The 57,671-nt window shown below is 42.8% G+C and carries 49 protein-coding genes and 1 tRNA gene (2 of these 50 cut by a window edge); 26 read left to right on the forward strand and 24 right to left on the reverse strand.

Annotation, left to right across the window (positions count from 1 at the left end; translation table 11 throughout):
• Positions 1-54, reverse strand: the start of a protein-coding gene (locus tag J0L83_01815) for a class I SAM-dependent rRNA methyltransferase (protein MBN8663278.1). It extends 1,122 nt beyond the left edge of the window; the window shows 54 of its 1,176 coding nt (coding positions 1-54); it begins with the start codon at positions 52-54; its stop codon lies off the left edge, out of view.
• 121 nt (positions 55-175) lie between these two features.
• On the opposite strand from J0L83_01815, the gene J0L83_01820 reads away from it, so the two are divergent.
• Together J0L83_01820 and dnaJ are read left to right on the forward strand one after the other, a co-directional pair.
• Positions 176-757: a nucleotide exchange factor GrpE gene (locus J0L83_01820; protein MBN8663279.1), complete on the forward strand. Its 582-nt coding sequence runs from the start codon at positions 176-178 to the stop codon at positions 755-757.
• A gap of 33 nt (positions 758-790) precedes the next feature.
• Entirely contained in the window at positions 791-1,957 is a 1,167-nt protein-coding gene (gene dnaJ, locus J0L83_01825) for a molecular chaperone DnaJ (GenBank protein MBN8663280.1), read from the forward strand.
• Between the two features lie 30 nt (positions 1,958-1,987).
• On the opposite strand, the gene hpt is transcribed toward dnaJ, so the two are convergent.
• The 4 genes from hpt to J0L83_01845 all read right to left on the reverse strand — a co-directional run bounded on the left by hpt (position 1,988) and on the right by J0L83_01845 (position 5,830).
• Positions 1,988-2,521, reverse strand: a complete 534-nt coding sequence (gene hpt, locus J0L83_01830) for a hypoxanthine phosphoribosyltransferase (protein MBN8663281.1) — start codon at positions 2,519-2,521, stop codon at positions 1,988-1,990.
• A gap of 93 nt (positions 2,522-2,614) precedes the next feature.
• Positions 2,615-3,739 (reverse strand): glucosaminidase domain-containing protein, encoded by a 1,125-nt coding sequence (locus J0L83_01835; protein MBN8663282.1) that lies wholly within the window; start codon positions 3,737-3,739, stop codon positions 2,615-2,617.
• Between the two features lies 1 nt (position 3,740).
• Positions 3,741-4,379, reverse strand: a complete 639-nt coding sequence (locus J0L83_01840) for an O-methyltransferase (protein ID MBN8663283.1) — start codon at positions 4,377-4,379, stop codon at positions 3,741-3,743.
• On the reverse strand, positions 4,379-5,830 hold the full coding sequence (locus J0L83_01845) for a sodium:solute symporter (protein MBN8663284.1): 1,452 nt from the start codon (positions 5,828-5,830) through the stop codon (positions 4,379-4,381). Before J0L83_01845 ends, J0L83_01840 begins: the two co-directional genes overlap by 1 nt.
• A 78-nt stretch (positions 5,831-5,908) precedes the next feature.
• Here J0L83_01845 and J0L83_01850 point away from each other — a divergent pair, with 78 nt between their 5' ends.
• Positions 5,909-6,445, forward strand: a complete 537-nt coding sequence (locus tag J0L83_01850) for a TIGR00730 family Rossman fold protein (protein ID MBN8663285.1) — start codon at positions 5,909-5,911, stop codon at positions 6,443-6,445.
• On the opposite strand, the gene J0L83_01855 is transcribed toward J0L83_01850, so the two are convergent.
• Both J0L83_01855 and J0L83_01860 read right to left on the reverse strand, forming a co-directional pair.
• Entirely contained in the window at positions 6,402-7,019 is a 618-nt protein-coding gene (locus J0L83_01855; GenBank protein ID MBN8663286.1) for a hypothetical protein, read from the reverse strand. The two genes, J0L83_01850 and J0L83_01855, sit on opposite strands and share 44 nt — an antisense overlap.
• Before the next feature lie 44 nt (positions 7,020-7,063).
• A complete protein-coding gene (locus J0L83_01860; protein ID MBN8663287.1) occupies positions 7,064-8,470 on the reverse strand; it encodes an FAD-binding protein in 1,407 nt (468 codons plus the stop codon).
• Positions 8,471-8,686: 216 nt separating this feature from the next.
• On the opposite strand from J0L83_01860, the gene pckA reads away from it, so the two are divergent.
• Complete coding sequence (pckA, locus tag J0L83_01865) at positions 8,687-10,306, forward strand: phosphoenolpyruvate carboxykinase (ATP) (protein MBN8663288.1); 1,620 nt, start codon at positions 8,687-8,689, stop codon at positions 10,304-10,306.
• 112 nt (positions 10,307-10,418) lie between these two features.
• Here pckA and J0L83_01870 read toward each other — a convergent pair whose 3' ends face one another.
• Together J0L83_01870 and trpS are read right to left on the reverse strand one after the other, a co-directional pair.
• Positions 10,419-11,054: a deoxynucleoside kinase gene (locus tag J0L83_01870; GenBank protein MBN8663289.1), complete on the reverse strand. Its 636-nt coding sequence runs from the start codon at positions 11,052-11,054 to the stop codon at positions 10,419-10,421.
• 44 nt (positions 11,055-11,098) lie between these two features.
• Positions 11,099-12,109 carry a tryptophan--tRNA ligase gene (gene trpS / locus J0L83_01875; GenBank protein MBN8663290.1) on the reverse strand — a complete coding sequence of 337 codons (1,011 nt, stop codon included), beginning with the start codon at positions 12,107-12,109 and terminating at the stop codon, positions 11,099-11,101.
• A 98-nt stretch (positions 12,110-12,207) separates the two neighbouring features.
• Here trpS and recG point away from each other — a divergent pair, with 98 nt between their 5' ends.
• The 8 genes from recG (at position 12,208) to J0L83_01915 (ending at position 24,141) form a co-directional block, all read left to right on the forward strand.
• Positions 12,208-14,343, forward strand: coding sequence for an ATP-dependent DNA helicase RecG (gene recG, locus J0L83_01880; GenBank protein ID MBN8663291.1), 2,136 nt, complete (start codon positions 12,208-12,210; stop codon positions 14,341-14,343).
• Positions 14,344-14,371: 28 nt separating this feature from the next.
• Positions 14,372-18,082 (forward strand): PKD domain-containing protein, encoded by a 3,711-nt coding sequence (locus J0L83_01885; protein MBN8663292.1) that lies wholly within the window; start codon positions 14,372-14,374, stop codon positions 18,080-18,082.
• On the forward strand, positions 18,079-19,089 hold the full coding sequence (locus J0L83_01890; GenBank protein MBN8663293.1) for a PorP/SprF family type IX secretion system membrane protein: 1,011 nt from the start codon (positions 18,079-18,081) through the stop codon (positions 19,087-19,089). Before J0L83_01885 ends, J0L83_01890 begins: the two co-directional genes overlap by 4 nt.
• A gap of 45 nt (positions 19,090-19,134) precedes the next feature.
• Complete coding sequence (locus tag J0L83_01895) at positions 19,135-20,424, forward strand: aminopeptidase P N-terminal domain-containing protein (protein ID MBN8663294.1); 1,290 nt, start codon at positions 19,135-19,137, stop codon at positions 20,422-20,424.
• A 5-nt stretch (positions 20,425-20,429) separates the two neighbouring features.
• On the forward strand, positions 20,430-21,188 hold the full coding sequence (locus J0L83_01900) for a CDP-alcohol phosphatidyltransferase family protein (GenBank protein MBN8663295.1): 759 nt from the start codon (positions 20,430-20,432) through the stop codon (positions 21,186-21,188).
• A 1-nt stretch (position 21,189) separates the two neighbouring features.
• A complete protein-coding gene (purS, locus tag J0L83_01905; protein ID MBN8663296.1) occupies positions 21,190-21,438 on the forward strand; it encodes a phosphoribosylformylglycinamidine synthase subunit PurS in 249 nt (82 codons plus the stop codon).
• Between the two features lie 30 nt (positions 21,439-21,468).
• Positions 21,469-22,137 carry a 16S rRNA (cytidine(1402)-2'-O)-methyltransferase gene (gene rsmI / locus J0L83_01910; protein ID MBN8663297.1) on the forward strand — a complete coding sequence of 223 codons (669 nt, stop codon included), beginning with the start codon at positions 21,469-21,471 and terminating at the stop codon, positions 22,135-22,137.
• 66 nt (positions 22,138-22,203) lie between these two features.
• A complete protein-coding gene (locus J0L83_01915; protein MBN8663298.1) occupies positions 22,204-24,141 on the forward strand; it encodes a M1 family metallopeptidase in 1,938 nt (645 codons plus the stop codon).
• Positions 24,142-24,183: 42 nt separating this feature from the next.
• Here the strand turns inward: J0L83_01915 and rsmG are convergent, their stop codons facing one another.
• Together rsmG and J0L83_01925 are read right to left on the reverse strand one after the other, a co-directional pair.
• Positions 24,184-24,807 carry a 16S rRNA (guanine(527)-N(7))-methyltransferase RsmG gene (rsmG, locus tag J0L83_01920; protein MBN8663299.1) on the reverse strand — a complete coding sequence of 208 codons (624 nt, stop codon included), beginning with the start codon at positions 24,805-24,807 and terminating at the stop codon, positions 24,184-24,186.
• Positions 24,798-25,928: a glycosyltransferase gene (locus J0L83_01925; GenBank protein ID MBN8663300.1), complete on the reverse strand. Its 1,131-nt coding sequence runs from the start codon at positions 25,926-25,928 to the stop codon at positions 24,798-24,800. Before J0L83_01925 ends, rsmG begins: the two co-directional genes overlap by 10 nt.
• An 82-nt stretch (positions 25,929-26,010) precedes the next feature.
• Between J0L83_01925 and tgt the strand changes: the two genes are divergently transcribed.
• The 9 genes from tgt to J0L83_01970 all read left to right on the forward strand — a co-directional run bounded on the left by tgt (position 26,011) and on the right by J0L83_01970 (position 40,109).
• Positions 26,011-27,150 (forward strand): tRNA guanosine(34) transglycosylase Tgt, encoded by a 1,140-nt coding sequence (gene tgt, locus J0L83_01930; protein ID MBN8663301.1) that lies wholly within the window; start codon positions 26,011-26,013, stop codon positions 27,148-27,150.
• Between the two features lie 205 nt (positions 27,151-27,355).
• Positions 27,356-28,447 (forward strand): LptF/LptG family permease, encoded by a 1,092-nt coding sequence (locus J0L83_01935; GenBank protein MBN8663302.1) that lies wholly within the window; start codon positions 27,356-27,358, stop codon positions 28,445-28,447.
• 115 nt (positions 28,448-28,562) lie between these two features.
• The gene (locus J0L83_01940) at positions 28,563-29,888 is read left to right on the forward strand and encodes a citrate (Si)-synthase, eukaryotic (GenBank protein ID MBN8663303.1); all 1,326 of its coding nucleotides are present in this window, start codon (positions 28,563-28,565) and stop codon (positions 29,886-29,888) included.
• A gap of 161 nt (positions 29,889-30,049) precedes the next feature.
• Complete coding sequence (locus tag J0L83_01945; GenBank protein MBN8663304.1) at positions 30,050-30,790, forward strand: hypothetical protein; 741 nt, start codon at positions 30,050-30,052, stop codon at positions 30,788-30,790.
• 93 nt (positions 30,791-30,883) lie between these two features.
• Positions 30,884-32,329, forward strand: a complete 1,446-nt coding sequence (locus J0L83_01950; GenBank protein MBN8663305.1) for a hypothetical protein — start codon at positions 30,884-30,886, stop codon at positions 32,327-32,329.
• A 42-nt stretch (positions 32,330-32,371) separates the two neighbouring features.
• Positions 32,372-33,022, forward strand: coding sequence for an NAD(P)H-binding protein (locus tag J0L83_01955; GenBank protein MBN8663306.1), 651 nt, complete (start codon positions 32,372-32,374; stop codon positions 33,020-33,022).
• Between the two features lie 243 nt (positions 33,023-33,265).
• Positions 33,266-33,763 (forward strand): fasciclin domain-containing protein, encoded by a 498-nt coding sequence (locus J0L83_01960; GenBank protein ID MBN8663307.1) that lies wholly within the window; start codon positions 33,266-33,268, stop codon positions 33,761-33,763.
• Between the two features lie 48 nt (positions 33,764-33,811).
• Positions 33,812-38,974, forward strand: a complete 5,163-nt coding sequence (locus J0L83_01965) for a gliding motility-associated C-terminal domain-containing protein (GenBank protein ID MBN8663308.1) — start codon at positions 33,812-33,814, stop codon at positions 38,972-38,974.
• A gap of 238 nt (positions 38,975-39,212) precedes the next feature.
• The gene (locus tag J0L83_01970; GenBank protein MBN8663309.1) at positions 39,213-40,109 is read left to right on the forward strand and encodes a PorP/SprF family type IX secretion system membrane protein; all 897 of its coding nucleotides are present in this window, start codon (positions 39,213-39,215) and stop codon (positions 40,107-40,109) included.
• 167 nt (positions 40,110-40,276) lie between these two features.
• On the opposite strand, the gene J0L83_01975 is transcribed toward J0L83_01970, so the two are convergent.
• The 3 genes from J0L83_01975 to J0L83_01985 form a co-directional block, all read right to left on the reverse strand.
• Positions 40,277-40,525 carry a GIY-YIG nuclease family protein gene (locus J0L83_01975; protein ID MBN8663310.1) on the reverse strand — a complete coding sequence of 83 codons (249 nt, stop codon included), beginning with the start codon at positions 40,523-40,525 and terminating at the stop codon, positions 40,277-40,279.
• Between the two features lie 90 nt (positions 40,526-40,615).
• Entirely contained in the window at positions 40,616-40,864 is a 249-nt protein-coding gene (locus tag J0L83_01980; GenBank protein ID MBN8663311.1) for a GIY-YIG nuclease family protein, read from the reverse strand.
• Positions 40,865-40,903: 39 nt separating this feature from the next.
• Positions 40,904-40,977 (reverse strand) — tRNA-Ala (locus tag J0L83_01985).
• 409 nt (positions 40,978-41,386) lie between these two features.
• Between J0L83_01985 and J0L83_01990 the strand changes: the two genes are divergently transcribed.
• Positions 41,387-41,563 carry a hypothetical protein gene (locus J0L83_01990; GenBank protein MBN8663312.1) on the forward strand — a complete coding sequence of 59 codons (177 nt, stop codon included), beginning with the start codon at positions 41,387-41,389 and terminating at the stop codon, positions 41,561-41,563.
• On the opposite strand, the gene lpxB is transcribed toward J0L83_01990, so the two are convergent.
• Positions 41,556-42,653: a lipid-A-disaccharide synthase gene (gene lpxB, locus J0L83_01995; protein MBN8663313.1), complete on the reverse strand. Its 1,098-nt coding sequence runs from the start codon at positions 42,651-42,653 to the stop codon at positions 41,556-41,558. The two genes, J0L83_01990 and lpxB, sit on opposite strands and share 8 nt — an antisense overlap.
• A gap of 141 nt (positions 42,654-42,794) precedes the next feature.
• Between lpxB and J0L83_02000 the strand changes: the two genes are divergently transcribed.
• Entirely contained in the window at positions 42,795-43,157 is a 363-nt protein-coding gene (locus tag J0L83_02000; protein ID MBN8663314.1) for a BlaI/MecI/CopY family transcriptional regulator, read from the forward strand.
• A gap of 4 nt (positions 43,158-43,161) precedes the next feature.
• Positions 43,162-45,240, forward strand: coding sequence for an energy transducer TonB (locus J0L83_02005; protein MBN8663315.1), 2,079 nt, complete (start codon positions 43,162-43,164; stop codon positions 45,238-45,240).
• Positions 45,241-45,270: 30 nt separating this feature from the next.
• Here J0L83_02005 and J0L83_02010 read toward each other — a convergent pair whose 3' ends face one another.
• Both J0L83_02010 and surE read right to left on the reverse strand, forming a co-directional pair.
• A complete protein-coding gene (locus J0L83_02010) occupies positions 45,271-45,564 on the reverse strand; it encodes a hypothetical protein (GenBank protein ID MBN8663316.1) in 294 nt (97 codons plus the stop codon).
• Position 45,565: 1 nt separating this feature from the next.
• Entirely contained in the window at positions 45,566-46,339 is a 774-nt protein-coding gene (gene surE, locus J0L83_02015; GenBank protein ID MBN8663317.1) for a 5'/3'-nucleotidase SurE, read from the reverse strand.
• A 97-nt stretch (positions 46,340-46,436) separates the two neighbouring features.
• Here surE and J0L83_02020 point away from each other — a divergent pair, with 97 nt between their 5' ends.
• Both J0L83_02020 and J0L83_02025 read left to right on the forward strand, forming a co-directional pair.
• Complete coding sequence (locus J0L83_02020; protein ID MBN8663318.1) at positions 46,437-47,189, forward strand: LexA family transcriptional regulator; 753 nt, start codon at positions 46,437-46,439, stop codon at positions 47,187-47,189.
• 206 nt (positions 47,190-47,395) lie between these two features.
• A complete protein-coding gene (locus J0L83_02025) occupies positions 47,396-49,771 on the forward strand; it encodes a carbohydrate binding family 9 domain-containing protein (GenBank protein ID MBN8663319.1) in 2,376 nt (791 codons plus the stop codon).
• Here J0L83_02025 and J0L83_02030 read toward each other — a convergent pair.
• From J0L83_02030 to J0L83_02060, 7 genes are all read right to left on the reverse strand, one after another.
• Positions 49,768-50,283, reverse strand: coding sequence for a DUF1648 domain-containing protein (locus J0L83_02030; protein MBN8663320.1), 516 nt, complete (start codon positions 50,281-50,283; stop codon positions 49,768-49,770). The two genes, J0L83_02025 and J0L83_02030, sit on opposite strands and share 4 nt — an antisense overlap.
• Before the next feature lie 58 nt (positions 50,284-50,341).
• Positions 50,342-51,256, reverse strand: a complete 915-nt coding sequence (locus J0L83_02035) for a hypothetical protein (GenBank protein MBN8663321.1) — start codon at positions 51,254-51,256, stop codon at positions 50,342-50,344.
• A 104-nt stretch (positions 51,257-51,360) separates the two neighbouring features.
• Entirely contained in the window at positions 51,361-52,203 is an 843-nt protein-coding gene (locus J0L83_02040) for a histone deacetylase (protein MBN8663322.1), read from the reverse strand.
• 62 nt (positions 52,204-52,265) lie between these two features.
• On the reverse strand, positions 52,266-52,952 hold the full coding sequence (gene pdeM, locus J0L83_02045) for a ligase-associated DNA damage response endonuclease PdeM (protein ID MBN8663323.1): 687 nt from the start codon (positions 52,950-52,952) through the stop codon (positions 52,266-52,268).
• A gap of 15 nt (positions 52,953-52,967) precedes the next feature.
• A complete protein-coding gene (locus J0L83_02050) occupies positions 52,968-55,430 on the reverse strand; it encodes a ligase-associated DNA damage response DEXH box helicase (protein ID MBN8663324.1) in 2,463 nt (820 codons plus the stop codon).
• A complete protein-coding gene (locus tag J0L83_02055; protein ID MBN8663325.1) occupies positions 55,427-57,022 on the reverse strand; it encodes an ATP-dependent DNA ligase in 1,596 nt (531 codons plus the stop codon). Before J0L83_02055 ends, J0L83_02050 begins: the two co-directional genes overlap by 4 nt.
• A protein-coding gene (locus tag J0L83_02060; protein ID MBN8663326.1) for a ligase-associated DNA damage response exonuclease crosses the window boundary here: on the reverse strand, positions 57,019-57,671 show its 3' portion. It continues 352 nt past the right edge of the window; the window shows 653 of its 1,005 coding nt (coding positions 353-1,005); its start codon lies off the right edge, out of view — the gene reads right to left on this strand; it ends in the stop codon at positions 57,019-57,021. The genes J0L83_02055 and J0L83_02060 overlap by 4 nt, the downstream gene beginning before the upstream one ends.

Below are 57,671 nucleotides of genomic sequence, written 5' to 3' on the forward strand. Positions count from 1 at the left end.
GTGTCCGTTGGCGATTCTGGGAGCAATCTTTCTACGCAAATACACTTTGGTCATCCGGCAAAGATAGCCGAATCGGTCAAGGGGCATGCCGTCTCAGCTATGCTACCTGCCAATTTTTCCCTTTTCTTTGCGCTGGCAGCAAATTTGCCCATTAAGAAGAACTAATAATAAGTCCATGGAAGAGAAAGAATTACACCAAGAGAACGGACAAAATGGTGCTGAAACGGCAGAGCAGCCTGAGTTGGGTATTAATGCTGACGAAAATGCAGCCGGAACCACCCATTTGAATGAACCTGTGGCAGAGGAAAATGAACTGGATCAATTGCGTCAGGAATTGCAGGAGCAGAAGGATAAATACCTGCGCCTGATGGCTGAGTTCGATAATTTCCGCCGCAGAACTGCTAAGGAGCGTTTGGAGCTGATTCAAACAGCCGGTAAGGAAGTGATTGCTTCCATGCTGGAAGTATTGGATGATTGCGATCGTGCGGAAAAGCAATTGCAAGCCAATGCGGATGCAGAGCAGGTAAAGACAGGTGTGCAACTGGTGTTTAATAAGCTGCGCAGCAATTTGCAGTCAAAAGGTTTGAAAGTGATGGAAACCAAGGGTACTGATTTTGATGCAGACATGCACGAGGCCATTACCGAGATTCCTGCACCAACACCTGATCTGGCTGGCAAAGTAGTAGATGAAGTAGAGAAGGGCTATTATCTGAATGATAAGATCATTCGTTTTGCCAAAGTGGTGGTAGGAAAATAACAATCAAGTATCAATTGGCCGTGAGGCTTTGTTATGAGTAAAAGAGATTATTACGAAATACTGGGCGTAAGCAAGTCGGCTACGGCAGATGAGATCAAGAAGTCTTACCGTAAGGTGGCGATGCAATATCATCCGGACAGAAACCCGGGCGATAAAGCAGCGGAAGAGAAATTCAAAGAAGCAGCTGAAGCTTACGAAGTATTGAGTGATGCAGATAAGCGTGCGAAATACGATCGCTATGGTCATGCGGCATTTGGTCCGGGCACAGGCGGTGGTGGTTTCCACAACAGCAATATGGAAGATATCTTCAGTCAGTTTGGAGATATTTTCGGTGATGATTTATTCGGTTCTTTCTTCGGCGGCGGTGGCGGCGGAAGAAGAGGTGGTGGTACATCACGTGCGCGTGGTGCAAGAGGTAGTAATCTGCGCATCAAACTCAAATTGAATTTTGAAGAGATTGCCAAAGGGGTTACCAAGAATGTGAAGGTGAAGAAGCACGTGGTGTGTGGCACTTGTAATGGCAGCGGCGCAAAAGATAAGAACAGTGTACAAACCTGTGGTACTTGTGGTGGTAACGGACAAGTGAGAAAAGTGACCAATACTTTCCTCGGACAAATGCAAACAGTAACGACTTGTCCAACTTGTAATGGAGAGGGTACAACAGTAACTGCTAAGTGTGGATCATGTAAAGGTGAAGGAAGGGTTTACGGAGAAGAAACAATCACGATTGATATCCCGGCAGGTGTACAGGAAGGCATGCAGTTAAGCATGAGTGGAAAGGGTAATGCAGGTGAGCGTGGCGGTATGGCTGGTGATTTACTGATTCAGATTGAAGAAGAACCACATGCAGAATTAAAGCGAGATGGATTAAATGTGGCTTTCGATCTGCACATCTCTTTCCCTGAAGCTGCATTTGGTACTAATGTGGAAGTGCCTACGATTGATGGCAGAGCCAAGATCAAGATACCTGCAGGTACACAGAGTGGCAAGATATTCCGTTTGAAAGGCAAGGGTTTCCCTGAAGTGCAAGGGTATAGCAAGGGTGATCAATTGATCTATGTGAATGTGTGGACACCGCAAGAACTGAGCAGCGAAGAAAAAGCAATGTTGGAGAAACTGGCGAATAGTCCCAATTTCAAACCCAGACCGGATAAAAATGATAAAGGCTTTTTTGAAAGAGTCAGAGAAGCTTTCAGTTAATCAAAAACCCCGCAATTGCGGGGTTTTGTTTTATCCTTCTAATTGATAAATCTCTTTGATGTTTCGGCCATAGCCATCGTAATCCAATCCATAACCCAATACAAATCTGTTGGGGATGGTGAAGCAGCAATAGTCGACCGGAACAGGATAGACAGTTGCTTCCGGTTTGTGTAAGAGAACAGCAATCTTGATTGATTTCGGCTGTTGGTTTTGCAATTGCGGTAAGAACTCACTCATGGTTTTACCGGTATCAATAATATCTTCCAGAATAATGACATCGCGGCCGGTAACATCTGTGTCCAAACCGATAGCAGTGATGACGTGTCCGCTTGATTTAGTGCCTTTGTAAGAAGCCAATTTGATGAAACAGATTTCTGCTTCAATGCTTAAGTATTTGAACAGGTCGGCGGCGAACATGAAAGAGCCATTCAGAATCGCAATGAACAAAGGCTTCTTGCCTGCATATTCCTGATCTAATTGCGCAGCCAGTGCTTTTACTTTTTCCTGAATCTCTTGCTCTGTGATATAAGGTTGAAAGGTTTTATCGTGGAGTTGAATTTTCATGAGATCAATGAGTGGATGAGTGAATGATAGGATGATAGAATGAGTGGATGATAGAATGATTGAGTGATAGAATGATAGAATGATTGAATGTGATCAGAGACGGTTGGCTGGTGTTTTTGCTACAACAGAAGTCTTTGGTTTCAGGTGAATTTTTTCTCCTTTGGCCAAGGGTACTTCTTTCTTCAGGTTATTCAATTCTAATAAGCTCTTTAACGCAATGCCTTCTTTCTGACTGATTTCGTACCAGGTTTCATCTCCTTCAACAATATGAAAATCCTTTTCACTTTTTCTGGCTTTCTTCTCAATATAAATCAGCTGGTCTTTTGCCAATACATCTACGCCATCGAGGTCGTTGTACTCAAGCAGTTTGCTCATCGACAAATCATATTGATCAGCAATAGCTAGCAATGAAGTACCTGCATTGGCATAAAATACTTTGCTGCCATTGATGCTGAAAACACCATCAGGGTAGGGCTTGGCTTTTTGTGTAGTATTCTTAGGCTTTGCTACGATGCCGCTCACTACGGTTTCGGCAAGCATATCATTTTCCTCTGTTACATCTTCTACAATCACTGCGGCCTTGGGTGCTTGTTTGGGTTCTTCCTGTAAAGCCACTTGATTGGGGCCTGACTGTGCTTGTAAGGGCTGTGTATTTACCGGAATAATTTCAGCTGGTTTGCCTGATTCAGGCTTTGTGCTTTTTTGTGCAATCACCAATTCTGAATACTGTTGCAAATTATTTTCTTCAATCGTCTTGATCAATTGCTGGGGGTAGGTTTTGCTGGTAGCATAACCTGCTTTTTTCAAGCCATTGGCCCATGCTTTGTAATCAGCAGGATCTAATAAAAACAGAAATGAATAGTGTGCCCTTGTTCTCAGAAACTCTGAATGATCTTTATAAGAGTCCTCAACTGAATTATACACACGGAAACATTCGCCACGTGCATCATCATCATGATAAGTGCGCGCGCCTGTCCACTCCGTTTTACACTTGATGCCAAAATGGTTATTGGAGCGTTTTGAAAGTGGGCTTTCGCCTGCTTGAGATTCCAGAATACCCTGTGCTAATTTGATGGATGCGGGAATACCGGTGCGCTGCATTTCGGCCATGGCCAAATCCTTATACGCAGCAATGTATTGCTGCACTTTTGGATTGGGCATTTGCGCCATCAGTGTAGTAGTTAATAATACAAATCCTATAAGTAACAAACGCTTCATGTCATTTCTTTTTGATCAGCATCAGGCCATCGCGTACCGTTAGTAAGACCTGTTCTGTTCTGTTGTCTGCTGCCACATGCGCATTGAATGCATGAATGGCTTTGGCATTTTTTCCTTTTACTTCCGGTTCAAGCACCTGACCGTGAAACAAGACATTGTCGGCAATGATCATGCCTTTTTCACTTAATCTGGGTACCACTAGTTCGTAGTAATCGATATAAGCGGTTTTATCCGCATCAATAAAAACCAAGTCCCAGCTGAAAGGCAATGCGGGTATGATCTCCAGTGCATTTCCGGTGTGCAAAGTTACCTGCTTCCCGGCATTGCTTTTGTGAAAATTTTCCTGAGCCTGTAAGGCGTCAGATTCGCGGATTTCTATCGTATGTAGCTGACCTTCAGTGGTTAAGCCCTCGGCTAGGCATAAAGCGCTATAGCCTGTAAAAGTGCCAATTTCTAAAATAGTTCGTGGCTGCAGGAGTCGGCTGAGAAAACTAAGCAGCCTGCCTTGCACATGCCCGCTTAGCATATGGGCATGTGGGTGTGTGGCATTTGTTTGAGCTGCAATCTCCTGTAATAGGCCTTCATCGGGTGAAGTATGGCTATCTGCATAGGCTTCGGCCAAGAGGTTCACCAGTTCCATCAGGCAGCAGCTTTTTTATGTGAAACAGCCATCAAACCGATAAATGTGAGTAGGCCATTGATGATAAGCAATTCCAGGCCAATTTCAAATCCACCGAATAAACTCTTCTGGTATTTATCGATGAAAAAGCAGATGATGGGCGCAGCAATACAAACAAAAGGCACCAGTTTGTCCTGAACGGCTCTCTTGGTTAAGATGCCGAATGTGAAGAGGCCGAGTAATGGTCCGTATGTGTAGCCGGCTACTTTCAAGATCACACCAATCATGCTGGGATCATTCACCCATTTGAATATCATCACGAATAATAAAAAGATGGCAGCAAAGCTGAGGTGCACGCGTTGACGGATTTTCTTTTTCTCTGCATCACTCCATTCCGTGTTGCGTTGCATGCCGAGGATATCGATACAGAAAGAGGCAGTAAGTGCGGTGATGGCTCCGTCTGCACTGGGGAATAGAGCCGAGATCAATGCAATGATAAAGATCACTGAAACCATTGGTGGCATGTGCTGCAGGGCAATGGTTGGGAAGAGTTTATCGCCTGTTGCTGTTACATTTAATTGATGTGCGTATAAATGCAATAATCCACCAAGGAATAAGAACAGTAAAATCACCACCAGCATAATGAATGCCAGCGTAAGAATGTTTTTCTGTGAGTCTTTCAATGTTTTTACAGAAATGTTCTTCTGCATCATTTCCTGATCCATACCCGTCATAGTAATGGTGATGAAAGCACCGGCCAGTATTTGTTTGAGGAAGAAATTCTTACTCTGAGGGTCAGTGAAGAAGATTTTGGAATAGCTATTGCCTTCCATCGCAGCAAGGCTATCGCTGAAACTGATGCCCATGATATTCAGGATATAAAAAACGCAGATCACCAAGCCGGCCAGCATACAAGTGGTTTGTAAAGTATCTGTCCAAACAATGGTTTTTACACCGCCTTCATAGGTGTACACGAGAATCATCGCAAGGATGATGAGTGTGGTTACCCAGAAAGGGACACCAAAGCTTTCGAGAATGGCATCTTGTAAAATCTTCACCACCAGATAAAGTCGTGCAGTAGCGCCCAAGGTTCTGGAGAGTATGAAAAAGGACGCCCCAGTTTTGTATGATTTGAAACCCAGTCTTGAACTGAGGTAGTTATAAATGGAAGTGAGGTTGAGTTTGTAGTAGAGTGGTAGCAATACATAAGCAATCACCACATAACCCAGCAGATAACCCAGCGTGATTTGAAAATAAGCGAATGAATTTCGACCCACATCACCGGGTACACTTACGAAGGTGACACCACTGAGTGAAGTGCCGATCATGCCGAATGCCACCAGCATCCAGTTGCTATTCTTGTTGCCAATGAAAAAGGAATCATTATTGCTGTTTCGTCCTGTATACCAGGCTACGGCTAATAAGATCAAGAAATAAGCAATAACAAAGGAGAACAGCATTAGGGGCGACATAAGCAATGGTTATCTGTGTGTAAGCAAAATGGGTATGCGTAAAAATAAAGCCTATTTTGCCAACAGAAAAAAGGAATCATGCGCGTACAAAGTATTGCTGTCTTCTGTGGATCAAAAGCAGGTAATCATCCTGCTTATAGCGAAGCAGCCAAGGCATTGGGAATGATGCTGGCAAAGGAAAAGATTCAACTGGTATATGGTGGTGGAAACAAAGGACTGATGGGCGATGTGGCCAATGCCGTTATGGACAATGGCGGACATGTGGTTGGGGTAATTCCCGAAGTGCTGGTAGGATGGGAGCATGCGCATCAAAGTATCTCCGAGTTGAAAGTGGTTGCGGATATGCATATCCGCAAGAAAATGATGTATGAGTTATGTGATATGGCCGTAATTCTACCCGGCGGCAATGGTACATTGGATGAGCTCTTCGAAATGCTCACATGGAATACCTTGAATATCCACGATAAAAAAATAATCCTGCTGAATACAGCAGGATATTATGATCATTTAATCGCCCATGTAAAACAAATGGCTGCAGAAGGGTTTCTCTATGAAAACTGGGCCGATCGGCTTAAAATCTGCGCATCGGTTGACGAACTGCGGGTTCATCTATAACCGTTTTTGGCTTATTGAAGTAGAAAGAGAAACCTGCTCTAAATACTGGTACTGCTCTGTTTTCTGCATCACGATAAGGTGAGTCTTTGTGTTGTGTGGCATCAAACAGAATGGCCAAATAACTGTAAGCCTGGCCAACGATACGTGTGCCATAGCCACCACCCACTAATACACTGCTTGCATTGAAATTGTATTTCTCGGTGGGGATGCCGCTTGTTGTATATTTTCTGCTGAGGTTGATAAAGTTCCACTCCGGTTGTGCGGTTAAGAATAAAAAGTTCACCGGCCATACGCGCACAAATGCACCAGGGCCAATGGCCAAGGTTCTATCACTGAAAGCGTTGTATCTAAGTGATGTGTAGTTTACGTTCATTGCAATACCTGCGTCCAACCAATTGGTAATACTATAGCCAAGTTCAGGTGTTGCAGCAATTTGAAAGAAACTGCCACTGAAGCCGAGGTTCAAAGAAGTACCCGCGAACATCCTGTTTCGCTGAAACTTGCCTTTTTCAGGATTCTCTTCTTTTTCTTCCTGTGCAGTGGCAATACTTGCACTGAACAGGCACAATGCCATGAGTATTTTTTTCATTATTAATCTGCTTGTGTTACAAACCTACATTATTCATGCAGGTCGAAAATTTTTCCGGCATTTAAAATATTGTTAGGATCGAAGGCTTTTTTGATGGAACGCATCAATCTAAGTTGTGCGTCATCAAAAACAATATCCATGTATGACTTCTGAATTAAGCCAATACCATGCTCACCACTGATGGTGCCACCGAGTGAATGCACCAATTGGAACAAAGCGCGTAGGGCTTCCTGAATCTGTGGGTCGTCCTGGCTATTGCTGGTGCCGGGTTTGTTGATGCGTACATGCAGGTTGCCATCGCCGGCATGGCCATAGCACACCACATTGAAAGCATACTTTTCTGCTAAAGCTTTCACGCCGCGAATCAATGCAGGCAGTTCTGCTCTGGGCACAACCGTGTCTTCCTCAATCGTATAGCCTTTCAGTTTCACAGCTTCGGCAGCACGTCTGCGTAGTTTCCAGAGTTCTGTTTTTTGCTGGGCATCGTCTGCGAAGAAAATCTCACCTGCATCGTATTGTGTCAAGAGTTCAGCAATGGCTTCCATATCCTTCATCAGTACATCCATGTCATTGCCATCTACTTCAATGATGAGGTGGGCTTCCATCTCATCTGTTACAGGTACCACATGGCTATCCACCATTTGGCTCACAATCTTCAACGCGTTGATCTCTACCAATTCCAAAGCACTTGGTGTAAAACCTGCGCGGAAGATGGCACTCACCGCTTCACCTGCTTTGGTGACATCATTGAAAGGTACCAGCATCAACAAATCGTATTTGGGATGTGGTATCAGTTTGAGGACAATCTTAGTAACAATACCCAGTGTGCCTTCGCTGCCCACGACCAATTGTGTAAGGTTATAGCCGGTAGCATTTTTCAATACATTGGCGCCGGTCCAGATAATTTCTCCGGTAGGTAAAACCATTTCCAGATTGAGTACATAATCTTTCACAACGCCATACTTCACCGCTTTGGGTCCACCACTATTCTCTGCAATATTGCCACCGATAAAACAGGAGCCGCGGCTGCTAGGATCAGGCGGGTAAAACAAACCTTTTTCTTTTACGGCATTTTGCAAAACCTCAGTGATAACACCTGGTTCTGTGATCACTTGCAGGTTGCGTTCGTCGATATTGATGATGCGGTTGAGTCTGTCGGTTAAAATCACTACACCGCCAAGATGCGGCAATGCACCTCCGCTTAATCCGGTACCGCCACCACGTGGTGTAACGGGTATGCCTGCTTCATTGCAGATTTTTAGAATGGCGCTGATTTCTTCTGCAGAACCCGGCCTCAATACTACCTGAGGCAGAAATAAGAGGTGTTCGGTTTCATCGCGGCCATATTTTTCTAATGATTCCTGATCTGTGAAAATATATGTGTCGCCTACGATGGATTTGAAGGCTTCGTAATGTTTGGTGCTGATGGAGGACATCCCGATTGTTTGCGCAAAAGTAGTGCTATCTGTAAGAGTGGTAGCAGTTTGGATATGCAAATTTGTATTGATGTGTTTCTATTTGTGCATAAATAGATGCGCTCTTAAGGTATGTGGCTATCCCTGTTGATAAATCCTAATGTGTAAGGACTACACAACCATTCTTTTTGAATGATCAGAGCCAATACTTTTGCGCTAACTAACGATTGTTTGCATATGCCTGTAAAAACACAACATGTGCCTATTGCCGCTTTGTCGGCACTCGGGCTCAACACAAAATCCACTATCCATTATCAGTTACAGCCAGATGAATTGTCAGAACAAACTTTATTGCGGGGTCAGGGTGAGGTGAATGATACCGGCGCTTTGTGCATCCGTACAGGGGAGTTTACTGGCCGCAGTCCGCAAGACAAATTCATTGTAAAAGATGCTTTGACTGAAGATTCTGTTCATTGGAATAATTTCAACATTGCTATTGCGCCAGAGAAGTTTTCCGCTTTAAAAGCGAAGGTGCTGAACTACCTCAATGCGCAAGAAGAATTGTGGGTGCGCGATGCTTATGCTTGCGCTGATCCACAGTATCGCCTGAATATTCGAGTGATCAACGAACATGCTTGGAGTAATTTATTTGCATACAATATGTTCCTGCGTCCTACTGAACAGGAGCTGAGCAATTTTGAGCCCGACTGGCATATAATTCAAGCGCCAGGTTTCAAAGCTGATCCTGCAATTGATGGAACCAGACAACACAATTTTGCCATTGTTTCTTTCACAGAGAAAACCATCCTGATTGGCGGTACCGGCTATACCGGTGAAATGAAGAAAGGTATATTCACCATCCTCAATTATTTATTGCCGCATAAGTTGAATGTGCTCAGCATGCATTGCAGTGCCAATATGGGTAAGGATGGCGATGTAGCTGTATTCTTTGGTTTGAGTGGTACAGGAAAAACCACACTGAGTGCAGACCCCAACCGTAAACTGATTGGTGATGATGAGCATGGCTGGACCAATGATGGTGTCTTCAATTTTGAAGGTGGTTGCTATGCTAAGTGTATTGATTTAACCGAAGAAAAAGAACCGGAGATTTTCCGTGCCATCAAGCCCGGTGCATTGGTGGAGAACGTACTATTCTTCGACAATAGTCGTCAAATAGATTTCAGCAATAAAACAATCACAGAGAATACTCGTGTGAGCTATCCGCTACATTTCATCAGTAATGCGCAGGAGCCAAGTATTGGCGGGTTGCCCAAGAATATTTTCTTCCTTACCTGCGATGCTTATGGTGTATTACCGCCCATCAGCAAGTTAACACCTGGTCAGGCGATGTATCAATTCATCAGTGGTTATACCGCACGAGTAGCAGGTACAGAAGCCGGTGTAACAGAACCCAAAGCAACATTCAGTGCATGCTTTGGTGCGCCTTTCTTGCCTTTGCATCCGGGTAAATATGCAGAGATGCTAGGTGAAAAAATGCGTACGCATCAAGTGAATGTTTGGATGATCAACACCGGATGGAGTGGTGGTGGTTATGGTGTAGGTAACAGAATGAAACTGTCTTATACCCGTGCCATGATTACTGCTGCATTGAACGGTGAGCTGGATCAAGTGGAATTTGAAAAGCATCCTGTATTTGGTATGTTGATGCCGAAGATGTGTCCGGGTGTACCTAAGGAATTACTGCATCCGCGTTATACCTGGGCTGATCGTGCTGCGTATGATCAGGCTGCATCAAAACTGGCAGAAATGTTTATCCAGAATTTTGAAAAATATGCTGCAGGTGTTTCAAATGAAATCCTGCAATCGGCACCCAATCCGAAGGGCTATCAATACTAACTGCAAATGAGCACCCCCATTGAGATAATCAATGGACTCTTCGATTGCGATGTGCATGAAAAATCCCGCCGAAAGGCGGGATTTACTTTTTTATTCTCTTATGTAGTATTGATTAGAACAAACCAAATAACATGCCGTCTACTTTGGTAATGATCTCACCAAAATGCTCATCGTTTTCAGCGAATTTGTTTTTATCACCATCGATGATGAGCACTGGACCTTCTTTGTATGAATCAATCCACTTGTTATACAGCTCATTCAGTTTCTTGAGGTAGTCTAAGCGGATATTCTCTTCGTATTCGCGGCCACGCTTTTGGATTTGTCCAACCAAAGTTGGAACGGAGGCTTTGATGTAAATCAACAAATCCGGCGGCTGCACCATGGTCTTTAATGTCTGGAAGAACTGATAGTAGTTTTCGAAATCACGCTTGCTCATCAAGCCCATTTCGTGAAGGTTGGGTGCAAAGATTTGCGCATCCTCGTAAATGGTTCTATCCTGAATCACAGTTTCAGTGCCGCGGTGAATTTCCAGTAACTGATTTAATCTGCTGTTCAGGAAAAATATCTGCAGGTTAAAACTCCAGCGGGGCATGTCTTCGTAGAAGTCCATCAGGTAGGGGTTGTGGTCCACATCCTCGAACTGGGGAATCCAGCGATAATGCTTGCTTAGCATTTCTGTGAGGGTGGTTTTACCGGCACCAATATTGCCTGCAACTGCTACGTGTTTTGGTTTTTTTGCCTTTGCCATAGGGTTGAAAATACGAAATCTGATCTATTGTCAGGGGGTGAAAATTAATAGTTCATGCCAACTGCTTCGCGTACCAGTTTCAGGGTTGCTGATGCACTTGCTCTTGCTTTGTCTGCACCTTGTTGAATGATCTTGCTCAATAAAGCCTGATCGTTCTGTATAGCTGCAGCGCGTTCACGAATAGGGGCAATAAAGCGAATCATGTCTTCTGCCAATTGCTTTTTCATATCGCCATAGCGAATCACCACATTGCCGGTACTGCTGTTGTTGAAGTCGGCTTCAAATTTGGCCAGGGTATCGGGTGTGCTCACTAATTGCATCAGGGTAAACAGGTTCTGGATATAATCCGGCTTAACACTATTGGGTTCAGCGGGGCCTTGATCAGTTTTGGCCTTCATGATTTTCTTGCGGATGCTCTCATCATCATCAGCCAGGTATAAAGTGGCCAATTGATTTTCGCTCTTGCTCATTTTACCATTACCATCCAGACTCAGAATCTTCACCAATTCGCCGCCGTAGTTAAATGCTACTGGAGAGGGGAATACATTGCCATAACGATAATTGAATCGTTCTGCAAAATTTCTCGCCATTTCCAAGTGTTGCTCCTGATCCTTACCTACGGGTACTTTTACGGCACGGTGAATCAAAATATCGGCAGCTTGTAAAACAGGGTAGGTTAAGAGACCCGCGTTCACATTGTCTGGTTGCTGGCGCACTTTGTCTTTAAAGGTGGTGGTTTTCTCCAGTTCACCTTTATAAGCCATCATGTTCAGATAGAGATAGAGTTCTGCAATCTCAGGCACATCGCTTTGCACATAAAAGGCCACTTTCTCCGGATCCAGTCCGCAAGCCACATTTTCGGCAATCACGCGGTGAACGGCGTTTTTCAGTTCCTTGGTATCGGGGTGGGTGGTCAGGCTATGCCAGTTGGCCACGAAGAAATAGCAATTGTATTCATCCTGCATGCGCACATAATTGCGCATTGCACCAAAATAATTACCCAGGTGGAGAAATCCTGTGGGTCTGATTCCGCTTAAAACAACCTCTTTCGACATAGGCGGCGAAGATACTGTTCCGCCTTGGTTTGCGTTTCCAAAATCCGGGCTTTTTTCAGTGATTGACCGGTACAGAAAACGGAAATCTGGCTTTCGCAATGGATATTTGTTCTGTTACCATGTCTGTGCGTCCTACACATATCCTCCAGTCGCCCATAGAATTCCTGAAAGGGGTTGGGCCACTGCGTGCCGATATGCTGAAGAAAGAACTGGAGATTTTCACTTTTGAAGACCTATTAGAACATTTTCCGCACAGGCATATCGACAAAACCAAAGTAAGTCGCATCGCAGACATTACTCCGCAGACTGATTTCATACAGGTAGCGGGGGTATTGCAACATATTGAGGTGATGGGTGAAAAAAGAGGTAAGCGACTGGTGGCGCAATTGCGCGATGCCTCCGGTATATTGGAATTGGCCTGGTTTCAGGGAATTCACTGGGTACAAAAAGGATTACAGCCGGGCATGGAATACCTTGTTTTCGGCCGAGCCGGCTTTTTCAATGGTAAGCCCCAGATTGTGCATCCGGAAATTGAACCATTTACACCGGTGAAAGCGGGCGGTAAGGTTTTTCTCGATCCGGTTTATCCCACTACAGAAAAACTAAAAGCGAAAGGTCTCAATGGCCGTCAAATAGGTAAGCTCACATTTACTTTACTGGAAGCACTTAAGCAAGATCCGCCACAAGAGAATCTGCCGGAGCAATTACTGAAGCAGTTGAAATTAATGTCGCGCTGGGAAGCATATTGCAATGTGCATTTCCCGCAGAGTGCGGATGAACATGCGGCTGCATTGAAGCGTTTGAAGTTTGAAGAATTGTTTGTGGCGCAAGTGCGGATGCAGTTGGTGAAGTTGCAAAGACACCATAGCAGTAGAGGTGTTGTCTTTGAAAAAGTGGGCGAGTATTTCAATGCGTTTTACAACAAGCATCTTCCTTTTACATTAACTGGTGCACAGAAACGTGTTTTGAAAGAAATCAGAACTGATACAGCCCGTGGCCATCAGATGAATCGTTTATTGCAAGGTGATGTGGGTAGTGGTAAAACCATTGTTGCCTTGCTAGCTATGCTGCTGGCAGCAGATAACGGTTTCCAAAGTTGTATGATGGCACCTACGGAAATTCTTGCGCAGCAACACTATAATGGTTTAAGTGCTTTGCTGAAAGATATGCCCATTGGTATCAGACTGTTAACGGGTAGTACCAAAACTGCTGAGCGAAAAGAAATATTACAGCAGTTGCAGGAAGGTAGTCTGCACATGCTGGTGGGTACACATGCGGTGATTGAAGATGTGGTGCAATTCAAACATTTGGGATTGGCCATTGTGGATGAGCAGCATCGTTTTGGTGTAGCACAAAGAGCCAAGCTTTGGCAGAAAGCGGCGATTCCACCACATGTATTGGTGATGACTGCTACGCCAATTCCCAGAACATTGGCGATGACAGCTTATGGCGATTTGGATTATAGTGTGATGGATGAATTGCCGCCGGGCAGGCAACCCATTACCACTGTGCATCGTTATGAACAGGCGAGGTATAAAGTGATGGAATTTGTACGTGAAGAAATTACCAAGGGCAGACAAGCATATATTATCTATCCACTAATTGAAGAAAGCGAGAAGCTGAGTTACGAAGACTTGATGCAGGGTTATGAGCAAGTGAAGAGTTATTTTCCTGAACCCAAATACCACATCAGTATGGTGCATGGCAGAATGCCTAATGATCAGAAGGATGTGAACATGCAAAGATTCGTTCAGGGTGATACACAGATCATGGTTAGTACAACAGTGATTGAAGTAGGGGTGAATGTGCCCAATGCTTCTGTAATGGTGATTGAAAGTGCTGAAAAGTTTGGATTATCTCAATTGCATCAGTTGCGTGGACGAGTGGGCAGGGGTGCAGAAAAAAGTTTTTGCATTCTTTTAACAGGGTCTAAAGTAAGCAATGATGCCAAAGAAAGAATCAAGATAATGTGCGCTACCAATGATGGTTTCCGCATAGCAGAGAAAGACCTTGAACTGCGCGGTCCTGGTGATATAGCAGGAACCAGGCAGAGCGGGGCTTTGAACTTTAAGCTGGCATCAATAGTGAATGATAAACCATTGCTTGAAGCTGCGAAGAAATATGCTGAAATGGTGTGTGAGGAAGATCCGGATTTAAGCATGGCAAAGAATTTGCAGCTAAGGAAATACCTTCAGTCGCACAAGCATCAGGGCAATTGGAGCAAAATATCTTGAACAAGGGCGTGAGAATAATCGTATATTAATGAAGTTGAAAGCAAGCATTCTTTATATCCTCATTTTTCTTTTCTTACTGGAGCCATGTACAGTTGGTGCCCAATCTGCCATGGAATTTGTAGAAAATAAGGGGCAGTGGGATAAAGCAACCCTATTTAGAGGAGGGATGATTAACGGAGCACTGGAGCTGAGGAAAAATGGTTATCGCATATTGCTGCATCATCCGGATGACCTTAGAAAATTATCAGATGCTGTGCACGGACATGCACATGCAAACCCTGTGCATCCAGCCAAGCCTATAAAAGATGATAAATACCGTTTGCCAGATCCGAAGGATCAGCCGGTGAATATCGATAAGATGAGTTTGCGTTCTCACATGTATGAAATGCGTTTGTTGAATGCGAATGAGTCGGCTAAAGTTGTGCCTGATAAATCTTTATATACTTATAATAACTATTTCATCGGCGAGGATCCTTCAAAGTGGGCTTCAAATTGTAGGATATTTCAAACGATTACATACGAGAATATCTATCCTAAAACAGATGTTCGTTACTACAGCGATAATGGATCGCTGAAGTATGACTTTATTCTTCATCCAGGTGCTGATGTCAAAAAGATTGTTCTTTATTTTAATGGAGTTGAGTCGTTGCGCGTAAAGGATGGTAATCTGGTGATCAAGACTTCTGTTGGTGAGGTGAAGGAGTTATCCCCTTACACCTATCAACTCATTAATGGTAAGCGCCAGCAATTGAATACACGTTATGAGGTGAAGGGTAATCTTGTTCAGTTTGTAATACTGGATCCATATAAGACGAATGAAACGATAGTTATCGATCCACAATTTGTGTTCTCAACTTTTACGGGTAGTACGGCAGATAACTGGGGTTATACAGCCACTTACGATAGTCGCGGTAATTTTTATGCAGGTGGTATTGTATTCAGTGCAGGTTTTCCAGTAAATACAGGTGCTTTTCAGACAAATTTTGCAGGAGGTATTCCTGATGGTGCCATCAGCAATGGTTACGATATGGCTATTATCAAGTTTAGCCCTGATGGTGCAAGGAGAGAATATGCAACCTATATCGGCGGTAATGGTAATGAACAGCCGCATAGTTTAGTGGCTGATGGGCAGGGCAATCTGGTTATTGCAGGACGAAGCAATTCGGCGAATTATCCAAAATTTCCTGCAAACAATACTTTGGGTGCAGGTGGTGGTTGGGATATTGTGTTAACAAAATTGAATGCAGCTGGTAGTGCTTTGATGGGCAGTGTGGAAATTGGCGGACGCAGTGATGATGGGGTGAATATCAGACCTAAATACAGCAATCCTCAAGGTGCGGAAAGTATTGTAAGAAATTACGGCGATGATGCAAGAAGCGAAGTGATTCTAGATGTAGCAGGTAATGTTTATATGGCTGGTTGTACACAGTCCAGAGATTTTCCAACTACTTCCGGCGTGTTTCAGCCAAATCCTGGAACAGCGGGTGGTCCTGGTGGTCGTTATCAGGACGGTGTACTAATCAAGATGGCTGCAGATTTGAGAACGCCAATGGGTATCTCGTATATCGGTGGTAGTAATGATGATGCTGCTTTCGTGTTGTCATTGCATCCACAGAATGGAAATATTTATATCGGTGGTGCCACTGCCAGTACTGATTTGCCGGGAGTTTCTTCGGGCGCCATCAATGCAAGTTATCGTGGTGGTATATGCGATGGTTTTGTTATGGTTGTACGCAACGATTTAACTGCACGTGTAACGGGAACCTATCTGGGTACAAACGGCGCAGATCTGGTATATGGGTTGAAATTCGATCGCAGAGGATTTCCTTATGTGATGGGAACGACCACAGGTAGTTGGCCGGTTCTGAATGCCGCATTCAGCCAGACCAATGGCAAGCAGTTTATTGCCAAGCTACGTGAAGACCTTAGTGCTTTTGAATATTCAACCATCTTCGGTACGAACAGTACTGTGCCCAATATCTCACCAACAGCTTTTCTGGTAGATCGTTGTGAAAATGTCTATGTCTCTGGTTGGGGTGGTGGAATCAACCGCGATGCCAATTATCCTACAGCAGGCACAAGTGGATTAACTGTTGTTGGTTCTCTGAATGGAAGTAGTGCAAGTACGGACGGAAGTGATTTATACTTTTTTGTTTTAGCGAAGAATGCAACAAGTCAGTTGTATGGAGATTTCTTTGGACAGATTGGTGGTTTTGGTGAACACGTAGATGGTGGTACAAGCCGATTTGATGAAAACGGTGTGATCTATCAAGCTTTGTGTGCCAATTGTGGTCAAAGACCTAAGCCTACTTTTCCAACGGGTCCGTCGGGGGGTGTTTTTGCAGAGCAAAATCTGTCCGGTGATTATTGTAATCTGGCCGCTGTGAAAATTGCTTTGAATTTGGCAGGCGTTGGTGCAGGCTTACAATCAACCATTGCGGGTCAGGTGAGGGATACTTCTGGTTGTGTGCCCTTAACTGTTGAGTTTTCAGATACACTTGCCTTGGGTAAACAATATATCTGGAATTTTGGAGATGGTTCTCCTGATGTTACCACAACGGTTCCAAGAATTTCTTACACTTTCAATGCGCCGGGTAATTATCGGGTTCGATTGATTGCTATTGATAGAACTACTTGCAATGAAACGGATACTTCTTACCTCACTATGCGTGTGCGTAATGATGAAGCGGTTTTACGTCCGTTTGATTATGTGAAAGCAGATCCCACCAACTGTACTTCATTAGAGTATCGGTTCACCAATAATTCTATCGCACCTATTGGTAAACCATTTCCAGCAAATGCATTCAGATGGGTTTTTGGAGATGGAAATTCTGTTGTAGCTGGTGCAGGTACTGTGAACCACACATTCGCTGCACCTGGTTCATACAATGTGCGCTTGGTGTTGACTGATACTACATATTGTAATGCACCGGATAGTATTGTGCAGACTATACGTATCACCGATACTGTGCGTGCTGAGTTTACAGTGCCCAATCCTTTGTGTGCTCCGCAGAATGTAATCTTTGATAATGTGTCTAGAGGTGGGCAAAGTTTTCTCTGGACTTTTCATGATGCCACTACATCAACAGATGTAAATCCAACGAAGTTTTACAGTACGCCGGGTTCTTACACGGTTACATTACGTGCTATTGACCCATCTACATGTAACAGGCAACATGATACAACCATTACCATTGTGCTCAATGGAACAGCAACAGCTGCTTTCACATTCGCACCGCTGACACCTATACCCAATAGGCCGGTTAGTTTTACCAATACATCTACAAACGGAGCCATTAGATATAAATGGTTGTTTGGGGATGGAGATGTTTTAGAAACCCTGCGCAGAGATACCATAGTGGAACATTATTATCCCAGCTCAGGTAAGTATCAGGCTTGTCTTGTTGCAATTAACGCTGCAGGATGTGCAGATACCACCTGTCAGGAAGTGTCTGCGCTTGTTGATCCATTAGTGGACGTACCCAATGCATTTTCGCCTAATGGAGATGGCGTAAATGATAAAATTCAAATCAGGGGATTTGGTATGAGTAGGGTGAACTGGCGTATTTACAATCGCTGGGGTAAACTCGTGTTCGTTACCAATGATCCGAATATTGGTTGGGATGGAACTTTCAACGGCCAATTACAACCACAGGAAGTGTATCATTATGTGTTGGAAGTAGAATTTACCAATAAAGCCAAAGTGGTTAAAAAAGGTGATATCACCTTACTCCGATGAAGCAAATACTCACCATATTATCTTGTTGCTTTTTGTGGGGAGTGTTGCCTGCGCAAGAGCTGAATTTTTCGCAGTATATCCATGCGCCACTGCTGATCAATCCTGCCAATACCGGTTTTGCACCTGATGCCGATTATCGGATTGGTGGTAATTATCGTACGCAGTGGTCTTCTGTAGGTACACCCTACAATACCATGCATCTTTGGGGTGATATGCAATTGTTTGGCGATAAGTTCGAGAACGGATGGGTTGGTGCAGGTTTTGGTATTTTGAGGGATGTGGCGGGCAGCGGTACACTTACATCCACAAGGGCTTTCGGTTCTATTGCCTATCATCAGCTTTTAGGCTATAAAGGTTTGTTGAGTCTTGGTTTTAATGTAGGTTATGTAGATAAGCGAATCAATATTTCGAAGCTTTCGTTCAATAATCAATGGAACGGACAGTTTTTTGATGTGAACATCCCTTCTAACGAACCCTTTATCGCCAATCAGGTGGGTTATCTCGACTTGCAGGTAGGTCTTAACTATTCACTCTTTGCATCTGAAAACTTATACCTCAATTTTGGTCTTAGTGGTAGAAGAATTAACAGGCCTGTTGAAAGTTTTTTTGCAGTCGGTACCGGCGATCAACGTGTACAACCACAGTACACAGCCTTCTTCAATGCCAGTTATAAGACAAATGATAATCTCTGGATTTTGAATCCGAATGTTTATGTCAATAAAGTAAGCAATCAAACAGAGGTTGTAGCAGGTATGAATGCGCAGCGAAACATCAGTGGGGATGGGTATACGCAAATGCTCTTTGGTGTTTACTACAGAATGGGTGATGCGTTTATTCCGATGGTGGGTTATCAGGTCAATGATTTGCGCATGACCATCAATTATGATGCTACCATCTCTACATTGCAGTCTTTCAATGGCACCAGAGGTGCTTATGAGATTTCTTTGGTAAAATCTGGACTGCTTTCTGGCGACAAATCTGTGAAATGTCCTACTGTGCGCTTCTGATTTGCTGCGGTGAATCTTGTATCTTGCAGCATTCAATTCAGCCACATGAAATACTTACCGCTCGATCCGGCCATTTTCATCAACAACAGAAAACGTTTTATCAAATCCATGCTGCCCAACAGTATTGCCATTTTTGTGAGCAATGATGAATGGCCTGGTAATGGAGATGCTTTACATCCATTCAAGCAAAACAGTGATCTCTACTGGCTAACAGGTATTGAGCAGGAAGACTCTATGGTGATCTTGTTCCCAGATAACCCAGATCCAAAATATCGTGAAGTACTCGTTTTAGTTCGTCCCAACGAATTGAAAGAAAAATGGGATGGTAAGAGATTGCGTGCACATGAAGCTTCCGCCATCAGCGGTATTCAAACCATCGTTTGGGTAGATACAATTGATGCGGCTTTGCAAACTTGGGTGCATCTGGCAGATAATATTTATCTGGATTCTAATGAGAATGATCGTCGTGCTTCTCAAGTGCGTAGTAGAGAATACCGTTTCATTGATGAAATGCGTACAAGATATCCGCTGCATGAATACAAGCGTGCCGCGCGTATTATGAAAGACCTGCGGGCTATCAAGACCAAAGAAGAAGTAGTGGTGATGCAAAAGGCGATTGATATTACTGAGCAGACATTCCGCAGGTTGCTGAAGTTTATTAAGCCTGGCGTGATGGAATATGAAATTGAAGCTGAGATCTGGCATAGCTTTTTGAGTCAGCGCGCATCTGGTCCTGCTTACGGCAGCATTATCGCTAGTGGCGACAGAGCCAGAACCTTGCACTATGTATCGAATAATCAGGAATGTAAAGACGGTGAATTGATATTGATGGATTTTGGTGCAGAGTACGGCGGGTATTGTGCCGATTTAACTAGGACTGTTCCGGTGAATGGAAAATTCAGCAAGCGCCAGAAAGAAGTGTACAATGCTTGTTTGCATTTACATAATTATGCCAAGGGTATTCTGAAGCCTGGTATCAGTATTCTCGATTATACAGAGAAAGTAGGTGATGAAGCTACCAAGCAATTCTTGAAAATTGGTTTGATTGCTAAGGCTGATGTGAAGAATGAGGATAAGGAGAATCGTGCGTACAGAAAATACCTGTATCATGGCATCTCTCACCATTTAGGTATTGATGTGCATGATCTGGGCACCAGAACAGAGCCCATTAAAGCGGGTATGGTCTTTACAGTTGAGCCGGGTATTTATATTGAAGAAGAACAAATGGGTATTCGTATTGAAAATAATTTCTGGATAACCAAGAGTGGAAATATTGATCTGATGAAAAATATTCCTATTACGGTAGAAGAGATTGAAGCACTCATGAAAAAATAATTATGCTGAAACAAATCCCCAATATTGTAACGCTGTTGAATTTGTTTTTCGGCTGTATGGCCATCGTAGCTGCTGTGCAGCCTGGCCTCACCATCATTACTGGTTCTGACGGAGAACAATTGGTGGCATTGCCGGAAAAGATTTGGTTGGCAGCCATCTTTATTGGTATTGCTGCTGTGATTGATTTTCTCGATGGTTTTGTGGCAAGATTAATGAATGCCAGTTCAGAAATGGGGAAACAATTAGACTCTTTAGCAGATGTGGTGTCTTTTGGCGTAGCTCCGGCAATGATTGCCTATCAATTTTTACGTCTTTCCTACGCGCAGCAAGAGGATGGATTGGATATCAGTATGGGGTATTTATTACCTGTTTTTATATTGCCTTGTGCAGCTGCTTATCGTCTTGGTCGATTTAATTTGGATACAACTCAACAGTTTGGGTTTAAGGGATTACCCGTACCGGCTGCCGGCTTGATGATCGCTTCATTTCCTTTGATTTATTGGTTTTCAGGTAGTGCTGCATTGGTGGCGCTTTTTCTGAATAAGTGGTTATGGTACGGAGTCATTCTGTTGCTCAGTGGTCTGATGGTATCTACACTGCCCCTGATGGCCTTCAAATTCAAGGATTATACGGTGGCAAATAACTGGCCCAAATATTTAGTAGTACTGATTGCTATACTTGGTGGTATTTTCCTGCAATGGCTGGCTATTCCGCTGGTGATAATCGCCTATGTTGTGTTATCTTTGGCGCTCAAACAAGCTTAACATGACTTATCACGTTCAGATCAAAGTGATGCCTTTGAAAGATTTATTGGATCCGCAGGGTAAAGCCGTACTGGGTGGTTTACATAACCTGGGCATGAATGGAGTAGCCGATGTGCGTGTGGGCAAGCATATCACTTTGGATATTGAAGCAGATTCTGAAGCAACTGCAAGAGCGATTGCAGAAGAAGCTTCTAAGAAAGTACTCGCCAATCCGGTCATGGAGTTTTACGAGATCGAACTCATCAACTAATTAACGGCCCGAGACTTCGGGCTTTTTGTTATGCTGTATCTGGTACCAACACCCTTGGGTAATCTGAAGGATATCACGCTGCGCGCGATTGAAGTGCTGCAGGCAGTGGATGTGATTCTTTGTGAGGATACCCGTACTTCTTCCAAATTGCTGCAGCATTACCAGATTCAGAAACCACTCTCTCCGTATCATCAGCACAATGAGCATAAGATTGTTGAGCATCTGGTGCAGCAGTTACAAGCGGGTAAAACCATGGCATTGATTACAGATGCTGGTACGCCCGGTATTTCTGATCCAGCATTTTTATTAGTACGTGCCTGTATACAGGCAGGTGTGAAAGTAGAAACACTGCCTGGGGCAACTGCATTTGTGCCTGCATTGGTGAATAGTGGTATCCCTTCTAATCGCTTTGCTTTTGAAGGTTTTCTGCCTTTGAAGAAAGGCCGCCAAACCATGCTGAAGAAATTGGCAGCGGAAGAAAGAACCATGATTTTGTATGAAAGTCCGGTTCGTTTGGTGAAAACCTTGCAAGAACTGGCGCAATATCTTGGTGCCGATAGGCAAGCAGCCGTATCCAGAGAGCTCACCAAACTATTTGAGGAAAACGCACGTGGCACGTTGGCTGAATTGATTGCCCATTTTCAGCAGAAAGCTGTAAAAGGGGAAATTGTGATCATACTTGCCGGAAAGGAGGCCTAATCATTCATCCTTTTTTCAAAATCAATCCAGCATTTTTCAGATATTTAGCACCCTTAATCAAGTGTTATGAGAAGATTATTGCTTGCAGTAGTGGCTTTTGTACCTGTTATCATAGCACAGGCCCAGCCTGATCGTTGGCAACAGCGTATTCGTTATAATATTGAAGCCGAGTTGAATGTGCAGAACAATCGTATGAAAGGTGTTGAGCGAATGGAGTACACCAACAATTCGCCTGATACATTGAATCGCTTGTTTATTCACTTATACTGGAATGCTTTCCAGCCCAACAGCAGCATGGACGTGCGTAGTAGAGAATTGGGTAAGATTATGCTGAAGAATAGAAGAGGTGAGGACTCGCCTGATTGGGATGCGCGTGTGCGTGATCGTATCAGCAGACTAGCAGATACCAGCATCGGCTACCAGAAAGTTGCTTATGTAAAAGTGAATGGTAAAGAACAGCAATTGCGTGAGTGGGAAACCATACTGGAAGTAAAGCTGGATAAGCCAATAATGCCTAAGTCAAAAGCCATGATTGAATTGTCTTTTGAAGCACAAGTGCCTGCGCAGATTCGCAGAAGCGGTCGCGACAATGCAGAAGGTGTTCGCTATAGCATGGCCCAGTGGTATCCTAAGATGGTGGAGTACGATTATCAGGGTTGGAATGCCAATCCATACATCGCTCGCGAGTTTTATGGTGTGTGGGGCGATTATGAGGTGAAACTGACTTTGGATAAAACGTATATGGTTGCCGCAACAGGTGTTTTGCAAAATGCAAATACCATCGGTTTTGGTTATGAAGCACCGGGAACAAAAGTGCCTTCAGTGAGTGGCAATAATCTTACCTGGCATTTCAAAGGAGAAAATATCCATGATTTTGTATGGGCTGCTGATCCTGCTTATAAGCATATTTCCAAGAAAGTGCGTCCTGATCTAACGATCCATGCATTTTACAAAGCGGGTGATGCACGTCAGGATAGTGCATGGAACAATGTGCTGTGGGCCGCTGAAAAAGTATTGCCTTACATGGAACAGCGCTTTGGTAAATATCCTTACCCTCAGTATAGTTTTATACAGGGTGGTGATGGTGGTATGGAATATGCCATGGCTACTTTGCTCAAAGGTTCTGGTTTGGGTACTGTTATCCATGAGTGGATGCATAGCTGGTATCAACACATGATGGGTACCAATGAAAGTTTGTTTGCATGGATGGATGAGGGCTTTACAGATTTCGGTACCAATGAAGTGTCTGATTATTATAATCAAAACTGGGCGGCTAAATCTCCATGGATCAATGAGCAAACGCGACAGTTCTACAATCGTCAGGTTGAATCTGCGAAAACTGCTTTCCCTTTGAAGCAGGCTGGTAGCTACAATAGTTATCTGGCTTTGGCCAAGAGTGGATTTGAAGAGCCAATGACAACGCATGCAGATCATTTCAATACCAATTATGCTTATTCCACTGCGGCCTATTCAAAAGGTGCAGTTTTCATTGCGCAGCTGGGTTATATCGTTGGTGATAGTGTTCGTGATAGAATCTTGTTGGAGTATTATAACCAGTGGCGTTTCAAGCACCCGAATGTGAATGATTTTGTTCGTGTGGCAGAGAAGGTGAGCGGCTTAACCTTGCAGTGGTACAAAGAGTATTTCGTTTACACGACTAAGACAATTGATTATGCAGTAGGCGATATGAGCGTGGCTGGTAATAAAACCAATATTGCTTTGAGAAGAATGGGTAAAATGCCGATGCCTGTAGATGTAACCATCACATTCAAAGACGGAAGTGTTGAGCATCATTATATTCCTTTGAACCTGATCTATGGTGAAAAGCCTGCAGAAGCCGGGGCGAAAAATCGTACCGTACATCCAGAGTGGAAGTGGACGCACCCCGACTATGTATTTAGCACCAATCGTGCTTTAACCGATATCAAGTCAGTAGAGATAGATGCAACAGGTAGAATGGCTGATATCAATAGAGCCAATAATAAAATTGTGATTCCTGATTAATCCTGACTAATTCAATGAAAAGGCCTCCAATGGAGGCCTTTTTTATCGTGCTACATGAAGCACAAATTTTTCTTGGAAATAGTCTTCTTTGAATAAGCTGGTTATTGATACCACGCCGGGCCTTGCGCCTGAATCAAATATTTCTTGTGTTAAATCGCCACCCTTGAGGCAAATGAGACCGTTCGCCAGTTCTTGTTTATGACCTTTTTCAACCAGAGGGTATGACCAGCGCAATAAATCTTTCAGCGGTGCTACTGCACGTGAAACAGCAAAATCGAATTTGCGTCCTTTGATTTCTTCTGCGCGGGTGTGTTGCGTAGTGATGTTTTGGATGCCCGCACCCTCGCAAACCGCTTCAACCACTTTTAATTTCTTGGCAATACTGTCTACTAAATGAAACTCCACCTCAGGAAAAAAGATAGCCAGAGGTACACCAGGAAAACCGCCACCGCAGCCAATATCCACAATGCGTGTGCCCGGTTGAAATTGAATCACGGCCGCTATACTCAATGAGTGTAATACATGATTAAGGTAAAGGCTTTCAATATCCTTTCTGGAAATTACATTGATCTTGCTATTCCATTCTTTGTATAACTCTTCCAGTGCAGTCAGTTGTTGTAACTGATGCTCGGTAAAATCAGCAAAATATTTGGTTATTAGTTCCAGTTTGTTGCGGGACGTTTCCATAGTGCAGGTAAAAAGAATAGTGTATAGAAAAACATCCAGATATCAAAGAAGAGGAACCAAGGCCAGAGGTCGGCTTCATTCAGTTTTTTCATCGTCTTAAACAAGAAGAAACTTTGCAGTAGAAAACGTACACCCCATACAGAAAGTGGTATCCACCAGATTGGATAAAAGATCAAGCTTACAGCGAGTAATGGATAAATCAGGAATAGACTTGATGAGTATAGTCCTAATAGAAACTGATGCTGAGCCTTGTAATATCTTGAAGTAGAATAGTGACGGTATTTTTGCTTCATCCAATCATTCCATGTGCGCTTGGGCTCGCTTAAAGTATGTGCAGCAGGATCAATCACAATAGCTGTGTTATCTGGGGTAGCTACTTGGTTAATGAATAAATCATCATCACCACTTGGAATCATGTTGATGGAGGAGAAGCCCTTGTTACGCAGAAATACATCTTTCTTATAGCTCAGGTTTCTACCCACGCCCATATAAGGTTTCCCCGCAAGGGCATAAGAGAAATACTGCAAAGCAGTATGGAAGGTTTCAAAACGGATCAGTTTATTGAGTAGTCCCGGCTTTTTATGGTAAGCGCCATAACCCAGTACAATCTCAGTATTGTCCTGATAAGCGTCTTGCATTTTCTGCAACCAATGTTCGCTGGCAGGTACACAGTCGGCATCAGTTAAGAGAATCATCTCATGTCGGGCACTTTTGATACCCATGGACAATGGGAATTTTTTCCCTGAAATCAGTTTGGCTTCCTGAGTGAGTTCAATATGGTTGATATTTTTGAACGATTTTTTAAACTCATCAATGATGTATTTACTCTCATCAGTAGAGTTATCGTTTACCACGACAATCTCTGTGGTTGTTTTATAGTCCTGCACCAGCACACCCGGTAGGTTTTTCACCAAGTTATCGGCCTCATCGCGGGCGCAGATCACCACAGAAACCGGGTGCTCCATATTCACGTGTTTTTCAGGTGCTTTATAGAATGCGAGTCTTCTAAAGAAAAACAGGTAATAATACACCTGAACGGCAACGATTATACAGAAAACAGCCAAAACGATATCCCAGACAAAAGAAGGTATCACGATCATCGGGCAAAAATAATGCTTGCAGTTGCCAACTTAGTTGGCATCGTGAATATGTGGATAAAAGCCAAGCCTTACTTTTGCGCCCATGGCGGCTTTGACATTTGCGTTAGAAGGTAAGGATGCGGCAAGTGCTGCAAGGGCGGGTACCATTGTAACAGATCATGGGTCCATTCAAACGCCCATTTTCATGCCCGTGGGTACAGTGGGTACGGTTAAAGCCGTTACGCAGCAACAACTGCATGCAGATGTTCAGGCCCAGATTATCTTGGGTAATACTTACCATTTATACCTGAGACCGGGAACAGAAGTGCTGGAGGCAGCCGGTGGCCTGCATCGTTTCAATGGCTGGAACAAACCCATTTTAACGGATAGTGGAGGTTATCAAGTGTTTTCCCTGGCGGCGAACAGAAAGCTTTCGGAAGAAGGTGCTTTGTTTCAAAGCCATATTGATGGTAGTCGCCACCTGTTTACACCTGAATCGGTGATGGATATCCAGCGCAGCATTGGGGCAGACATCATAATGGCTTTCGATGAATGTCCGCCTTATCCCAGCGAATACCGTTATGCTCAAAAGAGCATGGAGCTCACACATCGTTGGCTGGATCGTTGTTTCAACCGATTAGCAGAAACGCCAGATAAATATGGCTACACGCAGAACTTATTCCCAATAGTACAGGGTAGTACTTATGAAGACTTGCGTAAAGCATCTTCTGAGTATATCGCTTCCAAAGGTGCAGTAGGTAATGCCATTGGTGGATTGAGTGTGGGCGAGCCAGAGCAAATGCTGTACGATTTTACCCAGCTCTGCTGTGAAATACTGCCGGAGGCAAAGCCGCGCTATTTAATGGGCGTTGGCACACCTTGGAATATTCTCGAAGGCATTGCCCGTGGTGTTGATATGTTTGACTGCGTAATGCCCACCCGTAATGGCCGCAATGGGATGTTGTTTACCACACAGGGTGTGATCAATATCAAGAATAAGCAATGGGCAAAGGATTTTAGTCCTGTTGATCCGGGTTTACCCAATGAATTGAGTCAGTTTTATTCAAAGGCTTATCTCCGCCATTTATTTGTGGCAGGTGAGATATTAGGCATGCAATTAGCCAGTTTACAAAACCTGAGTTTCTATCTCTGGTTGGTAGGTGAAGCCCGCAAACATATTCTGGCCGGTGATTTCCATAGTTGGAAAACTCAGCAAGTGGAAATTTTGCGCCGCAGGTTATGATGTGTATAACCTTTTAAGTCTTTGTTTACTTACGCACAAGTTGATTTTGATTGAGATGGGTTGATATATTCGTATCACTTACTTAATCCGTTACCTCTGAAGTCCGTAAGTAGTGCACTCATCTTGATGAGTGTATTTTTTTTAGGTGCTGCTTAACAGCTTTTTGGCTGCCAATCTGCTGACTGCCTGTATCTTTGGGCAGAGCATGAAGAAACTCGACTGGTACATACTGAAAAATTTCATCTTCACTTTTGTGTTCTCCATTTTGCTGTTTGCAGTAATTGCAGTGGTGATTGATGTGAGTGAGAAAACAGATGATTTTGTGAAGTCGGGTCTGCCGGCCAGCAGGATCATTACGGATTATTATTATGGTTTCGTGCCGCATATTATCGCACTGCTCTTTCCATTATTTGTATTTATTTCAGTGATCTTTTTTACATCTAAGATGGCGGGTAGAAGCGAAATCATCGCCATCCTGGCCAGTGGTACCAGTTTCAATCGTTGGTTAAGACCTTACTGGGTAGGCGGTTTGTTGCTGGCGCTGGTTTTATGGTTTGCCAATCAGTATATCGTACCTAAGGCCAATCAGATTAGAGGCAGTTTCGAAGCCAACTATATTGACCGCAATTCTTCTTATCAGCAATTGCTGAATACGAGTAGCAATATTTATGTACGTATCGATTCTTTCTCTTACGCAGGTATCAATTACTACGATACTTTGTCCAAGCGCGGTGGACCATTCTTCATGAGTACAATTAAAGGCAATCAGGTAGTGAAGAATATTCGTGCAGAAGCGATCGTATGGGACACTGCTACACGGAAATGGAAGTTGGAAAATGTGATTGAAAGAAATATTCAGGGATTGAACGAAGTGGTTTCGATGAAAGATGCCCGGATTATGGACTTCAATTTCCGGCCTTTCGATCTGAGCCGGGATAAATACACCAAGGATAAGCTGACTACGCCTGAATTAGACCGATTTATCCGTTTGGAGGAATTACGCGGGTCTGAGGGGCTGAATGTGCTGAAAGTGGAGCGTTATCGCAGAGATGCGGTTTGCGTAACTGTAATTTTGCTCACGCTTATTGGTGCTGTTGTGGCCGGCCGTAAGATCAGGGGTGGAAGCGGGGGCCATTTGGCCATCGGTTTTGTAACGGCGGCTTTATTCATCCTAGCTGATAGATTCTCTACCATCTTCTCCACTAAGGGTAATCTGCCACCGATAATGGCTGCCTGGATACCCAATCTCATCTTTGTTTTTGTATTGTACAGGCTTTATCAGAAAGCGCCTAAATAGAATATTTTCTGCTTTCGCAAAACGATCTGGTCTGGTTTTTGTTATCCATTGTAACATGTGCTAATTTCGCGGCACAAACGATTGCTGGAATCTATCATATCTAAACATATACGTCATGGGTATCATCAAAGACCGGTTTAAAGTCAAGTCAGAAGCCGCCAACGCAGAGATCAAGAATTTGCTGAAAGAACACGGTAATAAGATCATTGGAGAAGTTACCCTGTCGCAAGTGTACCAGGGTATGCGTGGTATCACCGGTCTGGTAACCGAGACCAGTTTACTGGATGCTCAGGAAGGCATTCGTTTCCGTGGGTATTCCATTCCGGAGTTGCAGGAAAAGCTGCCAAAATCACCACATGGTTCTGAGCCATTGCCAGAGGGTTTGTTTTACCTGATGCTCATGGGCGAATTGCCTGAGCAGGCAGATGTGGAGCACGTAACAGCCATCTTGCAGCGCAGAAGCCATGTGCCAAGCCATGTGTTTGCAGCAATTGATGCACTGCCCTTAACAGCACACCCCATGACCATGTTTGTGACAGGTGTGATGGCGCTGCAGACAGAAAGCTATTTTGCTAAATCCTATGCAGAGGGTATCAATAAAAAGGACTATTGGGAACCCACTTTTGATGATGCGGTCATTCTGATTGCACGCTTACCACGTATTGCAGCCTATATCTATCGTCGTAAGTATAAGAATGGTGAACATATTCAGCCGAATGGTATGCTCGACTGGGCAGGTAACTTGGCGCATATGCTGGGTTATGACGACCATGGCTTCCGTGAGTTGATGCGTTTATACATGACCATCCATGCCGATCATGAAGGTGGTAACGTATCTGCACACACAACCCACTTGGTTGGTTCAGCTTTGAGTGATCCTTACCTGGCTTATGCAGCTGGTATGAATGGCTTGGCTGGTCCGCTACATGGTCTGGCGAATCAGGAAGTAATCAAGTGGATTTTTGAAATGCAGATGGAATTGGGAACTGATGATCCAAGCACTGAACAGATTGCGAATTACGTGCAGAAAACATTGTCTTCCGGTAAAGTAGTACCTGGTTATGGTCACGCAGTATTGCGTAAGACAGATCCACGCTTTACGGCGCAGATGGAGTTTGGTAAAAAGCATATGCCACATGACAAACTGGTAAACACCGTTTGGAAGATTTATGATACAGTACCTCCAATTCTTCAGTCGTTGGGTAAGATCAAGAACCCATGGCCGAATGTGGACGCGCACAGTGGTGCTTTACTCGTTCATTATGGTATGGTTGAATATGAATTCTATACTGTATTGTTTGCAGTAAGCCGTGCTTTGGGTGTAATGGCGAGCTTGATTTGGGATCGTGCTTTGGGTCTGCCTTTGGAAAGACCGAAGTCTATTACCACAGAGTTAGTGAAGCAGTGGCTGGATGGCAAGGGTGAAGTATGGGGCGAATAAGCAGTTGTTAATTCAATCTGATATACGGGCCGCTTATGCGGCCCTTTTTTGTGCAATGATCTTGTGTTATGGTTATTCTTTTAGGTGATATGTAGGATTTGATATTTTATTTGATGGAAAATAGTTTTATAAAATAATTGTGATCAATCAAATTATATTCTATGTCATTGCAACTAAATAGGGCTATCATATTGATCTTGTTATTCGGTACACTTGTATCCTGTACAAAAGAGTTGCAGGTAAGTGAGGAACTCAGTACGGTTAGTAAAACTGCCTTAAAAGATTCCTGTTCGTATACCATTGATGGTATTACGTATACTTGTGATAATCAGTCTAGCAGAGGTTTTCTCAATGCGCCGGTATATGTATATAATGATACAACTAATGGAGATAGAAAGCAGGATCCGGATACTACCTTATTTGGACGATTCTTTACACTTTCCGCCTCGTATAAATTAGATTCCAGCAAAAGACCCGGTTACATCACGATCAAGTTTTTGAGAAAATATGCAAGAAACCAGATGAATAATTGGTTTCCTGATATTAGTACTTGGTTAGTGCCTAAAGATTCTGCAGTGTATATGACGCCTCTTGATCGTCCTTATTCCATGGATTATTTACGCTTTAATCGGCAGAATGGGGTTGTTATTGAGCTAAGTGCTTATGACCCCTCCAAATCCAAAATTGAATTTTATTATAGTTATCCATACTCAAAACCTCGGTTTGTAACAACAATCAGTGATGATGATCAGCTTGGTTCTACTTTTACCCTACATAAACTTGAGGTAAGTAAGTCAAGTCCAAGCGAGTTGCGGTTTCTTGAAGCAAGTTTTTCTGTAAATATCTACGATAATAATGACCGGAAACGTAGGGTAACTGGCTACATTAAAATTGTTGGTTAATTTGATTCAATAAGCGCTATTTTAAAAGCAGGGTTTCAATACAGCCCTGCTTTGCTTTTTGGAGTGTTTATATTGATCAAGTATCTTAGAATCATGCAAATGATCAAATCTTTTTCTGCAGTACTGGCTTTTTTCTTTTTGATATATTCAGCTAAGCTTTTCGCGCAATCAGATACTTGTAATTGCAGTAGTAATCTGCAAAAGCTGATAGCAAAAACAGAAGAAAATTATGCAGGTTTTCCTGTGAAAGTGAATAAGCAAACGCGCAATGCCTACCAGCAATTAAAGTATAATCTGCTTGCGAAAGCTACAAACGAAAACAACCCGAAAGCCTGTTTTGCTGTGTTGAAGGAGTATGTCCGTTTCTTTAAGGATAAGCATTTTAACCTTGTTTACCCTATTGAGCGTGGTTACGAAATGGTGCAGGAAACTGAAGCTGGATTTAAACAGTCTTTGTCAAAAAAATCCTTGGCTGATATAGAGGGTATATGGGTAAATGCAGACAGTAGTATTAAGCTCGGTATTCGCAAGCATGTGGGAAATACTTTTAAAGCTGTTGTATTGGTATCGTCCAATACTAAATATCCTGTCGGACTTGTTTACTTCACTTTGCAAACTGCTAAAAATGGATTTGTGGTGAAAGAGCATGATCGCTTGATTGCAACGGATATCCCAGCAAAGCAACGTGGTCAGCTCTTAAAAATTTGGAGTGATGCCCTGTTTGGAAAAGTTTATCCGGGTCAAATGAGTGCGGCCGAACAGGAAGAGTTGAATACTTGGAAGGGTAGGCGAAATGGGCTCATTGCTAAAAAACTATCTGATAAAACGGCTTACTTGAAAGTGCCCACTTTTTTGAGTAATGACGATTTGATACAGCAACTGGTGAATCAAAATGATTCACTTTTTCGCAGCTGCGATAACTTGATTGTTGATCTTACCGGTAACGGTGGCGGTAATACCGGCTGGGTAGCTTTTCTGCCTTATTTCATGACCAATCCCGTAGTACAGTATGATACGTATCTGCGTGTTACACCTGAGAATGTACAGTCAAAGTTGGCAGACCTTGCGCCATTTGCAACAGCACCCATACCGGATGAATATAAAAAATATTTCCCCGAACCAGTGCTAGCTGCCTATAAAAAAGCTTATCAGGAATTACCTACTACCAAAGCAGCATTTTATCCTATACCGGGTGTAACCTTCCCATTGGATTCAATCATCAAAAAGCCCAAGCATATTGGATTGATTGTGGATGATTTTTGTGGCAGCTCTGCAGAGTATTTCTTTTCGCTTACTAAGCAGAGCAAAAAAACAATTACCTACGGTATTCCCACAATTGGTATGATGGATTATGAGGGCATGTCTAATCCAACACCATTACCTTATAGCAAATTCATTGTGACGATTCCTATTGTTCAGTCCAGCTGGACTAGTAAGCACCCCATTGATCAAACCGGTTTCAAGCCAGCTATTTTATTGAATCAACTTGATCAAACTAAATGGGTGGATTTCGTACGTAGAGATTTAGAGCGTCGATAGTTTTCTTAAGTAGAAGCTTGATTAAAGCACTATATTAACAGTATGAAAGTTTTGCTTACAGGTGCAACAGGTATGATTGGTGGTTTGATTTTGGAGCAATGTTTGGCTTCAGATACAATCAAGCAAGTAGTCAGTTTTGTGCGTAAGCAGAGCGGACAAAAACATCATAAGCTTAGAGAGGTAGTGGTGGACGATTTCCATGATTTCACTAGTCATGCAGATTTGTTTGCTGATGCAAGCGCAGCCTATTTCTGTTTAGGCGCTTACACTGGTCAGGTAAGCAATGATATGCTGAAAGTGATTACTGTTGACTATGTGTTGGCATTTGCACAAATGTTAGCTGACAAAAGCCCGGGAGCAAGATTCTGTCTATTGAGTGGAGCGGGAGCAGACAGGACTGAAAAAAGTAAAACACCATTCGCATTGTATAAAGGAATAGCTGAGAATGGTGTTACTGCATTGAACCTTGAGTTCTATAGTTTTCGTCCCGGATATATTTATCCGGTTATAGCACGTAAAGAACCCAATTTTGCTTATCGTGTTTTCCGTTTTCTTTATCCATTAGTTCGTTTGTTTGGAAATCAATACAGTATTCGATCTACTGATTTAGCGGCAGTGATGTTTAAGGTTGGACTTAATGGAACAGATATATCAGTATTAGAGAATTCTGCTATTGCAACGCGCGTAGGTTAATTGATGCTTTCGTTGATTGTATTTCATTTGCTGCTTGCTTATTTTGTTATAGTTGTTTCTTCTGCTAAAAGTAAATAAGCTTCTGCATTAGTGATCTTTGTCACATTGCAGTAGTACATTTTCGGCGAAATGTCGATTTCTCTTTACAAATAATTTGATTTGTAGTTGCATCACTACAGGTTTACCTCTTTGGTGGGAATAGTTTTGCATGGTAACTAAGCCATTACACTTAAACTCACCACCATGAAAAAAATCATCTTTTTGTTGATTACCCTTAGCCTTGCAGGATTTGCATTTGGACAGTCTGCTTTGCGAACTAAAATGACTGTTGATCAGCGTACAAATTATTCCAAAGCATTGTCAGCTTATGAGCATTCTGAATTGAACACTTTGGTTAATGCAGGTACAGCCATTACAATTTTTTTACCGAACGATTTTGCGATGTCTCAATTACCTGAGACAGAGGCAAATGGATTAAGCAATAAGAATCAATCGACGCTAGCACAATTTGCTAAAACATACAGTGTTTTGGGTGCATTCTCATCTGCTAAGCTGATGAACGATATTAAAGCAAGTCCCGGAGGTTTAAAGGTGCAGGGTAGAAACAATCAGCAGTTTACTTTTCTGGAGAACCCTCCTTACATATTGATTAATGTTGATGATAAAGTCGAGTCTAATATTGAAGCTACCATTCTTATAAATAAAGCTGTAATTCACCTTGTGTCCGGACTTTTAAAATAAGGACCATACTTCACTTATATCTCTCTACGAATATTTAAAGACTAATCCATGAAACGTGAGTACGATAATTCAGATACGAGAACTTTTATCTCTTTTAGCAAATACGTTGTTACTACATTATTCTTCTTGTCTGTTTTTCAGATAAGGGGTTTCTCGCAATGTGCAGAAAACCTGACTTTCAATTACAATAACCTTTCTTATTGGTCATTGTACCTTGGTACGTATAACGGTGCTAGGGCAACAAATCCAATTAACTCATCATTTAATACACCACCTGCTACGATCACCTCAATGCAGAGTTTGAATGAAGCAAGTAGCACCGAGAAGGCTATTACTATATTTCGAAATCAAGGTGCAGCTCAATCCACCGATCCTATCGCTACAGCAATTAAAACAGTGCCCAATATAAATGGGTATCAGTATGATTACTCTATTAAACTTGGTAGTAGTCTAACTGGTAAACGTTTGCGTAAGATGGCATATCGGGTTAACGTGCCTAGTGGCTCTCAGGCATATACAATAACTTATGCTTATGCATTGGTATTGCAGGACCCAGGTCACGCGTGGGATCAACAACCTAGATTTACAGCAACCGTTCGTGATCCATCAAAACCTGTAGGTCAGGATACCATTAAGTGTGCTTCAGTTCAATATTTCGTGCCTGCAGATGCAACGACAAGAACTAATCAAGGTTTTGTTTTAGTTAGTTCGGGGTTATATTATAAGAACTGGGCTGAAGCTTCAGTAGATATTGCTGGGTATGCTGGCAAAACAATAATTATTGAGTTTGAATCAGAAGGTTGTTCTCAAAGTGGTCACTATGGTTATGCTTATTTCGCTTTAAGAAACGATGGTTGTTCTGAGGGATCAATTGCCGGTGAAACCAATATTTGTAATACAGGTAGTTTTACTTATTCAACACCTCCAATTGTTGATGCTTCTTATACATGGACATTGCCTTCTGGTTGGACGGGTAGTTCAACATCAAATTCAATAACCGTTACACCAAATAATAATAGCGGCTATATTACTGTTACGCCTTCTCAGTCGTGTGGTAGTGTGCAAACAAGATCTCTATATGTAAAGTCGCAAACAGAAGTGCCTATTGCACCTGGTGCCATTAGTGGTCCAACATCCATATGCAATAACTCAACCAATATAACTTATTCGATTAGTCCGGTAGCAAATGCAACTTCTTACGCATGGACGATTCCATCGGGTTGGTCTGTTGTTAGTGGAGGTACATCTACGTCAATTACTGTTAATGCTGGTGCAGGAAGCGGTAGTATTTCTGTAGTTGCCAAAAATGGTTGTGGTACAAGTAGTCCCTCTTCTACACCCCTTAATATCATTGCTTCTACACCAAGTGCGGGTGGTACTATCACTACAAACCCTAACACAAGTGTTTGTGCAGGTACAAGTGTTACATTGACGAATTCTGGTAAGACTGGTAGTATTCTCGCTTGGCAAAGGTCTTATAATGGTGGTCAGGATTGGTCAGATATTGCAGGGCAAACAGGGACTACTTATACAGAGTCTAATCCAACACAAAGTGCCCTGTATCGTGTAAGGGTACAGAATGGATCATGTTTAGAAGCAGTGAGTGCAGAAGCTACTTTAGCAGTTAATGCACTGCCTAATATAGATTTTCATCCATCCAATGTGGGTATTTGTACAGGAGCTTCCGCCAGTTTCACAGTTTCTGCATCAGGAGCGGGTTTAACTTATCAGTGGCAACGTAGTACAAATGGTTCTACTTGGACGAATATTACGGCTGCTACAACGCCTTCGGATGGTGTTACGTATAGCAATTTCACTACTGCTACACTGACTATTTCAAGTGCAGTTGTTGGCGTAAATAATTATCAATACCGTTGTTTGGTGTCTGGTACTTGTTCGCCAGCTGCAACTTCTAATGCTGCGGTATTAACCGTGTCTGGAGCTGCAGTAAGTATTGGTGCACAGCCAACAGCAGCGAGTATTTGTCAGGGTTCAACTGTAAACCTCTCAATGGCGGCTACTGGTACTAACTTAACGTATCAGTGGTATTCGAATACAACAAATAGTAATACCGGTGGTACTGCAATAAGTGGTGCTACTACGAATAGTTATTCATTTAATGCATCTACTGCAGGTACAAACTATTATTATGTTGTAGCAACTTCTACCTGTTCACCAACAGTGCTTACAGCTACAACCAATGCCGTTTCAGTTGTCACTACTGCAAGTAGTACGGTGTCAGTTAGCATGGCTGCTAGTCCTATCGGTACACTTTGTGCTGGTACGAGTGTAACATTCACGGCTACTCCTACAAATGGAGGCTCATCGCCAACATATGCTTGGACTAAGAACGGAACAACTATTTCTGGTGAAACGGCAGCCACTTATACCACTACTACGCTTGTAAATGGTGATATTATTGGTGTTTCCTTAACATCAGATAAGTCTTGTGTTATTGGTAATCCAGCTTCAGCTGCACCAGTTACAATGAGTGTTACTGCGTCCCCTGCGGCACCAACTGGTACAGGTGCCTCACGTGTTGGGGAAGGTGCTCTGGTGCTCTCAGCTACTCCAGTTGCTGGATCAACTGTTGATTGGTATGCTGTTGCTACTGGTGGGTCGGTACTTACAGGTGGGCAAGGCGTTACTAGCTACACTACACCATCCTTAAATAATACAACCACATACTATGCTGCTGCGCGTAACATAGGAAATGGATGTAGTTCTCCAATAAGAACTGCAGTTGTCGCAACAGTGAACTTAAATGTTGATCCAACTATTACACTCGCAGATATAACTAAAAATTATGGCGATAATGCATTTACAGTATCTGCAAATAGTAATAGTAGTGGTGTAGTAACATATACCTCAAGTAATACAAACGTTGCCACGATTAGTGGTAGTACAATAACTATTGTTGGTGCAGGTAATACTACCATTACCGCCAGTCAGGCTTCAAGCGGCAACTTTAATGCAAAATCTGTAACAGCAACTTTAGTTGTAAACAAGATTAATCCTACTATAAGCTTGGGTAATATGACCAAGACTTATGGTGATGCTAGCTTCAACCTGAACACAACAAGCAACAGCACCGGTGCCATCACATACAGCAGTAGTAATACGAGTGTGGCGACTATTAGTGGCAGCACAGTGACCATAGTTGGTGCAGGTAGTGCAACGATTACCGCCAGCCAGGTAGCTGATGCGAACTATAATGCCGGAACAACAACAGCTAGTCTGACAGTAGGCAAGGCCAGTCCAACAATGAGTCTGGGTAATATGATCAAGACTTATGGTAATGCTAGCTTCAACCTGAACGGAACAAGTAATAGCACAGGTGCCATCACTTACAGCAGTAGTAATACGAGTGTGGCGACTATTAGTGGCAACACAGTAACCATAGTTGGTGCAGGTAGTGCAACGATTACCGCTAGTCAGGTAACTGATGCAAACTATAATGCCGGAACAACAACAGCTAGTCTGACAGTAGGTAAGGCGAGCCCAACAATTAGCTTGGGTAATATGACCAAGACTTATGGCGATGCTAGCTTCAGCCTGAGCGCAACAAGTAATAGCACAGGTGCCATCACTTACAGCAGTAGTAATACGAGTGTGGCTACGATTAGTGGCAATACAGTGACCATAGTAGGCGCAGGTAGTGCAACGATTACCGCTAGTCAGGTAGCTGATGCGAACTATAATGCCGGAACGACTTCAGCTAGTCTGACAGTAGGCAAGGCGAGCCCAACAATTAGCTTGGGTAATATGACCAAGACTTATGGTAATGCGCCGTTTAGTGTTGGTGCAACAAGTAACAGCACAGGAGCCATCACTTACAGTAGTAGTAATACAAGTGTCGCTACGATTAGTGGCAACACAGTGACCATAGTTGGCGCAGGTAGTGCAACGATTACCGCCAGTCAGGTAGCTGATGCAAACTATAATGCCGGAACGACTACAGCTAGTCTGACAGTAGGCAAAGCGAGCCCAACAATCAGTCTGGGTAATATGACCAAGACTTATGGCGATGCTAGCTTCAGCCTGAACGCAACAAGCAATAGCACCGGTGCCATTACTTACAGCAGTAATAATACGAGTGTGGCAACCATTAGTGGTAGTACTGTGACCATAGTAGGCGCGGGTAGTGCAACGATTACTGCTAGTCAGCAGGAGACAAGTGACTATTTGGCTAGTCAAGTTTCTGCTACAATTACAATCGCTAAGCAAAAAGCTTCCATTGCAATAGAAGACATCTCCAAAAACTATGGGGATCCAGATGTTGAGTTGAAAGCGAGTTCAGCAAGTATGGGTAGCTATAGTTTTGTTTCAAGTAATACTTCAGTTGCTCGAATTGTTGGTACAACATTATCTATCGTGGGTGCGGGTCAGGCTGTAATTACAGTTCAGCAAGTAGAAACTGAGAATTATGCATCAAATTCTAAGGATATTAAGTTGAATGTAGCAAAAGCACCATTGAGCCTTGTAGCAGATAATAAAGTGAAATGTAACAACTCGCCTAATCCTGTATTTACATTTACAGCTACTGGTTTTGTTAGAAACGATGACGTTACAGCCATATCTCGTAAACCTGAGTATAAATTGATTAGTGCTTCATCTGCTGAAGATGCGTATATTATCAGGCCGTTTGCGGCGGAGGCGAAGGATTATGTCATCAGTTATGGCGATGGTATGTTGACGGAACACACGATCAATCCAGTTAGGGTAGAGCCAGATTATGCAAAAGTGGCAAAAGGAACTAATGTAACTATTCGGGCTTTCGGAAATTCAGTTGCATATCAGTGGAATGCAGTACCTGGTATTTTGACAAGTCTGAATGGAGACAGGATTGTAGCCAGGGTATTTGCCAAAACTGCCTATTCTGTTACAATGACTGATCCTAACGGTTGTAAAACCACAGGTAGCTATGAAGTAGATGTAAATGAAGATATTACTATAGCGCCTGCGATTGTTTTGTCGCCAAACGGAGATGGACGTAACGATAAGTTTGTCATAGACAATATCGATTTATATCCAGAGAATAAGCTTCAAGTGTTTGATAGAACAGGTAAAATGCTATACGAAGCAGTTAATTATCGCAATAATTGGGATGGTCGTGTAAATGGTGCACTGCTTGTTAAAGACAATTACTTCTATGTATTAACAGTAAAGGGACAAGTAGTAAAACGTGGTTCAATAACCGTTGTTCGATAATTTTTTATGGCTTAGTTGGCACATGGTATTGTGGTGATACTGTGCCAAAGACCGCTTCTGTCTAGAAGCGGTCTTTTTATGTCAAGAATTTTAATGGTGTTGTAGTTGTCCCCCTACAGACATATGGCAGTATTCATGATAAGTAAGGCTAATGATTCTTGGGAATTTTATGTCGTCAAAAGGTTACTAAATAAGTAGCCAATTGCAACCCTCCAAGATTTCACGTTTAAGCCTTTTTATGAGAAAAAATAACTACCTCCGATTCGTAACAGTGATTGCTTTTTTTGTAACAAATTTACCGGGTGTATCCGCGCAGATTCAGACAGAAAACAGCATGAGCCAGTATTTTGCCAGTAAGTCTTTGTGGAATGCAGCCTATGCTGGTGCTGAAGGTAATAGGGTGTATGCAATGCAAAACAGAAGTTGGATTGGTTTTGACGGAGCCCCTGTTCTAACCAATATTATAGGCGAGTTTAATTTTGGCGCAAACTCATCTGCAGGTGTTCAATTGATGGCAGATAAAAGCGGTATTTTGAATAGGACTTTAGGTGTGCTTTCTTATGCTTACAATATTCGTTTGAATGAAGGTAAGGCTTTGCGTTTGGGTGTTTCATTTTCTATGAGTAGCGATAGATTGGATTATGCCAAATTAGGTGATGCGGCATCGCATGATCCAATGGTTATTGAGCAAGTAAACAGTCAAATAGAGTATGACGGTAATTTTGGTGCGGTATATATGCATGATAATCTTGATATAGCTGTATCAGTATTCAGACTGGCGAAGAACTTAAAAGGTGGTGATGAGATTGGTAATTTGGCAGTTGGTCAGGCAGCAATCTCTTACAATATTGCAGTAGATGATTTAGGTAAAATGCAAATTAAGCCAATGATAATAGGTAGAATGTATAGAAAAACAGCGCCGGTATTTGATGCTGGGTTCGAAGCAGATTATGATCATATGTTTAAGGTGATGGGTATGTATCAAAGTACTGGTAATATCCGTGGTGGCTTGGGTATTTATAAAGAAGGCCTGGGCGGAATAAATGTAATGTATTCAACCAATCATAAGATTGCTAACACTGCTAGTCAGCAATACGAAGTAGGATTGATGATTGATTTAAATAAAAAATATTAAGATTTAAATGACTTTGGAGAGGTGGTTATTAGGGCCCCATGCAGAAGTGTGTGGGGCCCTTTTTATTGAACCAATTTAAGGGTAGAATATTCAACTTTCTAAGTCAGTTTATTGTGTAGCATACCTGAGTCGAACCGGTGACCTTCCCGACGTGCCGTCGGGACGCTCTATTTGGTTTTGATGAGTTGTTGAATGAAGGTTTTGCTTTTTTGTTTCTTGATTGCATTTTCTCTAGCCATTGCTTCAGCCCTTGTTGGGAAAGCCTCTTGATGGACAAGTATCCAGTCCTTGGCTTTTTTAGTGGATTTACTGCCTGAGTTGTTGTGTCGAAATAGTCTGTCATCTAAGTTGGCAGTATGGCCCACATAGAAGCTGTCCAATGATTTTGAGTAAATGATATAGACAATAAAAGGCATAAAAAAGCCCAACGCTTTTTGAGGGTTGGGCTGAAAGTGGAGAATACCGGAGTCGAACCGGTGACCTTCCCGACGTGCCGTCGGGACGCTCTATTTAGTGTTGATGAGTTGTTGAATGAAGGTTTTGCTTTTTTGTTTCTTGATTGCATTTTCTCTAGCCATTGCTTCAGCCCTTGTTGGGAAAGCCTCTTGATAAACAAGTATCCAGTCTTTTGCTTTTTTAGTGGATTTACTACCTGAGTTGTTGTGTCGAAATAGTCTGTCATCTAAGTTGGCAGTATGGCCAACATAGAAGCTGTCCAATGATTTTGAATAAATGATGTAGACGATAAAAGGCATAAAAAAGCCCAACACTTTTTTTGAGGGTTGGGCAGATTGTGGAGAATACCGGAGTCGAACCGGTGACCTCTTGCATGCCATGCAAGCGCTCTAGCCAGCTGAGCTAATTCCCCATGGATAAGGAACGAATGAGTAATTAATTCAGTGGTGACCTTCCCGACATGTCGTCGGGACGCTCTAGCCAGCTGAGCTAATTCCCCAAAGATAAAGAACGAATGAGAAATTAATTCAGTTGTGACCTTCCCGACATGTGGTCGGGACGCTCTAGCCAGCTGAGCTAATTCCCCAAGGATAAAGAACGAATGAGAAATTAATTCAGTTGTGACCTTCCCGACATGTGGTCGGGACGCTCTAGCCAGCTGAGCTAATTCCCCGTAGATAAAGAACATTCTAAGGGCAACAAACTGTTACACTCAGAGGAGTGCAAAAGTAAGCCTTGGGGTGTTTTGTCCAAAAATATTTAGTCCTTTTTTACCTGCAACTTTATGCCCACAGAGCTGTTACCTTTATACAAAGTTTTTTATGGGCATTCTACGTCAACTTGCAGAATATCTCTACATCAAGAAGCGCGATCCAAATGAACCAAGAACCCAGTGGATGAAGTATATGCACGGCATGAACAGGATATCACTAATCATGTTCCTGATTGCTGTGATCATCATTCTAGTAAGGCTGGTGATTTTACCGCTTTTTAAGTAAGCCAATGATAAATAGAGCTGGCAGCCTGTTCTGAAGCTTTGCCACCTTTGGTGAGTAATGCTTTTAAGTGTGTATAGTCCTCCTGAATGGCTGCCCGTTTATCTACATCGTACAAAATTGTTCTGAGTTCCTGAACGAGATTCTCAGTTGTGAGTTCCTGCTGTATTAATTCTTTTACAACCAGCTTGTCCATAATCAGGTTGACAAGCGAAATGTATTTCACTTTTACCAACCGTTTTGCAATGGCATAGCTAATTGGACTTCCCTTATAACACACAATTTCAGGTACGCCAAATAGGGCCGTTTCTAAAGTGGCTGTTCCGCTGGTGACTAATGCAGCTTTGGACTCTAATAGCAAATCATAGGTTTTGCCAACGGCAATTGCAACGTTTGAATAGCCTGCCATCAGCGGTTGATACAGACTGCTGTCTTGCCCGGGGGCTTGTGCCACAACAAACTTGTGTTCTGGAAAATGTTTGCTCACTTCGAGCATAATGGGCAGTTTCTGGAGAATCTCTTGCTTACGGCTGCCGGGAAGTAATGCAACAACAGGTGATTTATGGATGCTTTTCTCGGCAAGTTTCTGATTAATCACTTCTACAAGTGGATGCCCAACATATTCCACCTCCCAGTTCCAGCGGGTTTTGTAATAATCTTGCTCGAAGGGGAGTATGCACAGCATCTTGTCGATGCATTGTTTCATTTTAACCACCCGCTTTTCTTTCCAGGCCCATACTTGTGGAGAGATATAGTAAATCACTTTGAAACCCTTCGCTTTCGCCCATTCGGCGATACGCAGATTAAAACCGGGATAATCAATCAGTATCAATGCATCAGGCTGATAGGCCAGTATATCCTGTTTACAGAATTTGATGTTGCTGAGAATGGTGGGTAGGTTGCGTAATACTTCTGCAAAGCCCATAAAAGCCAGATCGCGATAATGTTTTACCAGATCAGCACCTGCCTCCTGCATCATATCTCCGCCCCAACAGCGGAATTCAGCCTGCGCATCTTGTAAATGCAAAGCTTTGAGCAGGTTGCTTCCATGTAAATCGCCGCTGGCTTCACCAGCGATCACGTAATAACGCATGGTACTGATTTGAGCTGCTAAAATAGGTTTTATCAAAGGCTTTTCAGACCTGGATATAGAAAGAAAAAATCAGTTAACTAAAAAAATAGTTTGTAAACTAAAAATATAGTTTTACATTCGATTATCAAATAACCCCCAATTATGAAAACATTGACCAAAGCAGAAGAGCAGATCATGCTGAGTATCTGGAAGCTGGAAAAAGGTTTTTTGCGCGAGATCGTTGAAGCACAGCCTGAGCCCAAGCCACATCAGAATACCGTAGCCACCATTTTAAAAATTCTGGTAGATAAGGGTTATGTGGGTGTTAATCAGGTGGGAAGGATGCATGAGTATTATGCGCTGATTAGTAAGGCGGAATATTCTTCGCATACCATGCGCCATCTGGTGGAAGGTTATTTTGAAGGCTCTTTTGCAGACGCGGTTTCTTTTATGGTAAAGCAAAAAGAAATTAGTGTGAAGGAACTGGAGTTATTGCTGCAACAAATGAAAAACGCTAAAAAATAATTTTATGCAAGCCATTGCCTACTACCTGCTGCAGGTGATGATCTGCAGCGTATTGCTGATGGGCTATTACTGGTTATTCCTGCGCAATGAAAGGTTTCACCGGTATAACCGCTTTTACCTGCTCTCCATAGCTGTATTATGTTGGGTAATACCCCTGGTGCGAATCCAGTTGCAGGTTCCTGATGAAGATACAGGTGATGTGTACCGATTGATGACGGTAGTGGCAGACCAGCAAACTTATTGGGAGACCACTGTTCAGTCGGCTAGCTTTCATTTAGGTTGGGAGGAAATTGTTTGGATAGTTTATACTGTTGTCACAAGCTTATTAATGCTTGGCTTGTTTCGTGCTATCTTGAAAATAAGGTTACTGCTCAACAAACATGCTTGCAGAAAGATACAGGATGTGTATATCATCATGACCCAAGTGCAGGGTACACCATTTTCCTTTTTCAAATACATTTTCTGGCACACGGATATAGATCTGCGTAGTGAAGATGGTCAACGCATGCTGGAACATGAATTAACGCATGTGCGTGAATGGCATAGTGTAGATAAATTATTGATTCAGTTATTGTTGGTGTTTGGATGGATCAACCCTATACTCTGGTTGATCAAAAAAGAGCTGGAAATGATTCATGAGTTTATTGCTGATCAAAAAGCTGTGCGCGATGGAGATACAGCTGCATTGGCCAGTATGCTCTTAACGGCTATTTATCCTCAGCAAAGAACATTGTTAACTCATTCATTCTTTTTTTCACCCATAAAACGAAGAATACTAATGCTGACAAAAAATAATCATCCGCGGTTCTCTTATTTCAGAAGAGTGGTTGTATTGCCGATTTCCATCTGCATTGTTTTGTTTTTTTCTTTCAGAATCAGTACCAGAGCGCAGGAGAGTGATATTGCAAGACAACAAGCTGCTTACATTATTAACGACGCAGCTTTATCTGATAGTCTTGGAGATTTGAAGAAACCTAAAGTGGTGAGTATTTATGGCTCATTTAATACCTTTTTCTTAAGTGCGGATAAGAAATCACTTTACGAAACATTCAAAGACTCACTGGGGTTTGGTAAGAACATTATTTATCAGGTTAATGGTAAGGAAGTAAGTGAGCAGCAAGCATTATCAATGAATCCGGCAGCGGTGAAGTGTGTGAATATATATGGGGGTGAAATTGCTATTGAAAAATTTGGTCAGCAGGCTTGCGATGGGGTAGTGGATATTATTTTGAATGACTCAGAGGCTAAGAAAGTTGATACATCTAGACCTGTTAGGTTGAATGAAATTATTGTCCCTAGCTCTCCTGATGTACAACCTCTTTATTATCTTAATGGAATTAGGTTAAAGCATATAGCAGCATTAAATAAAATTGAGCCAAATAATATTGCTACAGTGAATGTGCTTAAAAATGAAAAAGCAGTTGAAAAGTATGGTAAAGAAGGCATAAGAGGTGTTGTTGAAATTTTTACAAAGGATAAGAAAACAATTGAAGTGGTAGCCAGCGATCCCGCGGGTGTGAAAGATTTTCAGAAAAGAAACCCTCAGATAAAGCAGGTATACTGGAAACATAGCCCTTTGCGCATGATTGTAGCATTAAAAGATGGTACTGAAGAAAGTTATGATTTAACCAGTGAAGCCAGTAAGAACAGGGCAGTAAAGAAATATGGAAAACTACCCATGCCTGCTCCGCCGCCACCTCCACTACCGGCTCCCATTGTAGCAAAGGAGCAGGATAAACCTATTGAGGTTTACGACAGAATATTCACTAAAGTGCAAGAGCCAGCTTCATTCCCAGGCGGTAAGGAAGCTTGGCAGAAATACCTTGAGCGTAATTTAGGTTTCGATGTCCCAGTCAAAAATGGAGCACCTCCAGGTCAATATGGTGTTACAGTAAGATTCATAGTAGATGAACAGGGTGGTATAAGTAATGTAGAGGCAGAGAACGATCCCGGCTATGGCACAGCAGCAGAAGCTGTTAACTTGATTAAAAAGGGCCCTGGTTGGATGCCGGCCAAACAAAATGGAAAAAATGTCAAATACTGGATGAAGCAAAATATCACTTTCGTTGTATCAGAAGATTGATTGAAATAAAAAGGGCCGAAAGGCCCTTTTTTATGCGAAAAACTTTATACCAACTGCAGCCAGCGCATAAATGCAAGTAGCAATAAAAATCCCCCTCGCAGTCTTATCAATATGCTTATTAATATAGATAGTAAATACCACTGCGTTGGCAATGAGTGAAACGCTCACCACAGAGGTGAGTAATGATTTCCACTGTAGCATGTATGCCAGAAACTCGCCAAAACCAATGGAGCGAAACTTCCAGAAATAAAAGCCAAGCATACCTAGTACTGGTGCCAGAAAACCAAGTATCAATCCGAAATAGAGATTGTCTTTCTTCAGCATATTAGCGGATGATTTTTGCTAGTTTGGATTTGAGTACATAGTTGGTTAGGTCAAACTGCACAGGTACTACACTTACGTAATTGTTTTTAAGTGCCCATACATCTGTGTCTTTGGCCTTGTCGAAATTTACAAACTCGCCGGTAAGCCAATAGTACTTACGACCATGTGGATCTTTACGCGCAACAAAGTCTTCGTCATATTTGGCATAAGCCTGCTTGCAGACTTTAAAACCCTTGATCAGTTCTTTTGGTATCGCCGGAATATTCACATTTAAGCAGAGATGCTTATCTATCTTCTTACCGAGAATTTGTTGTACGAGTAAGCGAGCATAGTGTTGTGCGCCTGAAAAATCTGCTTCCATACTGAAATCAAGTAGACTAAATCCTATGCTTGGAATGTTTTCAATAGAAGCTTCCAGCGCTGCGCTCATCGTACCACTGTAAATAACATTGATAGAGTGGTTGGCGCCATGGTTGATACCGCTCAGGCAGATATCCGGTTTTTTATGCAATACTTTGTCTACGGCCAATTTCACACAGTCAACCGGAGTACCACTACAACTGTAGGCTTCTACACCATCCATTAAACTAACAGCTTGTAAGCGCAGTGGCTGTCCTATAGTAATTGCATGGCCCATGCCGCTTTGTGGTTTTTCAGGGGCCACTACTACTACTTTGCCAAGGTCTTTAACTGCTGCAACGAGGTTGTGTAATCCGGGGGCGTGAATGCTGTCATCATTTGTGATCAGGATAACTGGAACTTGCTTTTTTGCCATGCACCAAAAATCTGCAAAAACAGGCTGCTAAAAAATTTTGTGTAAAAATATTTGGTTAAGCTAAAAAAATTAGTATTTTGCACTAAATCAGTTAGTCATGAGTTACGCAGGAAAAAATCTTCGCTATCTCCGTAAGCTGAGAGGCTGGACGCAGGAAGAGTTTGCCAACAAACTCAAAGTAAAGCGTTCACTTATCGGCGCCTATGAAGAAGAGAGGGCAGAACCCAAGCTGGAAGTGCTGGAAGCTGTCTCTGCTATCTTTAAGTACACACTGGATGATTTATTACTGAAAGACCTGTCCGAAGCCAAGGGCGGTAGTTACTTAGAGCAGCGTCGCAAACTGAAGATGGCTGCAGATAGTGTCAGTATTCAGTTTGTACCTGTAAAAGCTGCTGCCGGTTATCTGGCTGGCTACGCCGATCCTGATTTTCTGGATGAGCTCAATACCTTCACCTTGCCTATGTTGGCTCCTGGCAGTTATCGTGCTTTCGAGATTATTGGCGATAGTATGTTGCCTACACCTAGCGGTTCTGTAATTGTTGGTGAGAAAGTGGAAGACCTTGAAGAAGTCAAGAATAGCAATACTTACGTGGTGCTGACTAAGAATGAAGGGGTAGTATATAAGCGTATTCTGCGCAATAATCGACAAAAGAATAAGATTACGCTGGTAAGTGATAACCCAATATACGAGCCATATCAGGTAGGTACAGATGAAGTGCTCGAAGCATGGAAGGCTGTTTACATCATGCAGAAAGCCAATATGGCCAACCGCTGGGATGTGAACTCCTTGGCTGGTATGGTAAACAACCTGCAGGAGCAAGTGAGTTCGCTCAAGAAAAAGCTCAATTAAGTTACCTTAAATATGCCTAAGGATTCCCCGTATTAACAGGGAATCCTTTGTTTTTGCCATCCATCTAAAAACCTTTGTGTTTGCTGATGGTTTCCTGCAATTTTGCGGCCTGCATGAGATGTCTAACCCTTTTACTGATTTGCTTGCTGTCTGCCTTTGCTCAGGCGCAGGATCGTACTGCTTTCCCTCAGAAAACTATGTTTGCTGTGCGTACAGTACAAGCGCCTAAAATTGATGGCTTGCTTAACGATACTGTTTGGGCCAAAGCAACCCCCGCAAAGGATTTTATCATCAACTCACCGGATTACGGTAACCCGGCACAGCTGAAGACAGAAGTATGGGTTTTGTATGATGATGCTGCCATGTATATCGCTGCCAAGCTCTATGACGATCCGAAAATGGTGCGTAAGCAGCTGACTGCAAGAGATGGTGAGCAAAGACAGGATGTGGATTATTTCTCAGTGTTTCTAGATACCTACAATGACGATCAGAATGGTTTCCAGTTTGTGGTAACCAGCAGAAACGTACAATCGGACGGGCGTGTTTCACCTGCCGTACAAAGTAGGTTTGGCCCACCAAGCGATTATAGTTGGGATGCTGTTTGGGAAAGTAATGTGCATTTTACAGAAGATGGCTGGACGGTGGAGCTGCGCATTCCTTACATCTCTTTGCGATTTGCCAAAACTCCGCAGCAAAAATGGGGTGTAAACTTTCAACGCTTCAGCAGAAGATTGAATGAAAGTAGTTACTGGAATGCAGTGAATCCAAACGAAGCAGGATTTGTAAACCAGTTTGGTGATCTGGACGGTATTAGTAATGTAGTGCCGCCCTTGCGTTTATCTTTTCTGCCTTACGTAACAGCAGGATATAGAAGTACACCAACCACCAAAGGAACGGTGAATGAATTTCTCCGCAATGGTGGTATGGATGTGAAATGGGGTGTGAATGAAAGTTTCACTTTTGATGCGACGCTGGTACCTGATTTTGGTCAGGTGATTTCAGATAATGTTATCCTTAATCTATCGCCATTTGAAGTGCGTTTTCAGGAGAACCGCCCATTTTTCACCGAGGGTACTGAGCTCTTTAATAAAGCTGGCTTGTTTTACAGCAGAAGAATTGGACTAACACCTGCCGGCTACAGCAGCGTAAAAAGCATGGTGGCCAATGATCCAAGTTTGCGTATTGTGAAAAATCCAGGTGTAACACAATTAATCAATGCTTCTAAATTTTCCGGTAGAAACAAAAAGAACCTAGGTATTGGTGTTTTTAATGCAGTAGGCGCACCAATGCACGCGATTGTTGAGAATACCGTAACAGGAAAATCGGAGAAGATAGAAACAGAACCACTCACCAATTACAGTGTAGTGGTGTTGGATCAGGCTTTGAAAGGACGATCCTCCATCACTTTTACCAATACCAATGTAATGCGCAGTGGTACAGCAAGAGATGCGAATGTGTCTGCGTTAGATTTTGCATTGTTCGATAAGCGAAATACTTACGGACTTGTTGGCACAGCGCGTTATAGTAAGATAATGGGTTTGAATCCTTACGATGGTTTCAATACCACACTGAGTGCCAGAAAAGTGAGTGGTAAAGTACAGTTTAATGTTACGCAGAATGTCGAGTCTGATAGATATGATCCAAATGATCTCGGTTTTTTACAAGCGCCCAATGAGTTTACAACTTCTGCTCAAGTGAGCTACAACCAGTTTACACCAACCAAACGCTTTCTCAGTTACAGTTATTCATTACGCTATACCAATAGACAATTATATAAGCCTTTTGTGTGGCAAGAAATAAATATTGGAGCAAGCATCTTTCATTTCTTTAAGAATTTCTGGGATCTGAGTATCAACTATGAGGCAAAGCCGCTTTGGCAACATGATTATTTTGAACTGCGTACGCCAGGAAGAATGGTGCGCATGATGCCTTGGCATTACTTTGGTTTTAATGGAAGTACAGATAGCCGCAAGCGTTTGTTTGTAAGTATGAACCTTGGCTATGCGAATACGCCTGCTTTTGATGATGCTGAGTTTTTTCGTTATCAAATGGGGGTGCGCTATCGCTTTAGTGATCGCTTGAGTTTGGAGCTGAATGGTGATGGTAGCTCAGATTTGGGTAATGTAGGTTATGCATTCAGAAGAGAAGCAAATGGGGATCCAATAATCGGTTGGAGAAAAATTTATCAGTTCACAACACTATTATCAGGGTTGTACAATTTTACACCTCGTATGTTCTTAACACTTCGTGCGAGACATTACTGGAGCAGCGTGCGTTACGAGAAATTCTATAATGTGGATGCGCAGGGCTATTGGATTGATAGACCTTTTATTGCCGGTAATGATAACAATTACAATGCCTATAATCTGGACATGTTCTATACCTGGGACTTTATGTATGGTAGTCGATTAATTGTAGGCTGGAAAAACTGGATGCCATTAGATATGGCAGTAGATGGAACCAGATTTAGTAAGTATGGACAAAACTTGCGTCAGGTATTTTCTATGCCACAAGGAAAAGAGATAACAGCACGCCTGATTTATTTTCTGGATTATCAAAAACTAAGGCGTAAAAAAGTCTAAGTAGCTCTTGCTGCTACATTTTTGCTTTTCCACCACATCACCAATGTGAGTAGCGCAGGTATCAATCCTAATCCAATTAGCCATGGTGTGAAGGATGTGCCTAAATGGTGTTCGCCTGATTGTACACCTGCAATAATTCTGTAGACTAATAGAAAAAATACGCTGGATGTAATGATTCTGGTGAATCGGATGATTCTTGTTGCGAAGCGGTATTGGTAAGCCGCATTCTCTGGGGTGATTTGGGTAGGATAATTGAACACATGAGGATAATGACTTAATACACTCATGCCAATGTTCATTATAGTAGCAATAATAGGCAATAGCAAAATGGATTGCTTGTGACCATAAGCGTCAGCAGCTCCATTCAAGCCAAAATGTGTGGGTATCTGCTCTGGTAAACTTGCATACAACTGTAAGGGGTAAATCCACAATAAAATGAGAAAAGTCCAGGCGGTTGTTTCCATCCAGATATCCCATTTATCAAGCTTTATGGATAGTATGGGTCTCTTCATGCCATGAATTTAATAAAAAGGGCCTGTCTTACGACAAGGCCCTTTGTTCGCGGATGTATTAGAATTTGTCAGGTAAAGTCAGGAAGGGGGTTTTGCCGTCTGTAATCACCAGCTTGCTGTTATTGCTGTTGGATAAAGCCCTGAATGCCTCAATCTGTCTCAGTTTCAAGACCTGTGGCGTCAAAGTTTTATTGATGGTGTCATTTGCTCTGCGTGTAGCGTCAGCTTCAATTCTCATGGCATTGGCTTTACCTTCTGCTTCAATTTCTGTCATGCGTTTTCTGGCTTCTGCCTGAATAATCGCTGCATTCTTTTCGCCTTCTGCCTGGATGCGTGCAATTTCTTTTTTACCTTCTGCTTCAATGATTTTTCTTTCCGCATCACGCTTCTCTCTTTCTTTTACGAACTCCATACGCTGTGCGTCTTGTTCAGCCTGGAGCTTTTCTTCAATCGTGCGTGCCAATCCTTCCGGAAGACGGATCGTTTTTAATAATACATTATCAATGATGAAACCACGCGGCTCTAATATTTCGCTCATTTGCTTACGGACTGCATTCTCAATCTGTGCGCGCTCGCCGCTGTGCATGTCTTTGGCTAAAAATTTTGCTGTTATGTCAGCAGAGGAGGAGCGGAATACAGGGAGAATTACTTCACTCTCATAATTCAAGCCAATATCCTGAACGATTTTTGGTGCAGCTTCTGGCTTGATGCGGTAAAGGATAGAAATTTCTGAGCGAATGGTGAGGCCTTCTTTAGAGGGAAGGTCGGGCTTCACTTCAATGTTCATGGTACGCGTTGGTACTTTCAAGATGGTTGTCGTGAAGATGTTGTATCCCTTTGGGCCTTGTTGTACATATTGCGGATCAATTTTACCGAGTCTTCTTTTAACTCCAACTTCGCCCTGTCGAATAACAGTGCAGGAGAAAAGACCAATAATGACAAACAAAAGAATGGCTGATGTATAGCTTTTCATGATCTGAGGTTTTGATACATAGACTGTAAGACAAAACCTGTGCTAACAGCTGTTCGTTTAGTTATAAAGATTTCTTAACAAGGTGTCTGATTTATAGCCCCTGCTTATACGCCAAAAATGGCATTGGCTAAACGGAAAGTATTACAGTGTGCTTCTACAATATCCCTTACATCAGGAGAATAGCCCCCGCCCATGGCTACAACAACGGGTGTTTTTTGCTTTTTGCAATATTCAAACACCATGGCATCCCGCTGCTTGCAGCCTTCCATACTAATCTTCAGCTTGCCAAACTTATCTGTTACAAGTATGTCAACACCAGAGAGATAAAAAACAAAGTCTGGTTTAACCTGTGTAAATAACTGTTTCAGATTTTGTTCAAGCAGATTTAGGTATGCAGCATCATCAATGCCATCTGGCAATGGAATGTCTAGATCAGATTGTTCTTTGTGGAATGGATAGTTGTGTGCACCATGCATGCTGAACGTAAACACGCGCGGCTCTTGTGCAAATAAACTGGCAGTTCCATTGCCCTGATGTACATCCAAATCAATAATGAGGATTTGTTGGGCGAGTTGCTTTTTCAATAAATAGTTTGCTGCAACACCAAAATCATTTAAGAGACAGAAACCTTCGCCTCTGTCGGCAAAAGCATGATGCGTGCCCCCGGCTACATTTAAAGCTGCACCAAATTGCAGCGCATAATGACAGCAATCTATTGTGCCTTGCGTAATGATAAGCTCTCTTTGTGTAAGCGCAGGCGATTGTGAAAATCCAATCTTTCTTTGTTCTGATGCACTGAGTATTTGCTGCAAGAGTTTATCTACATATTCTGCATCATGGGTCCACAAAACTATTTCCAATGCACAAGGCGCTGGCGAGAAAATATTTTCTGCAGTGATGGTGCCCTCATGTAATAATTGCTCCGGAATCAGTTCATATTTCAGCATCGGGAAGCGATGACCTTCCGGTAGGGGATGTGCATATATGCTATCGTAGGCAATTTTAACCATTACTGTAAACGCAGAATGGAAGCGGGTGATTGAAAACGTTGGTCTGCCGGAATGATGCCATAAATAGTATCTGCTTTCTTGGGTCTGATCAATTGCAAGCCGGTAAACCTACTGAATGCAGGAAGTATGGCATATTGCTGTTGAAAATAGAAACAAGCCAAGCGCAGACTTTGTTTGGCAGATCCTTCCATGCGCACGCCTGGGTGTATATGTCCGCTGAACCAATAAAACTTGCTGCCTTGTTCCTCAGGTATCTCCGCAGTATCATGTATAAAACCAAAAGGCCCTTCGGTGTAGTAATTACTGATTACACCAATTGCAGCTTTTGCATACCAATCTGGGGATAGGATATCATGATTTCCTTTTACCAAACAAAATGCGACATGTGCAAAATCCTGACGCCAGCGTAAAAACCAGTCCAGTTCTTTATTGGCATTGCTATGAAATAAATCACCCACAGCAATTATCTTGATTGGTTGATAATAGGCGATCATTGCTGCCAACTGCTGCATATCTTCTTTGTAGACTGATTGAGGAACAGCGATACCGCTCTTGCGAAAATGACCTGTCTTGCCAAAGTGTAAATCACTTACAATGATGCTGCGTGCTTCCTCCCACCAGATAATTTTCTCTGCGTGCAGCCAGCAATGTTGGTCCCGAACGATATGGAGTACTGGTTTTGTCAAGGCGGCAAAGATAACTTATCGTGTATTGCTTTCCAGTTGTTGCTGCATGCGTTTTACCCGGTCTTCGAGCTTCTCAGAAGAGTGATGGTTTCTGTTCAGGTCATCTACTTTGATCGGAAAGCAGAACGGTGTCAACTGGGTAGGGTATTGTAATACAATCTTGCTATTTTGTATACGCATCATGGCTTCGCGCAAGCGTACTTCTTCCATTTGCTGATCAAAAACTTCTTGATAGGCTTGCTTCAATAGCAGATTGTTGGGTTCATATTCGCTAAATACTTTGAACAACAAAGACGCAGAAGATTGGAGATGTCTTGCTTTTTTCTGTTCTCCGGGGAAGCCTTGGAAAATCAAGCCACCAATCACGGCAATATCTCTGAATTTTCTTTTGGCCATCTCACTGGCATTCACACTGCGCTGAATATCTGCTGTAAGGTTTTCTGTACTGAAGAGTTCTTGAACATTACTATCGTCCACAGGAATTTGCTGATCACTCAACAGCTCAAAGCCATAATCATTCATGGCGATAGAAAAAGTGATTGGCATAATCTTGCCAATGCGATATGCGAGGATGGCAGCCATAGCTTCATGTACCAAGCGTCCTTCAAATGGATAGACAAATAAGTGGTGTTCGTCCTTCAGACTGATTTGTTCAATCAGCAATTCATTTGATTGCGGTATATGCGAGAGTTCTTTTTGTAAGTCAAACAAAGGCGTCAGCGCCGCTAACTCTATTTGTGGTGAATCGCTTTGGATAACTTCATTCAAGGTTTCCCTCAATTTCTCGCCTAGATTGGCTGTAAGTGACATGCGGCCGCCCATCCAACTGGGTACAATACTTTTTTTCGACTTTGATGGCTTAACAATCGCAGTCATATCCTTGATGCCGATCAGTTCCAAGTTTCTTCCGGCAAGTGTAAATACTTCGCCGGGTTCAAGCCTGCTGATAAAATACTCCTCAATTACACCAAGATATTTCCCATTGAGCAGTTTTACTTTCAGCATGGCATCACTCACAATGGTGCCAATATGCATTCTGTGCCGCATAGCAATACGTCTGCTCTTGATTTGATATAGCCCTTCATCAACTTCTACTTTTCTGTATTCATCGTATTGCTGCAGTGCATTGCCGCCTTGGGTGATATGTAGTAAGGTCTCACGAAACTCATCTTCACGCATCTCGCTAAAGCAATAGGTCTTTTTCACTTCTGTAAAAATCTCATCCGGCTTGAAGCCTTCGCCTGTGGCCAAAGTGCAGAGATATTGAATCAATACATCAAAGCAGAGGAGGAGTGGAGTTTTGCTTTCAATAGTGCCCGCATTGATGGCATTCTTTAGTGCAGCAGCTTCTACCAGTTCTAAAGAATGCGTAGGTAGAAAATAGATTTTACTAATATCGCCTGGTCTGTGTCCGCTTCTGCCAGCTCTTTGTAGAAACCTGGCCACACCTTTTGGTGAACCAACTTGTATCACTGTATCTACAGGTCTAAAGTCGACACCCAAATCCAAGCTAGCCGTACAGACAACAGCTTTAAGTTTCTGTGTATGCAAGGATTCTTCAATCCATTCTCGAAGTTCTCGCTCAATACTGCCATGGTGCAAGGCGATAGCTCCAGCTAAATGTGGTGCAACGGTGAGGATGGTTTGATACCAGGTTTCACTCATCCCTCTTGTATTGATGAAGATGAGCGTAGTATTGCTTTGTTCGATTATAGGAATGATACGTTCAGCCAGTTTAATGCCCAGATGACCGGCCCATGGATATTTTTCAATCGCTTCCGGTATGATGGATTCTACTGCTATCTGCTTGTCCATCTGCGCGCGAATGATCACAGGTGCTTTTTCGATAGGGGCAAGCAAACATGCTGCTGCTTCATCTAGATTGCCGATAGTGGCAGATATTCCCCAGAGAGATACGGGTTGTTTTGTAAGATGTACAATTCTGCTGATGGCTAATTCAACCTGCACACCTCTTTTGCTGCCAATCAGCTCATGCCATTCATCCACAGCAATGATGCGTAATGTCTCTAATTGTGCGGGATGCCCTTTTTGTGCTAATAGCAAATGCAAACTCTCCGGCGTAATGATCAGCACTTCGGGCATATTGCGTTTCTGCTTAGCTCTTTCACTGGTATCAGTATCACCATTGCGGATGCCTACACGCCATTGCATGCCCAGTTCGGTAATCACTTCTTCCATGGCCCTGCCAATATCCTTGGCTAAAGCACGTAATGGTGTTACCCAGAGTAATTGCAGACCGTTGTTTTTACGTTTTGCGTAGTCAGAGGGATGTTCGTTAATGAATTGAATCAAAGCACCGAGGAAAACGGAATAGGTTTTGCCACAGCCGGTAGGCGCATTTACCAAACCACTATTACCATCAACAATACTTCTCCAAGCTGCTTCCTGAAAAGGAAAAGCCTGAAAGCCTTTGCCGGCAAGCCATTGGTTAATGATGGTAAAGCCTGGTTGTGTCATTGGCCGTATAAACGCAATAATTGTTTTAAATCATCCAGTGTATTGATCTCATCTACTTTCTTGTCTTTTCGCCAGCGATGCATGCGTGGAAAACGAAGTGCTACGCCGCATTTGTGTCTCTTGCTTGCAGCAATGCCTTCGAATGCTATTTCAAATACCAACTCAGGTTTTACTGTACGCACCGGACCAAATTTTTCAACAGCATTTTGTTTCACAAATGCATCTACTTCGGTAAACTCTTTATCAGTTAAGCCAGAGTAGGCTTTGGTGAATGTAACCAGTTTGTCGCCATCTTTCACAGCAAATGTATAGTCTGTGAATAGATTGCTTCTTCTGCCATGACCTTTCTGTGCGTATAAGAGCACGGCATCAATTGTCATGGGGTCTATTTTCCATTTCCACCAATCACCCGTCTTTCTCCCGGATTGATAGACGGATGATTTTCGCTTCAGCATGAGTCCCTCTGCCTGCATGCTTCTGGAAGATTGTCGGATGGATATCAATTCCTCCCAATCTTTAAAAGCAATAGTTGGCGATATTTTCAACAAAGGCGCTGCAGCTTGTGCTACAATATTTTCGAGTATTGTTCTTCTTTTTTCCAGTGGCCATTCGCGACAATCCTTGCCTTCGTATTCTAATAAGTCATAAGCCAAAAAAGCAACGGGCGCTTCTTGTAATACTTTTTTGGTGACTTGCTTTCTGGAAATACGTGTTTGTAAAGTTGAAAAGGGTAGCAGCTTGTCATCATTCATGGTCACAATTTCTCCATCCAGTACAACGCCTTCAGGTAAACAATCTTTTAGGCTTTGTAATTCCGGAAATCGTTCTGTCATCAATTCCTCTCCGCGCGACCATACAAAGATTTCATGGTTTCTGCTGATGATTTGTCCGCGAATACCATCCCATTTCCATTCTGCCTGCCATTCATTGGGCTGGCCTAATTCACTAGGCTCAGTATCTAATGCATAGGCCAGATAGAAAGGATAAGGTCTGGAGTGATTATCCCGCGCAGCGGAAACATTCGTCAGCTCTTGAAAACTCGTGTTTGCAGGATCCCAATTGCCGCTAATGAGCAAGGCGATTTGCTCTGGAGCTAACTGCGTTACTTTGGATAAAGCCTGCACCATCATCTGCTGCGATACGCCAATGCGAAAGCCACCTGTGATGAGTTTGTTGAATAAGAAGCGTTCGCTATTGTCCTGCTGCATCCATTGATTGATGATGTACTCTTTACGTAAAGTTTCATCAGCTTTCTCCAATGCGCGCATTTCTTGTATGCAATCGGTCAGGCTTTTGTGAGGTGCATCTTTTTTTGCTTCAGGTAATAAGAGCGCAATGGTTTCTGCTAAATCACCTACAGTATGATAAGCTTCTTCGAACAACCATTCCGGCAAACCAACAATCTCCATGCACCAGTTCTTCAACTCTCTTGAGTTGGCCATTCTTTTGGGTCTTCGGCCGCTGAAGATGGCAATCACCCATACTTTGTCTGAGTCGCTTGCCTGCAGAAAGTATTGGGATAAAGCATCCAGCTTTTCATTTGTTTTGGATGAAGCGCCTAGCACTTGTATCAAATTGGCAAATGCTTTCATACAGGCTCCTCCGTATTCTTTTCTTCTTCGCCGTATTGCGTTATCACTTCTGCTGCTTCAATACCAATTTCATTCAGATACCTGCTGAAAACAGATTGAAACCCGTGCGTTACAAATACTTTTGATGCACCTGTTGCTTTCACAGCACTGAGTAAGCCATTCCAGTCTGCATGATCACTTAGTGCAAAGCCCATATCGCTACTACTTCTTCTGGCTTGACCGCGCACTTGCATCCATCCACTACAAGTAGCTGTTCTAAACCTCGGTAGTCTTTTCGTCCACGGACTATCTTCTGCACCAGGTGGCGCAATGATGACGGCGCCTTTTAAATCGGCTTTATTGGTTTCATTAGTGATACGTTGGACTACTGGCAGTTGAATGCCGTTGTTTAACAAAACCTGATGGGTATTCCAGATGGCACTGTGTACATAAATCTTATTGGTGATGGGTGAGATGGCTTGTAGAATTCGCTGTGCTTTACCCAGTGAATAGGCAATCAACATGCTGGCACGGTCTTGTTGTTGATTATTACCTATCCACGCCCGCATTTGTTCGAAAATTACTTCCTGTGACTGCCAGCGATAGACGGGCAATCCAAAAGTAGATTCGGTTATAAATGTATGGCAGGGTAGAGGTTCAAATGCGCCAC

The sequence above is a fragment of the Chitinophagales bacterium genome, assembly GCA_017303835.1.
Lineage (GTDB): Bacteria > Bacteroidota > Bacteroidia > Chitinophagales > Chitinophagaceae > JAFLBI01.

Coding starts and splice junctions, on each gene's coding strand:
- J0L83_01820 (MBN8663279.1), top strand. CDS start 176: ATGGAAGAGAAAGAATTACACCAAGAGAACGGACAAAATGGTGCTGAA.
- dnaJ (MBN8663280.1), top strand. CDS start 791: ATGAGTAAAAGAGATTATTACGAAATACTGGGCGTAAGCAAGTCGGCT.
- hpt (MBN8663281.1), bottom strand. CDS start 2,521: ATGAAAATTCAACTCCACGATAAAACCTTTCAACCTTATATCACAGAG.
- J0L83_01835 (MBN8663282.1), bottom strand. CDS start 3,739: ATGAAGCGTTTGTTACTTATAGGATTTGTATTATTAACTACTACACTG.
- J0L83_01840 (MBN8663283.1), bottom strand. CDS start 4,379: ATGGAACTGGTGAACCTCTTGGCCGAAGCCTATGCAGATAGCCATACT.
- J0L83_01845 (MBN8663284.1), bottom strand. CDS start 5,830: ATGTCGCCCCTAATGCTGTTCTCCTTTGTTATTGCTTATTTCTTGATC.
- J0L83_01850 (MBN8663285.1), top strand. CDS start 5,909: ATGCGCGTACAAAGTATTGCTGTCTTCTGTGGATCAAAAGCAGGTAAT.
- J0L83_01855 (MBN8663286.1), bottom strand. CDS start 7,019: ATGGCATTGTGCCTGTTCAGTGCAAGTATTGCCACTGCACAGGAAGAA.
- J0L83_01860 (MBN8663287.1), bottom strand. CDS start 8,470: ATGTCCTCCATCAGCACCAAACATTACGAAGCCTTCAAATCCATCGTA.
- pckA (MBN8663288.1), top strand. CDS start 8,687: ATGCCTGTAAAAACACAACATGTGCCTATTGCCGCTTTGTCGGCACTC.
- J0L83_01870 (MBN8663289.1), bottom strand. CDS start 11,054: ATGGCAAAGGCAAAAAAACCAAAACACGTAGCAGTTGCAGGCAATATT.
- trpS (MBN8663290.1), bottom strand. CDS start 12,109: ATGTCGAAAGAGGTTGTTTTAAGCGGAATCAGACCCACAGGATTTCTC.
- recG (MBN8663291.1), top strand. CDS start 12,208: ATGGATATTTGTTCTGTTACCATGTCTGTGCGTCCTACACATATCCTC.
- J0L83_01885 (MBN8663292.1), top strand. CDS start 14,372: ATGAAGTTGAAAGCAAGCATTCTTTATATCCTCATTTTTCTTTTCTTA.
- J0L83_01890 (MBN8663293.1), top strand. CDS start 18,079: ATGAAGCAAATACTCACCATATTATCTTGTTGCTTTTTGTGGGGAGTG.
- J0L83_01895 (MBN8663294.1), top strand. CDS start 19,135: ATGAAATACTTACCGCTCGATCCGGCCATTTTCATCAACAACAGAAAA.
- purS (MBN8663296.1), top strand. CDS start 21,190: ATGACTTATCACGTTCAGATCAAAGTGATGCCTTTGAAAGATTTATTG.
- rsmI (MBN8663297.1), top strand. CDS start 21,469: ATGCTGTATCTGGTACCAACACCCTTGGGTAATCTGAAGGATATCACG.
- J0L83_01915 (MBN8663298.1), top strand. CDS start 22,204: ATGAGAAGATTATTGCTTGCAGTAGTGGCTTTTGTACCTGTTATCATA.
- J0L83_01925 (MBN8663300.1), bottom strand. CDS start 25,928: ATGATCGTGATACCTTCTTTTGTCTGGGATATCGTTTTGGCTGTTTTC.
- tgt (MBN8663301.1), top strand. CDS start 26,011: ATGGCGGCTTTGACATTTGCGTTAGAAGGTAAGGATGCGGCAAGTGCT.
- J0L83_01935 (MBN8663302.1), top strand. CDS start 27,356: ATGAAGAAACTCGACTGGTACATACTGAAAAATTTCATCTTCACTTTT.
- J0L83_01940 (MBN8663303.1), top strand. CDS start 28,563: ATGGGTATCATCAAAGACCGGTTTAAAGTCAAGTCAGAAGCCGCCAAC.
- J0L83_01945 (MBN8663304.1), top strand. CDS start 30,050: ATGTCATTGCAACTAAATAGGGCTATCATATTGATCTTGTTATTCGGT.
- J0L83_01950 (MBN8663305.1), top strand. CDS start 30,884: ATGCAAATGATCAAATCTTTTTCTGCAGTACTGGCTTTTTTCTTTTTG.
- J0L83_01955 (MBN8663306.1), top strand. CDS start 32,372: ATGAAAGTTTTGCTTACAGGTGCAACAGGTATGATTGGTGGTTTGATT.
- J0L83_01960 (MBN8663307.1), top strand. CDS start 33,266: ATGAAAAAAATCATCTTTTTGTTGATTACCCTTAGCCTTGCAGGATTT.
- J0L83_01965 (MBN8663308.1), top strand. CDS start 33,812: ATGAAACGTGAGTACGATAATTCAGATACGAGAACTTTTATCTCTTTT.
- J0L83_01970 (MBN8663309.1), top strand. CDS start 39,213: ATGAGAAAAAATAACTACCTCCGATTCGTAACAGTGATTGCTTTTTTT.
- J0L83_01975 (MBN8663310.1), bottom strand. CDS start 40,525: ATGCCTTTTATTGTCTATATCATTTACTCAAAATCATTGGACAGCTTC.
- J0L83_01980 (MBN8663311.1), bottom strand. CDS start 40,864: ATGCCTTTTATCGTCTACATCATTTATTCAAAATCATTGGACAGCTTC.
- J0L83_01990 (MBN8663312.1), top strand. CDS start 41,387: ATGGGCATTCTACGTCAACTTGCAGAATATCTCTACATCAAGAAGCGC.
- lpxB (MBN8663313.1), bottom strand. CDS start 42,653: ATGCGTTATTACGTGATCGCTGGTGAAGCCAGCGGCGATTTACATGGA.
- J0L83_02000 (MBN8663314.1), top strand. CDS start 42,795: ATGAAAACATTGACCAAAGCAGAAGAGCAGATCATGCTGAGTATCTGG.
- J0L83_02005 (MBN8663315.1), top strand. CDS start 43,162: ATGCAAGCCATTGCCTACTACCTGCTGCAGGTGATGATCTGCAGCGTA.
- J0L83_02010 (MBN8663316.1), bottom strand. CDS start 45,564: ATGCTGAAGAAAGACAATCTCTATTTCGGATTGATACTTGGTTTTCTG.
- surE (MBN8663317.1), bottom strand. CDS start 46,339: ATGGCAAAAAAGCAAGTTCCAGTTATCCTGATCACAAATGATGACAGC.
- J0L83_02020 (MBN8663318.1), top strand. CDS start 46,437: ATGAGTTACGCAGGAAAAAATCTTCGCTATCTCCGTAAGCTGAGAGGC.
- J0L83_02030 (MBN8663320.1), bottom strand. CDS start 50,283: ATGAAGAGACCCATACTATCCATAAAGCTTGATAAATGGGATATCTGG.
- J0L83_02035 (MBN8663321.1), bottom strand. CDS start 51,256: ATGAAAAGCTATACATCAGCCATTCTTTTGTTTGTCATTATTGGTCTT.
- J0L83_02040 (MBN8663322.1), bottom strand. CDS start 52,203: ATGCTGAAATATGAACTGATTCCGGAGCAATTATTACATGAGGGCACC.
- J0L83_02050 (MBN8663324.1), bottom strand. CDS start 55,430: ATGACACAACCAGGCTTTACCATCATTAACCAATGGCTTGCCGGCAAA.
- J0L83_02055 (MBN8663325.1), bottom strand. CDS start 57,022: ATGAAAGCATTTGCCAATTTGATACAAGTGCTAGGCGCTTCATCCAAA.